The organism is Curvibacter sp. GW821-FHT01G03, from assembly GCF_059422285.1.
The window spans coordinates 1-57,671 of the sequence record NZ_JBWKWP010000022.1 but is presented as its reverse complement, the minus strand read 5'-3'; the positions used below and the strand labels follow the sequence as shown (position 1 = coordinate 57,671).

Annotated in this window: 45 protein-coding genes (1 of these 45 running past the window's edge); 21 read left to right on the top strand and 24 right to left on the bottom strand. The window is 66.3% G+C overall.

Annotation, left to right across the window (positions count from 1 at the left end; translation table 11 throughout):
- The 4 genes from preA to AC07VS_RS25025 all read left to right on the top strand — a co-directional run.
- Positions 1 to 1,184, top strand: the 3' portion of a protein-coding gene (preA, locus tag AC07VS_RS25040) for an NAD-dependent dihydropyrimidine dehydrogenase subunit PreA (RefSeq protein WP_492350646.1). Its footprint begins 121 nt before the window's first position; 1,184 of the gene's 1,305 nt are visible here — the last part of the coding sequence; the start codon falls outside the window, past its left edge; the stop codon is at positions 1,182 to 1,184.
- Positions 1,185 to 1,311: 127 nt separating this feature from the next.
- A complete protein-coding gene (locus AC07VS_RS25035) occupies positions 1,312 to 2,802 on the top strand; it encodes an NCS1 family nucleobase:cation symporter-1 (RefSeq protein ID WP_494752325.1) in 1,491 nt (496 codons plus the stop codon).
- An 82-nt stretch (positions 2,803 to 2,884) separates the two neighbouring features.
- The gene (hydA, locus tag AC07VS_RS25030) at positions 2,885 to 4,342 is read left to right on the top strand and encodes a dihydropyrimidinase (RefSeq protein WP_492350644.1); all 1,458 of its coding nucleotides are present in this window, start codon (positions 2,885 to 2,887) and stop codon (positions 4,340 to 4,342) included.
- Positions 4,343 to 4,356: 14 nt separating this feature from the next.
- Positions 4,357 to 5,613, top strand: coding sequence for a Zn-dependent hydrolase (locus AC07VS_RS25025; RefSeq protein ID WP_494752324.1), 1,257 nt, complete (start codon positions 4,357 to 4,359; stop codon positions 5,611 to 5,613).
- A gap of 12 nt (positions 5,614 to 5,625) precedes the next feature.
- Here the strand turns inward: AC07VS_RS25025 and AC07VS_RS25020 are convergent, their stop codons facing one another.
- The 5 genes from AC07VS_RS25020 to AC07VS_RS25000 all read right to left on the bottom strand — a co-directional run bounded on the left by AC07VS_RS25020 (position 5,626) and on the right by AC07VS_RS25000 (position 10,354).
- The gene (locus tag AC07VS_RS25020) at positions 5,626 to 6,300 is read right to left on the bottom strand and encodes a TetR/AcrR family transcriptional regulator (RefSeq protein ID WP_494655705.1); all 675 of its coding nucleotides are present in this window, start codon (positions 6,298 to 6,300) and stop codon (positions 5,626 to 5,628) included.
- 135 nt (positions 6,301 to 6,435) lie between these two features.
- Entirely contained in the window at positions 6,436 to 7,440 is a 1,005-nt protein-coding gene (locus AC07VS_RS25015; protein ID WP_492349967.1) for an ABC transporter substrate-binding protein, read from the bottom strand.
- A gap of 79 nt (positions 7,441 to 7,519) precedes the next feature.
- Positions 7,520 to 8,662: an ABC transporter permease gene (locus AC07VS_RS25010; RefSeq protein ID WP_494752323.1), complete on the bottom strand. Its 1,143-nt coding sequence runs from the start codon at positions 8,660 to 8,662 to the stop codon at positions 7,520 to 7,522.
- Positions 8,659 to 9,543 carry an ABC transporter permease gene (locus tag AC07VS_RS25005; RefSeq protein ID WP_492349965.1) on the bottom strand — a complete coding sequence of 295 codons (885 nt, stop codon included), beginning with the start codon at positions 9,541 to 9,543 and terminating at the stop codon, positions 8,659 to 8,661. The genes AC07VS_RS25010 and AC07VS_RS25005 overlap by 4 nt, the downstream gene beginning before the upstream one ends.
- Entirely contained in the window at positions 9,530 to 10,354 is an 825-nt protein-coding gene (locus AC07VS_RS25000; RefSeq protein ID WP_492349964.1) for an ABC transporter ATP-binding protein, read from the bottom strand. Before AC07VS_RS25000 ends, AC07VS_RS25005 begins: the two co-directional genes overlap by 14 nt.
- Positions 10,355 to 10,842: 488 nt before the next feature.
- On the opposite strand from AC07VS_RS25000, the gene bcsD reads away from it, so the two are divergent.
- The 7 genes from bcsD (at position 10,843) to AC07VS_RS24965 (ending at position 23,425) form a co-directional block, all read left to right on the top strand.
- Positions 10,843 to 11,316: a cellulose biosynthesis protein BcsD gene (gene bcsD / locus AC07VS_RS24995; protein ID WP_492349963.1), complete on the top strand. Its 474-nt coding sequence runs from the start codon at positions 10,843 to 10,845 to the stop codon at positions 11,314 to 11,316.
- A 39-nt stretch (positions 11,317 to 11,355) separates the two neighbouring features.
- On the top strand, positions 11,356 to 12,216 hold the full coding sequence (gene bcsP / locus AC07VS_RS24990) for a cellulose biosynthesis protein BcsP (protein WP_494752322.1): 861 nt from the start codon (positions 11,356 to 11,358) through the stop codon (positions 12,214 to 12,216).
- Positions 12,213 to 12,986 (top strand): cellulose biosynthesis protein BcsQ, encoded by a 774-nt coding sequence (bcsQ, locus tag AC07VS_RS24985; RefSeq protein ID WP_492349961.1) that lies wholly within the window; start codon positions 12,213 to 12,215, stop codon positions 12,984 to 12,986. The genes bcsP and bcsQ overlap by 4 nt, the downstream gene beginning before the upstream one ends.
- Positions 12,983 to 15,193 (top strand): UDP-forming cellulose synthase catalytic subunit, encoded by a 2,211-nt coding sequence (bcsA, locus tag AC07VS_RS24980; RefSeq protein WP_494752321.1) that lies wholly within the window; start codon positions 12,983 to 12,985, stop codon positions 15,191 to 15,193. The genes bcsQ and bcsA overlap by 4 nt, the downstream gene beginning before the upstream one ends.
- A gap of 17 nt (positions 15,194 to 15,210) precedes the next feature.
- Complete coding sequence (gene bcsB / locus AC07VS_RS24975; protein WP_494752320.1) at positions 15,211 to 17,589, top strand: cellulose biosynthesis cyclic di-GMP-binding regulatory protein BcsB; 2,379 nt, start codon at positions 15,211 to 15,213, stop codon at positions 17,587 to 17,589.
- An 89-nt stretch (positions 17,590 to 17,678) separates the two neighbouring features.
- The gene (bcsZ, locus tag AC07VS_RS24970; protein WP_494752319.1) at positions 17,679 to 18,893 is read left to right on the top strand and encodes a cellulose synthase complex periplasmic endoglucanase BcsZ; all 1,215 of its coding nucleotides are present in this window, start codon (positions 17,679 to 17,681) and stop codon (positions 18,891 to 18,893) included.
- Positions 18,869 to 23,425, top strand: a complete 4,557-nt coding sequence (locus AC07VS_RS24965) for a cellulose synthase subunit BcsC-related outer membrane protein (RefSeq protein ID WP_492362999.1) — start codon at positions 18,869 to 18,871, stop codon at positions 23,423 to 23,425. Before bcsZ ends, AC07VS_RS24965 begins: the two co-directional genes overlap by 25 nt.
- Positions 23,426 to 23,678: 253 nt before the next feature.
- Here the strand turns inward: AC07VS_RS24965 and AC07VS_RS24960 are convergent, their stop codons facing one another.
- A complete protein-coding gene (locus AC07VS_RS24960) occupies positions 23,679 to 25,298 on the bottom strand; it encodes a hypothetical protein (protein WP_492349955.1) in 1,620 nt (539 codons plus the stop codon).
- Positions 25,299 to 26,195: 897 nt separating this feature from the next.
- On the opposite strand from AC07VS_RS24960, the gene AC07VS_RS24955 reads away from it, so the two are divergent.
- Positions 26,196 to 27,020 (top strand): hypothetical protein, encoded by an 825-nt coding sequence (locus tag AC07VS_RS24955; RefSeq protein WP_492349954.1) that lies wholly within the window; start codon positions 26,196 to 26,198, stop codon positions 27,018 to 27,020.
- 199 nt (positions 27,021 to 27,219) lie between these two features.
- Positions 27,220 to 28,053, top strand: coding sequence for a hypothetical protein (locus AC07VS_RS24950; RefSeq protein ID WP_492349953.1), 834 nt, complete (start codon positions 27,220 to 27,222; stop codon positions 28,051 to 28,053).
- Between the two features lie 2,089 nt (positions 28,054 to 30,142).
- On the opposite strand, the gene ssb is transcribed toward AC07VS_RS24950, so the two are convergent.
- Positions 30,143 to 30,700, bottom strand: coding sequence for a single-stranded DNA-binding protein (ssb, locus tag AC07VS_RS24945; protein ID WP_492349952.1), 558 nt, complete (start codon positions 30,698 to 30,700; stop codon positions 30,143 to 30,145).
- Positions 30,701 to 30,716: 16 nt separating this feature from the next.
- Positions 30,717 to 31,916, bottom strand: a complete 1,200-nt coding sequence (locus AC07VS_RS24940) for an MFS transporter (protein WP_492349970.1) — start codon at positions 31,914 to 31,916, stop codon at positions 30,717 to 30,719.
- Between the two features lie 160 nt (positions 31,917 to 32,076).
- Here AC07VS_RS24940 and uvrA point away from each other — a divergent pair, with 160 nt between their 5' ends.
- Positions 32,077 to 35,022, top strand: coding sequence for an excinuclease ABC subunit UvrA (gene uvrA, locus AC07VS_RS24935; RefSeq protein ID WP_494752318.1), 2,946 nt, complete (start codon positions 32,077 to 32,079; stop codon positions 35,020 to 35,022).
- Between the two features lie 45 nt (positions 35,023 to 35,067).
- Here uvrA and AC07VS_RS24930 read toward each other — a convergent pair whose 3' ends face one another.
- Positions 35,068 to 37,053 carry an EAL domain-containing protein gene (locus AC07VS_RS24930; protein ID WP_492349950.1) on the bottom strand — a complete coding sequence of 662 codons (1,986 nt, stop codon included), beginning with the start codon at positions 37,051 to 37,053 and terminating at the stop codon, positions 35,068 to 35,070.
- 256 nt (positions 37,054 to 37,309) lie between these two features.
- Here AC07VS_RS24930 and AC07VS_RS24925 point away from each other — a divergent pair, with 256 nt between their 5' ends.
- Positions 37,310 to 37,762 carry an acyl-CoA thioesterase gene (locus tag AC07VS_RS24925; protein ID WP_027477279.1) on the top strand — a complete coding sequence of 151 codons (453 nt, stop codon included), beginning with the start codon at positions 37,310 to 37,312 and terminating at the stop codon, positions 37,760 to 37,762.
- Complete coding sequence (locus AC07VS_RS24920; RefSeq protein WP_492349949.1) at positions 37,759 to 38,700, top strand: EamA family transporter; 942 nt, start codon at positions 37,759 to 37,761, stop codon at positions 38,698 to 38,700. The genes AC07VS_RS24925 and AC07VS_RS24920 overlap by 4 nt, the downstream gene beginning before the upstream one ends.
- Positions 38,701 to 38,709: 9 nt before the next feature.
- Here the strand turns inward: AC07VS_RS24920 and AC07VS_RS24915 are convergent, their stop codons facing one another.
- The 8 genes from AC07VS_RS24915 to AC07VS_RS24880 form a co-directional block, all read right to left on the bottom strand.
- The gene (locus AC07VS_RS24915) at positions 38,710 to 39,684 is read right to left on the bottom strand and encodes a M14 family metallopeptidase (RefSeq protein ID WP_494752317.1); all 975 of its coding nucleotides are present in this window, start codon (positions 39,682 to 39,684) and stop codon (positions 38,710 to 38,712) included.
- Positions 39,685 to 39,688: 4 nt separating this feature from the next.
- Positions 39,689 to 40,678 carry a Bug family tripartite tricarboxylate transporter substrate binding protein gene (locus AC07VS_RS24910; protein WP_492349947.1) on the bottom strand — a complete coding sequence of 330 codons (990 nt, stop codon included), beginning with the start codon at positions 40,676 to 40,678 and terminating at the stop codon, positions 39,689 to 39,691.
- Positions 40,679 to 40,843: 165 nt separating this feature from the next.
- Positions 40,844 to 41,740, bottom strand: a complete 897-nt coding sequence (locus AC07VS_RS24905; protein ID WP_494752316.1) for a LysR family transcriptional regulator — start codon at positions 41,738 to 41,740, stop codon at positions 40,844 to 40,846.
- Between the two features lie 40 nt (positions 41,741 to 41,780).
- Positions 41,781 to 42,605, bottom strand: coding sequence for an orotidine-5'-phosphate decarboxylase (gene pyrF / locus AC07VS_RS24900; RefSeq protein WP_492349945.1), 825 nt, complete (start codon positions 42,603 to 42,605; stop codon positions 41,781 to 41,783).
- Positions 42,606 to 42,687: 82 nt separating this feature from the next.
- Positions 42,688 to 43,485, bottom strand: a complete 798-nt coding sequence (locus AC07VS_RS24895; RefSeq protein WP_494752315.1) for a uracil-DNA glycosylase family protein — start codon at positions 43,483 to 43,485, stop codon at positions 42,688 to 42,690.
- Positions 43,482 to 43,934: a ribosomal protein S18-alanine N-acetyltransferase gene (gene rimI, locus AC07VS_RS24890; protein WP_492349943.1), complete on the bottom strand. Its 453-nt coding sequence runs from the start codon at positions 43,932 to 43,934 to the stop codon at positions 43,482 to 43,484. Before rimI ends, AC07VS_RS24895 begins: the two co-directional genes overlap by 4 nt.
- A gap of 8 nt (positions 43,935 to 43,942) precedes the next feature.
- Positions 43,943 to 44,632, bottom strand: coding sequence for a tRNA (adenosine(37)-N6)-threonylcarbamoyltransferase complex dimerization subunit type 1 TsaB (tsaB, locus tag AC07VS_RS24885; RefSeq protein WP_492349942.1), 690 nt, complete (start codon positions 44,630 to 44,632; stop codon positions 43,943 to 43,945).
- A 15-nt stretch (positions 44,633 to 44,647) separates the two neighbouring features.
- The gene (locus AC07VS_RS24880; protein WP_492349941.1) at positions 44,648 to 45,640 is read right to left on the bottom strand and encodes a DMT family transporter; all 993 of its coding nucleotides are present in this window, start codon (positions 45,638 to 45,640) and stop codon (positions 44,648 to 44,650) included.
- 92 nt (positions 45,641 to 45,732) lie between these two features.
- On the opposite strand from AC07VS_RS24880, the gene dacB reads away from it, so the two are divergent.
- The 4 genes from dacB (at position 45,733) to AC07VS_RS24860 (ending at position 49,969) form a co-directional block, all read left to right on the top strand.
- Entirely contained in the window at positions 45,733 to 47,202 is a 1,470-nt protein-coding gene (gene dacB, locus AC07VS_RS24875; RefSeq protein WP_492349940.1) for a D-alanyl-D-alanine carboxypeptidase/D-alanyl-D-alanine endopeptidase, read from the top strand.
- 13 nt (positions 47,203 to 47,215) lie between these two features.
- Positions 47,216 to 47,479, top strand: a complete 264-nt coding sequence (locus tag AC07VS_RS24870; RefSeq protein WP_492349939.1) for a SemiSWEET transporter — start codon at positions 47,216 to 47,218, stop codon at positions 47,477 to 47,479.
- Between the two features lie 138 nt (positions 47,480 to 47,617).
- Entirely contained in the window at positions 47,618 to 49,234 is a 1,617-nt protein-coding gene (locus AC07VS_RS24865) for an alpha/beta hydrolase family protein (RefSeq protein ID WP_494752314.1), read from the top strand.
- 27 nt (positions 49,235 to 49,261) lie between these two features.
- On the top strand, positions 49,262 to 49,969 hold the full coding sequence (locus AC07VS_RS24860; protein ID WP_494752313.1) for an OmpW/AlkL family protein: 708 nt from the start codon (positions 49,262 to 49,264) through the stop codon (positions 49,967 to 49,969).
- Positions 49,970 to 50,136: 167 nt separating this feature from the next.
- Here AC07VS_RS24860 and AC07VS_RS24855 read toward each other — a convergent pair whose 3' ends face one another.
- From AC07VS_RS24855 to purE, 4 genes are read right to left on the bottom strand one after another with little or no spacing between them, the layout of a single operon-like run.
- A complete protein-coding gene (locus AC07VS_RS24855) occupies positions 50,137 to 51,078 on the bottom strand; it encodes an SGNH/GDSL hydrolase family protein (protein ID WP_494655724.1) in 942 nt (313 codons plus the stop codon).
- A 43-nt stretch (positions 51,079 to 51,121) separates the two neighbouring features.
- Positions 51,122 to 52,111, bottom strand: coding sequence for an L-threonylcarbamoyladenylate synthase (locus AC07VS_RS24850; RefSeq protein ID WP_492349935.1), 990 nt, complete (start codon positions 52,109 to 52,111; stop codon positions 51,122 to 51,124).
- 19 nt (positions 52,112 to 52,130) lie between these two features.
- Positions 52,131 to 53,330 (bottom strand): 5-(carboxyamino)imidazole ribonucleotide synthase, encoded by a 1,200-nt coding sequence (locus AC07VS_RS24845; protein ID WP_492349934.1) that lies wholly within the window; start codon positions 53,328 to 53,330, stop codon positions 52,131 to 52,133.
- A complete protein-coding gene (gene purE, locus AC07VS_RS24840) occupies positions 53,327 to 53,827 on the bottom strand; it encodes a 5-(carboxyamino)imidazole ribonucleotide mutase (protein WP_492349933.1) in 501 nt (166 codons plus the stop codon). The genes AC07VS_RS24845 and purE overlap by 4 nt, the downstream gene beginning before the upstream one ends.
- 106 nt (positions 53,828 to 53,933) lie before the next feature.
- On the opposite strand from purE, the gene trxA reads away from it, so the two are divergent.
- Complete coding sequence (gene trxA, locus AC07VS_RS24835) at positions 53,934 to 54,893, top strand: thioredoxin (protein ID WP_492349932.1); 960 nt, start codon at positions 53,934 to 53,936, stop codon at positions 54,891 to 54,893.
- 387 nt (positions 54,894 to 55,280) lie between these two features.
- Here the strand turns inward: trxA and AC07VS_RS24830 are convergent, their stop codons facing one another.
- From AC07VS_RS24830 to AC07VS_RS24820, 3 genes are all read right to left on the bottom strand, one after another.
- Positions 55,281 to 55,655: a ribbon-helix-helix domain-containing protein gene (locus AC07VS_RS24830; RefSeq protein WP_492349931.1), complete on the bottom strand. Its 375-nt coding sequence runs from the start codon at positions 55,653 to 55,655 to the stop codon at positions 55,281 to 55,283.
- 81 nt (positions 55,656 to 55,736) lie between these two features.
- Positions 55,737 to 56,318: a DJ-1/PfpI family protein gene (locus AC07VS_RS24825; protein ID WP_492349930.1), complete on the bottom strand. Its 582-nt coding sequence runs from the start codon at positions 56,316 to 56,318 to the stop codon at positions 55,737 to 55,739.
- Positions 56,319 to 56,435: 117 nt separating this feature from the next.
- Positions 56,436 to 57,344 (bottom strand): phosphoribosylaminoimidazolesuccinocarboxamide synthase, encoded by a 909-nt coding sequence (locus tag AC07VS_RS24820; protein ID WP_494655726.1) that lies wholly within the window; start codon positions 57,342 to 57,344, stop codon positions 56,436 to 56,438.
- Between the last annotated feature and the right edge of the window lie 327 nt (positions 57,345 to 57,671).

Here is a 57,671-nt window from a genome sequence, read left to right as displayed (position 1 = left end):
GCGTGGTCTGGAAAACCCTGGGCGAAGACCCACCGGTGGTGAACGTGCACGGCCCGCGCTACAGCGCCCTGCTGTCGCCCGACCGCAAGGTGCTGGGCTTCAACAACATCGAGCTGATCTCCGACCGCCCGCTGGCCACCAACCTGCGCGAGATCCGCGAGGTCAAACGCGCCTTCCCCGACCGGGCCATGGTGGTGTCACTGATGGTGCCCTGCCAAGAGTCATCGTGGAAGGCGATCCTGCCCCAGGTGGAAGACACCGGGGCGGATGGCATTGAACTGAACTTCGGCTGCCCGCACGGCATGAGCGAGCGCGGCATGGGCGCGGCCGTGGGTCAGGTGCCCGAGTACATCCAGATGGTGACCGAGTGGTGCAAGCACTATTCGAAGATGCCCGTGATCGTGAAGCTCACCCCCAACATCACCGACGTGCGCTACCCGGCGCGGGCCGCCAAGGCCGGCGGGGCCGATGCGGTGTCGCTGATCAACACCATCAACTCCATCATGGGCGTGGACCCGCGCACCCTGACCATGGTGCCCAGCACGGCGGGCAAGGGCTCGCACGGCGGCTACTGCGGCCCGGCGGTGCGCCCCATCGCCCTGAACATGGTGGCCGAGATCGCCCGCGACGCCGAGACCGCCGGCATCCCCATCTCGGGCATCGGCGGCATCGGCACCTGGCGCGACGCGCTTGACTTCCTGGCCCTGGGTGCCGGCAGCGTGCAGGTGTGCACCGCCGCCATGGTGTACGGCTTCAAGATCGTGCAGGACATGGCCAGCGGCCTGTCCAACTACATGGACGACATGGGGATCACCTCGGTGGCCGAGATCACCGGCCGCGCCGTGCCCACGGTCAGCGACTGGCGCTTCCTCAACCTCAACCACATCAGCAAAGCCGTCATCGACACCGACAAGTGCATTGAATGCGGGCGCTGCCATGTGGTCTGCGAAGACACCTCCCATCAGGCCATCACCGCCACCAAGGACGGCAAGCGCCACTTCGAGGTCAAGGAAGAGGAATGCGTGGGCTGCAACCTGTGCGTGTCGGTGTGCCCCGTGGACGACTGCATCACGCTCAAGGACCTGGCCCCCGGCGAAATCGACCTGCGCACGGGCAAGCCCGTGAGTGCCGAGCCCCTGAACTGGACCGCGCATCCGAACAACCCGATGCGCGTCACCGCCTGAGACCTATTCCAAAGACGCCCCCAAGCAGGTGGGGCAGGCTGGCCCGGGGTGGTGAGCGGCGCGCAGGCTCACTGGCTCCAGCGGCTGGCCGCACCCACCTCATCCACCCCCACGAGGAGACAAGCGCATGACCCCGAGACAAGCCGACGCCCACCCGGGCGACCTGTGGAACGAAGACCTGGCCCCCACCCAGGCGCACCAGCGCACCTGGCGCTGGATGCACTTTGCCGCCCTGTGGGTGGGCATGGTGATGTGCATCCCGGCCTACACCCTGGCCGCCAGCCTGATCGAGGCCGGCATGTCCTGGTCCCAGGCGGTGGGCACGGTGTTCCTGGGCAACCTGATCGTGCTGCTGCCCATGCTGCTGATCGGCCATGCGGGCGCCAAGCATGGCATTCCGTACGCCGTGCTGGCACGGGCCTCCTTTGGCACGCGTGGCGCCAAGCTGCCGGCCCTGCTGCGCGCCCTGGTGGCCTGCGGCTGGTACGGCATCCAGACCTGGTTCGGCGGCATGATGATCTACACCCTGGCGGGCGTGCTGATCGGCCACCCGCTGGAGGGCGACAAGCTGCCCGGCCTGGGCATCAACCTGGGCCAACTGGTGTGCTTCCTGCTGTTCTGGGCCATCCAGTTCTATTTCGTGGTGCACGGCATCGAATCGATCCGCAAGCTGGAGACCTGGACGGCCCCGATCAAGATCGTGATCTGCGGCGTGCTGCTGGTCTGGGCCTACCAGAAGGCGGGCGGCTTCGGCCCCATCCTGGACCAACCCTCTCAATTTGAAGCGGGCGGCAAGAAGGCCGGTCAGTTTCAGGCCGTGTTCTGGCCCTCGCTGACCGCCATGGTGGGCTTCTGGGCCACGCTGGCGCTGAACATCCCCGACTTCACCCGCTTCGCGCGCACCCAGCGCGATCAGGTCATCGGCCAGGCCCTGGGCCTGCCCCTGCCCATGGGCCTGCTGGCCGCCATGGCGGTGTTCGTCACCTCGGCCACCGTGGTCATCTATGGCAAGGCGCTGTGGGACCCCGTCGACCTGGCCAGCCGCATGACCGGCGCGGCCGTGCTGATCGCCCTGCTGGTGCTGCTGATCGACACCGTCAGCGTGAACCTGGCGGCCAACCTGGTGGGCCCGGCCTACGACTTCTCGGCCCTGCACCCGGCCCGCATCAGCTACCGCACCGGCGGCTATATCACCGTGGGCATCGCCATCGTGATGATGCCCTGGAAGATCCTGGAGTCCACCCAGGGCTACATCTTCACCTGGCTGATCGGCTACTCGGCCCTGCTCGGGCCGGTGGCCGGCATCCTGATGGTCGACTACTACCTGCTGCGCCGCACCGAGCTGGCGGTGAGCGAGCTGTACGACGACAACGGCCGCTACCGCTACAGCGGCGGCTGGAACTGGATCGCCGTGCTGGCCTTTGCCGCCGGCGTGGCGCCCAATGTGCCCGGCTTTCTGAATGCGGCCTTCCCCAGCACCTTCCCCGATGTGGCCGAGGGCTTCAAACAACTGTATGCCTATGCCTGGTTTGCAGGCCTGGGAATTGCATCCGTGGTCTACCGACTTGGCATGGCAGGCAGAACCCCATCGGTGGGTCTGGTGCGCCGCCGGGTCTGAGGCCCCTCTTGCCGGGGCCTGGTGCGGCCCCGGCCTGGCACGCCGCCAGCCCGTGCGGCATTTTTGATGGAGAGACTTGCTCATGAACACAGCCCAGACCTCAGCCTTGTTGATCCGAGGCGGTACCGTCGTCAACGCCGACCGCAGCTTTCGTGCCGATGTGTTGTGCCAGGACGGCCAGATCGTGGCCGTGGGTGAGGGCCTGCAGGCCCCCGCCGGCGCCACCGTGGTCGATGCCGGCGGCCAGTACGTGATGCCGGGCGGCATCGACCCGCACACCCACATGCAACTGCCCTTCATGGGCACGGTCACGCGCGACGACTTCTTCAGCGGCACCGCGGCCGCGCTGGCGGGCGGCACCACCAGCATCATCGACTTCGTGATCCCCGACCCGCAGCAGCCGCTGCTCGACGCCTACAAGACCTGGCGCGGCTGGGCCGAGAAATCCTGCGCCGACTACGGCTTTCACGTGGCCATCACCTGGTGGGGCGACAGCGTGCACGCCGACATGGGCACCCTGGTGCGCGACGAGGGCGTGAACAGCTTCAAGCACTTCATGGCCTACAAGAACGCCATCATGTGCGACGACGAAACCCTGGTGAACAGCTTCCGCCGCGCGCTGGAGCTGGGCGCCATGCCCACCGTGCACGCCGAGAACGGCGAGCTGGTCTTCCTGCTGCAGCAGGAGATGAAGAACCAGGGCATCACCGGCCCCGAAGGCCACCCACTGTCACGCCCACCCGCCGTCGAGGCCGAGGCGGCCCAGCGCGCCATCGCCATCGCCGACGTGCTCAACGTGCCGATCTATGTGGTGCACGTGTCCTGCGCCGAATCGGCCGAGGCCATCGCCCGCGCCCGCGCCAAGGGCCAACGCGTGTACGGCGAGGTGCTGGCCGGCCACCTGGTGGTGGACGACAGCGTGTACCGCCACCCCAGCTACGACGTGGCCGCTGCCCATGTGATGAGCCCGCCCTTCCGTGAAAAAAGCCACCAACAGGCGCTGTGGCGCGGCCTGCAGGCCGGCCACCTGCACACCACCGCCACCGACCACTGCACCTTCTGCGCCGAGCAAAAAGCCATGGGCAAGGCCGATTTCAGCAAGATCCCGAACGGCACCGGGGGTGTCGAGGAACGCCTGGCCGTGCTGTGGGATGAGGGCGTGAACAGCGGCCGCCTGACCCCCAGCGAGTTTGTCGCCGTGACCTCGGCCAACGCGGCCAAGCTGTTCAACCTGTACCCCCGCAAAGGCTGCGTGGCCGCCGGCGCCGATGCCGACCTGGTGGTCTGGGACCCCGCCGCCACCAAGACCCTGTCGGTCAAGACCCAGCACTCGCTGGGCGACTACAACATCTTCGAAGGCAAGACCGTGACCGGCGTGCCCAGCCACACCATCAGCCAGGGCCGCCTGGTCTATGTGCAAGGCGACTTGCGCGTGGAGCGCGGCAGCGGCCGCTACCTGAAGCGCCCGCCCTTCGGCCCCACTTTTGACGCCCTGGGCCGCAAGGCCGCCCTGGCCAAGCCCACCGCCGTGACCCGCTGAAAGGAGTACCCCCCATGAACCCGAAAGACCTTCCGCCCCCCACCGAGGCCCTGCGCATCAACGGCGAACGCCTGTGGGACAGCCTGATGACCCTGGCCCGCATCGGCGGCACCGACAAGGGTGGCGTGTGCCGCCTGGCCCTGACCGAGCTCGACCGCCAGGGCCGTGACCTGGTCGTGGGCTGGGCCCGCGACGCCGGCCTGAGCATCACTGTCGACCAGATCGGCAACGTGTTCATGCGCCGCCCCGGCCGCAACAACAGCCTGCCCCCCGTCATGACCGGCAGCCACATCGACACCCAGCCCACCGGCGGCAAGTTCGACGGCAACTACGGCGTGCTGGCCGGCCTGGAGGTGGTGCGCACCTTGAACGACCACGGCATCCAGACCGAGGCCCCGATCGAGGTCGCCTTCTGGACCAACGAAGAGGGCTCGCGCTTCGTGCCCGTGATGATGGGCTCGGGCGTGTTCGCCGGCGCCTTCACCCTGGAACACGCCTACGCCGCCACCGACACCGAGGGCAAGAGCGTCAAGGACGAGCTGGCCCACATCGGCTACATCGGGGACCAGGTGCCGGGCCAGCACCCCATCGGCGCCTACTTCGAGACCCACATCGAGCAGGGCCCGGTGCTGGAGGACCACGACAAGACCATCGGCGTGGTCAGCGCGGTGCTGGGCATCCGCTGGTACGACTGCACCGTGACCGGCATGGAAGCCCACGCCGGCCCCACCCCCATGGGCCTGCGCAAGGACGCGCTGCAGGTCGCTACCCGCGTGATGCAAGAGGTGGTGGCCATCGGCAACCGCTACGCCCCGCACGGGCGTGGCACCGTGGGCATGGTCAACGTGCACCCCAACAGCCGCAACGTGATCCCGGGCCGGGTCAAGTTCTCGATGGACCTGCGCAACAGCACCGACGCCCTGGTCGACCAGATGGACGCCGACATCCGCGCCTACGCGGCCCAGGTGGCCGCCGAGACCGGGCTGAAGATCGAGGTCGAACTGGTGTCGCACTACCCGGCCCAGCCCTTCCACGCCGACTGTGTCAACGCGGTGCAGCGCGCCGCCGAGCGCCTGGGCTACAGCCACATGCCCGCCGTGTCAGGCGCCGGTCACGACGCGGTCTACATGGCCAAGCTGGCGCCCACGGGCATGATCTTCATCCCCTGCAAGGATGGCATCAGCCACAACGAGATCGAAGACGCCAAGCCCGAGCACATCACCGCCGGCTGCAACGTGCTGCTGCAGGCCATGCTGGAGCGGGCGGGCTGAAGCGTCGCCCCCTCAGGGGGGCGTCAATCCACACCCTCGCAGCACCAGCCCCACCACATGTTCGGTGGCCTCGGCATAGTCCTTGGGCGTGAGGGCGCTGCGCCCCAGCACGGCAGCGATCTGCACATCAAAGTCGGCATAGGTCTGGGTGGCAGACCAGATGGTGAAGAACAGGTGCACGGTGCTGACCGGCGCCATGCGGCCCTGGGCCACCCAACCGTCGAGCACGGCGGCCTTTTCGAGCACCAGGTCGCGCAGTTCGGTCTCCAGCAGGGTCTGCAACACAGGCGCCCCATGCAGCAACTCGTTGGCGAACACCTTGGAGGCATGCGGGCGCTGCTGCGACAGGCGCATCTTGTCGCGGATGTAATCCCCCAGGGCCGTGGCGGGGTCGGCCTCGGGCGTGATGCCGTGCGTGGGCGCCAGCCAGTCGCTGAGGGTGCGCGCCAGCACGGCCCGGTACAGGTCTTGTTTGTTACCGAAGTAGTAATGCAGGTTGGCCTTGGGCAGGTCGGCCGCTTCGGCAATGGCGGCCATGGTGGCGCCGCTGAAGCCGGCACCGGCAAACACGCGCTCGGCAGCCTCCAGGATCAGGCTCTCGTTGGCCTGTCGGATCTGGCCTTTGGCGGCATCAGCAGCGGCCGCGGAGGCCGCCGGGGCAGACGGGAGCTTGGGGACGGAAGGCATGGGATCTCTTCAGAGGAAAAAAGCGGGCAGCGCCCCATCGGGCGCCTGTGCAAACACACAGGGGCGAAGGATACGCTGCCCGCGGGGCAGGCCTGCCGCTCATGCGCAGGCCGAGGAGGGGACCGAACCAGCCCGTCAATGCTGGGCGGCTTCCCACACCACATGGCTGTAGGCGGCCTTGCCCGGGTCTTTCTTGATGACCGGCGAGCTACCGCCGTTGAGCAGGACCTTGACCGTGCGCTCGTAGGCAGCCGGGTCCAGGTAGCCGATCTTGTCGGTGCCCGCCTTGCTGATCAGCTTGGCCACGTTCTCCATCTGGCGCTTCTGCACCGCCACGGTGGCGCTGCCCGAACTGTCTTGCGCCACCACGATCTTGGCGGCCTCCTCGGGGTTCTTGACGGCCTCGTTCCAACCCTTGAAGGTAGCCTTCAGGAACTTGCCCATCTTGGCCACAAAGGCCTTGTCCTTGAGGCTGGATTCGAGCACATACAAGCCGTCTTCCAGCGAGGCCACGCCCTGGTCCTCATAGAAAAAGGTCACCAGGTCGCTTTCCTTGACGCCGGCATCCACCACCTGCCAGTACTCGTTGTAGATCATGGTCGAGATGCAGGCGGCCTGGTTCTGCAGCAGCGGGTCGACGTTGAAGCCTTGCTTGAGGATCTTGATGTCGCTGTCGGTCTTGTAGCCCAGCTTGGCCATCCAATTCAGGAAGGGGTACTCATTGCCGCCGTACCAGACGCCCAGGGTCTTGCCCTTGAGGTCTTTCGGGCTGCTCACGCCGCTGGACTTCTTGCAGGTCAGCATCAGGCCCGAGCGGTCAAACACCTGGGCGATGTTGACCAGAGGCACGCCGGCCTCGCGCGCCGCCAGGGCGTCGGGCATCCAGTTGACGATGGCATCGGCCGACTTGCCCGCGATCACCTGCACCGGCGAGATGTCGGGGCCGCCGGGTTTGATGGTCACGTCCAGCCCGGCCTCTTTGTAGAAGCCCTTGGCCTGGGCCACGTAGTAGCCCGCAAACTGGGCCTGAGGCACCCACTTCAGCTGCACCGTGACCTTGTCGGCCGCGTGCGCGGCGGCACCGCCCAAGGCCAGCAGGGCTGCCAGCACGCCAGCGGACAAGCGAAAAGAACTCTTCATGGGACGCTCCTTGTGATGAAAAAAGACAGACAGGGGTGAAAGAACACAGAACAAGCGATGCGCAGCAGGCCTTGCCGCCTCAGCCCCGCACCGAGGGATGCCAGAACGCCACCCGGCGTTCCAGACGCACGAGCAAGGCGTAGGCCAGCGAGCCGGTGACCGCCGCCACCGCGATCGCGCCCCACACCAGGGCCATGTTCATGCGCGCGGCCTCGGTGGAGATGCGAAAGCCCAACCCGGCCGTGGGCGAGCCGAAGAACTCGGCCACGATGGCGCCGATCAGGGCCAGCGTGGCATTCACCTTCAGCGCCCCCACCACAAAGGGCGATGCGGCGGGCAGGCGCAGGCTCCACAGCGTGCGGCCATAGCTGGCGGCGTAGCTGTGCATCAGTTCGCGCTCCAGGCGCCCCGCCGACTGCAGGCCTGCCAGCGTGGACACCAGCATCGGAAAGAAGGTCATCAGCACCACCACCGCCGCCTTGGACGGCCAGTCAAAGCCAAACCACATCACGGCAATCGGCGCCACCCCCACCAGAGGCACCGTGCTGGTCAACGAAGCGATCGGCAGCAGGCCACGCTGCAAAAAAGGCTGGCGGTCGATGGCCACTGCCACCGCAAAGCCCAGGCCCGAGCCCAGCAGCCAACCGACCACCACCGCCTTGAGCACGGTCTGCACAAAGTCGCCGCCCAAGGTGGCCGCGTGGGTCCACAAGGCCTCCAGCACCAAGGCTGGCGGGGGCAACAGCACCCTGGGCACCTCCAGCGCCACGGTCAGCAACTGCCAGGCATACAGCACCCACAGGCCGAACAGCAGCGGCGCCAGCGCCGCATCGAAACGCTGCCCTTCGAGTGCTGCACAGCGCTGGATGGTCAGCACCGCCAGCGCGCCCAGGCCCAAGGCCCCCAACCAGAACCCGGCCGCGGCCGGAGCGGCTGCCTGGGCCGGCGGCAGTTGCAACCAACCGATGGCGGCCAGACCGGCCATCGCGGTCAGGCCCAATGAGGCCGCACGGCCGCTGGGGCGCAGCCCCAGAACAGCAGCCAGCACGCCCAGCAGTGCCGCCAGCCAGGCCGCCGGCTGGGCCAGCAACGATGACATGGCGGGCGCGGCACCCTCGGCTTCCAACACCATCAGCGGCTGCAGCGCGCACAGCAGCCAAAAGGCCAGCGCGGCCACCGCGGTGAACTGCCCGGCCTGGCGCATGTTTGCGGTGCTTGTCATGAGCGCCTCCTGTTGCGCAAAACCCATTGCTCCAGGCCCGCCATCGCTCCTGACAAGGCCAGACCCAGCAGGGCCGACATCAGCAGGGCAGACCAGATCTGCACCGTGTTGCCGTAGTACGAGCCGGTCAGCAGCCGCGCGCCCAGGCCGGCCTGGGCTCCGGTGGGCAGCTCGGCCACCATGGCGCCCACCAGACCGGCGGCAATGGCCACCTTGAGCGACGGGAACACAAACGGCAAGGCGGCGGGCAGGCGCAGCAACCAAAGGGCCTGCCATCGGCTGGCCGCATAGGTGTGCATCAGTTCGGTCTCGATGCGCTGCGGCGAGCGAAGGCCCTGCACGGCCGCCACCGTGACCGGGAAAAAGCACAGGTACATGGCGATCACGGCCTTGGGCAACACGCCGCTGAAGCCCAGGCTGCCCAGGATCACCAGCACAATCGGCGCAATCGCCAGCACGGGAATGGTCTGCGAGGCCACCACCCAGGGCAGCAGGGCCCGGTCCAGCGTGCGTGAATGCACGATCAGCACCGCCAGCACGCCCCCGAGCACCGTGCCCATGACAAAGCCCAGCAGGGTGGATTGGCCGGTCACCCACACATGGAACATCAGGTTGCGCGGCGAATCCAGCGGCCAGTCCACCAGGCTGGACCAGAAATCCAGTGCGATCTGGTGCGGCGCGGGCAGCACCGGGCGCTGCAGGGCCCAGGTGGTCTGCACCAGATCGATCCAATCCCAGGCACCGCGCGGGTTCAACACCCGCTCGATGGCCCCGGGGGCATTCAGCCAGATGGCCAAGGCATACCAGAGCAGCACGATGGCCGCCACGATCACCGCCACCGGGCCAACCGAGCCGCCCCAACGGGTGTCAGTGGTGCCCATCGGCCAGCGCCTCCCGCACTTCGTGCGCCATCTGCATGAACTCGGGCGTGTCGCGCAGCCCCAGATGCCGCTCATCGGGCAGGCGCGACTCGATCACCTTCACGATGCGCCCGGGGCGCGGCGACATCACCACAATGCGGGTGGACAGGTACACCGCCTCGGAGATGGAGTGGGTGACAAACACCACCGTGCGCCGCTCGCGACACCACAGCTGCTGCAATTGTTCGTTGAGCCCGTCGCGGGTGATCTCGTCCAGGGCCCCGAAGGGCTCGTCCATCATCAGGATGCGTGGCTCGAACGCCATGGCGCGGGCAATCGACACCCGCTGCTGCATGCCACCCGACAGTTGCCAGGGGTATTTGTTCTCGAACTGGGCCAGGCCCACCCGCCCCAGTTGCTCACGCGCCACCGCCAAGGCTTCGTCCTTGGCCCGGCCCTGGATCTGCAAGGGCAGCATCACGTTGGCCAGCACGGTGCGCCATGGGAACAGGGCCGGCGCCTGGAACACATAACCGTAAGCCCTGGCCTGACGCGCCTCGCGCGGGCTCACGCCATTGACCAATACTTCGCCCCCCGAAATCGGCTCCAGGTCGGCGATCACACGCAGCAAGGTGGTCTTGCCGCAGCCCGAGGGGCCAATCAGAGAGACGAACTCCCCCTGGGCGATGGTGAGATCCACCTCTTGCAGGGCACGCACGGGCGCGTCGGCAGCCGGATAGATCACGCTGGCGGCGCGCACCTCCACAGCGCGGCGCGCCGTGGGCACCGCCATCGGGTGGGCGGGGGGTGTTTCATTCAGAAGAGACGACATGGGGCAATCCAAAACCTAACCAAATGGTCAATTTCAGAAAACCCAAAGCTAAATCCGTGCCAGAAAAAATGCACCAGAGCAGGCACAAAGCACTGCCGGCCCAGCCCCGACCGCACCAAAACCTGTCGCGGTGGTCTGACACCAGCCACCGACGGCACTGACTTGAGTCAGAGCGTCTCGCACCGAAGTGGCCGCGGGTCAAGCTGCCGCGGGTGAACTCTGGCCGTCACGCAACCCGATACAGACCGGCACAGGAACAGCCTCGACAAGACCCCATAAAAAGAGAAAATCAGCACCAATCAGTATCGAAAAATCATATATCACCCCAGTGAGCGCAAAAGCCCCGTGGACTGATGGCCAGAACGTGGCCAATTTCACACCGTGGCAACAGGATGTTTTGTTAACATTTAGCAACCATTTGAGGTAGGGGATCGACAAAGGCCCCGGTGCCGGATACACCTAATAACATTTGAGAACAGGGTTTTGCCATGAGCGATGTCAATTCGGGTCAACCGACAGACGTGTCCGAGCACTTGGCACGTCAGCAGTGCGCTCGCCAATGGCGGCATTTCCTGCACGCGCTGGCGGCTGAATTCACCGCCGCGCTCCCCCCCGCCGATCTGCGCGCACTGAGCCGACGCATCGGCCTGCGCTTTGCCACCGAACTGCCCCTGCCCCCGCAACCCACGCTGGCGGGAGTGCAAGCGGCCATGTCGCGCCAATGGCAAGACCTGGACTGGGGCTGGGTGAACTTGGTGCAACAAGCCGACCATGTGGAGATCGCCCACTTCTGCTCGCCATTGGCCTCTGCCTTTGGTGCCTCGGCCACGGACTGGGCCAGCGGTTTCCTCGAAGGGGTCTACCAGCAATGGTTTGAGCAGCAGGGCGCACCGGGCCTTGTCGTCAGCCAGACCCAGGCCACCGACGGCTGGGGCAGCGTCAGTTTCCGGCTTGGCCGCTGAGCCAGCCCTAGGCCCTGAAGCCTGTCAAAGAGTGCCCCAATGACCAAATCTGAAGACATCGTCAACCTGTTCCAACAGTTCGGCGGACAAGTTGACGACTACCAGGAATTGAGTCGACAACAATCAGCCGCGCAGGCCAAGAAGCGCTGGCCCCTGCTGTCCGCGCTGGAGTTGGGCCAGGCCACGGCCGCCACAGCGCCGGGCGTGGCCGCAGCCGAAGCCCCCGTGACCGCCGGCCCGATCGAGTTCCGTCCGGCCCCCATCGCCCCCCCTGTTCAAGTGCTGGCGCCGAGCGGCCAGCACCTGAGCTCAGCCGAACTGGCATTGGGCACGCCAACACCCGCACCCGTGCCAGCACCCGCACCCGCACCCGCACCCGCACCGGTCGCTGCCGCAGTACCTGCTCAGCCCCCAACACCTGCGCTGGCGACCTTCGCCCCCGCACCTGCGGCTGTGGTGGCAGCTGTGCCCACGCCAGCGCCGGCCGCGCCTCCTTCCGTTCAGGCCCCCACGTCGATGCATTGGCCCGCCCCCACGGCCACAGAGGCTGCAGCCAGCCCTGCGGTGTCCGTGGCTTGGGCGCCGGCGGTGCCTGCCGCACCGGTTCGCGCACCAGAGCCCCCCCTGCAGGCAGGGCCGGCCCCGGTGTTCTCGCAGCCAACGGTCCCTGCTGCAGTACAGGCGCCACTGCCAGCCCCCCGCGCGCTCACCAGCACGTCGCCGCTGGCCAGTCTGGCTCAAACGATCCAAGCGGCACCGACGCCTGCGGCCCCCGTCCCACCAAGCACAGAATTGCAAGGCATTTTTGACCGCCTGGCCGGTCGTGCCGAAGTGGCACCGCCACCACCGCCACCGTCAGGTCTGGCGGCCTTGTGGCAGAACCTGCGAGGTGGCGCATGAAGGTGCTGGCCGTTGTCTCCTCCAAGGGCGGGGTTGGAAAGACCACCGTCACGGCCAATCTGGCCTGTGCGCTGGCACGCCAGGGCCGCACCGTGGTGGTGCTGGATCTGGACCCTCAAAACGCCCTGGGGCTTCACTTCGGTGTCAGCCCGAGTGAGTTCCGAGGCATCTCGCGCGCCTCCTTGGCCCAGCAGAGCTGGAAAAGCGTGGTGTTCGAAAGCCGGACCGGCGTGTATGTGCTGCCCTACGGGGTCGTCAACGAAGACGATCGTGACCGTTTTGAGCACCTGATCGAGACTCGCCTGTTCTGGCTGCGCGATCAACTTCAGGCCTTGAATCTGCCGCCCGATGCCGTGGTGCTGCTGGACACCCCGCCGGGCCCATCGGTCTACCTCAAGCAAGCCTTGGCCGAAGCCCACCTGGCCCTGGTGGTAGTGCTGGCCGACGCGGCGTCCTACGCCGCCTTGCCGCTGATGCAGCGGCTGGTGCAGACCTACTGCACAGGCCAGCCGAACTTCTCTGAAGCGCTTTACGTGGTCAACCAGGCCAACAACAGCCGTCAACTCTCCAAGGACGTGTCCAACGTGATCCGTTCCAGCTTCGGCGATCGCGTGGTGGGCACCATCCATCAGGATCAGTCGGTCGGTGACGCCCTGGCCAATGATCTGTGCGTGCTCGACTACGAATCGGGCAGCCAGGCCGCCAACGACTTCCGGGCCTGCGCCGAGAAAATCGCCCAGCGCCTGTCCACCAGGACCGCCACCGCATGAGCACCTCCTCGCCCTCGAGACCGGCTGTGCCCGGCTCCAACGAAGACACCCAGGCCGACCCCAGCAAACGCTGGGGTCGTTTTCTGAACAGCGTCACGGAGTCGCCGATCTGGAACCACCCGGTGGCCCAGTACGCCACCGGGATCCTGGCCTTTTTGCTGTTCCTGCTGGTGATCAGCGTCCCGCTGGACCTGACCGAGCAGGTCATCTTTGCGAGCACCACGTTTGCGGTGGCCCTGCTGCTGCGCAAGACCAAGGGCCGGGTGACGACCCTGACCATGATGACGCTGTCGATCTCGGCCTCCACCCGCTACATCTGGTGGCGCCTGACCGACACCGTGGGGTTTGAAAACCCGCTGGATGCCTTCTTCGGCTTCGGCCTGGTGGCCGCTGAGCTGTATGCCTTCACCGTGCTGCTGATCGGCTATTTCCAGACCATCTGGCCTCTGGGTCGCAAGCCGGTGCCCCTGCCCGCCGATGCGTCAAGCTGGCCCAGCGTGGATGTTTTCATCCCCACCTACAACGAACCGCTGGACGTGGTGAAGCAGACCGTGTTCTCGGCCATGAGCCTGGATTGGCCAGCCGACCGCCTCAAGGTCTACGTGCTTGACGATGGCCGACGCAGCGACTTCCGCAAGTTCTGCGAGGACGTGGGGGTGGGCTACAAGATCCGTGGCAACAACCGCCACGCCAAGGCCGGCAACATCAATGCAGCCCTGGCGACCACCGACGGCGAGTATGTGGCCATCTTCGACTGTGACCACATCCCGACCCGCTCCTTCCTGCAGGTCTGCATGGGCTGGTTCCTCAAGGACGACAAGATGGCGATGCTGCAGACGCCACACGTGTTCTTCTCGCCCGACCCCTTCGAGAAAAACCTTGAGACCTTCCACCGCACCCCCAATGAGGGTGAGTTGTTCTACGGCGTGGTGCAGGACGGCAACGACCTCTGGAATGCCTCGTTCTTCTGTGGCTCCTGCGCCATCATCAAGCGCGCACCGCTGATGGAAATCGGTGGCGTGGCCATCGAGACCGTGACCGAAGACGCCCACACCGCCCTGAAGCTGCACCGCAAGGGCTACAACACGGCGTACCTTGAAATCCCGCAGGCTGCTGGCCTGGCCACCGAAAGCCTGTCAGGCCATATCGGACAACGCATCCGCTGGGCACGGGGCATGGCGCAGATCGGGCGGGTCGACAACCCCCTGTTCGGCCCCGGCCTCAAGATCGGCCAGCGGCTGTGCTACTTGAATGCGCTGCTGCACTTCTTCTACGGCCTGCCGCGACTGATCTTTCTGACGGCACCGCTGGCCTACCTGCTGTTCGGGGCCCACGTGTTCCAGGCCACGGCCCTGATGATCTCGGCCTACGCCCTGCCTCACCTGGCCCACGCCAGCATCACCAACTCGCGCATCCAGGGCCGTTACCGCTACTCGTTCTGGAACGAGGTCTACGAATCCGTGCTGGCCTGGTACATCATGCGCCCGGTGCTGATGGCTTTCATCAACCCCAAATTGGGCAAGTTCAACGTGACGGCCAAAGGGGGCGTGATCGAAGAGGCCTACTTTGACTGGGGCATCGCCCGCCCCTACCTGGTGCTGCTGATCGCCAACCTGTTCGGCTTCGCCGTCGGTGTGTGGCAGATGGTGTTCCAGGACAACCCCGAGATCACCACCCTGTTCATCAACATGCTGTGGACGGCCTACAACATCGTGTTGTCCAGTGCGAGCCTGGCCGTGGCCAGTGAAAGCCGCCAGGTCCGCGTCACGCCACGGGTGGCGGCCGCACTGCCCGCAGCCATCCGCCTGGACAACGGCAAGGTGCTGACTTGCCAGACCGACGACTTTTCCCAGCAGGGCCTGGGGCTGACCGTGCCGGACGGGGTGCAGATCCCCACCGGTACCAAGCTGCAGGTGTCGCTGTTCCGCTCGGACGAAGAAGGGGTTTTCCCGGCGGTTGTCACCTTCGGCGGCAAGGGGCGGCTGGGTGTGCGTTTCGACAACCTGAGCCTGGCCCAGCAGGCCGAATTGGCAGCCCTGACCTTCTCCCGCGCCGATGCCTGGGTCACCACCTGGGGCCAGCGCCAACAGGACAAACCCCTCAGCTCTCTCGGCGGCGTGCTCGCCATCGGCGTGCGCGGCATCAACGAATTGACAAGCAACATCGTCAAATCACTGCGCCTGCGCCGGACCTCCAACGCCAAGTGACCCTAGGCCCACAGACCATGAAGAACTCCACCTCTCAAGCCCTCTCTCAGCGCGCCGCCCACCGCGTGCCCCTGCAGCCGGTCATCCTGGCGATTGCGCTGCTGCTGGCGGCGCCCGGTCTGCAGCCCGCCGAGGCGGCCACCAAGGCCCGCGCCGCGGCAGCTGCCCGCGAAGCAGGCGGTTCGGGCCGCATCATCACCGAGACCGCGGCCGAAGCCGGCGAGACCCCGGGCGCACGGGTGGCCAATGCGCGCACGGCGACCTTCTCGCTCAAGCAGCTTGGGGCCCTGTTCCCGCTGCAACTGCGCGGCATCCGCGGCAACAGCGGCGTGACCTTCAGCATCCGGGCCGACCAGGTGGTGACTGGCGCCAAGCTCAAGATCAATTACGCCTATTCGCCCTCCCTGATCCCGCAGCTCTCGCACATCAATGTGATGGTCAACGAACAGGTGGCCGCCACGATTCCGGTGCCCACCGAGCAGGCAGGGCAGAACCTGCAACGCGAAGTCATCATCCCGCCGCGCCTGATCACCGAGTTCAACCGACTCAACCTCGAACTGATCGGCCACTACACCCGCGATTGCGAAGACCCGACCCATTCGAGCCTGTGGGCCAATGTGGGCAACGACAGCGTGCTGGAGCTGACGCTCACGCCGATCGCCCAGGCCAACGACCTGGCCTTGCTGCCCCAGCCTTTCTTTGACCGCCGCGACGCGCTGCCCCTGGCACTGCCCATGGTGTTTGCCGGCACGCCCGCAGCGTCCACCCTGGAGGCCGCCGGCGCGCTGTCGTCCTGGTTTGGCGCCCTGGCCGGTTACCGGGGGGCCCGCTTCCCGGCCATGCAGGACCAGATTCCGGCCCAGGGGAACGCCATTGTGTTCGCGGTCGGCAACCAGCAGATTCCGGGCGGCCTGAGCCTGCCGGCCCTGCAAGGTCCCACCGTGGCCATGGTGCCCAACCCCAACGATGCCACCGCCAAGCTGCTGCTGGTGATGGGGCGCGACGGCAAAGAGCTGAAGATCGCGGCCAACGCCGTGGCCGTGGGCTCGCCCGCCTTGTCGGGCCAGGTGGCCACCATCACCAGCCTGACCGAACTCAAGCCACGCAAGCCTTATGACGCGCCCAACTGGCTGGCCAGTGACCGTCCCGTCAAGTTCGGCGAACTGGTCCAGGAGGAAAACCTCAACGTCTCGGGCTATTCACCTGACCTGATCCGCGTCAACTTCCATCTGCCCCCCGACCTGTTCAGCTGGCGCACCAAGGGCATTCCGGTCGACCTGAAGTACCGCTACACCCCTCGCCCGAACCTGGACAAGTCGACGCTGAACATCAACGTCAACCAGCAGTTCCTGCGTTCTTTGCCCTTGCTGGCCATCAGCCACGAAACCCCGGGCGCCGTGGAGCGCGTGGTGGACAGCGTGCTGCCGGCGGGCGAGTTGATCCCGGCCCGCGAGCAGTTTCACATCCCGCTGTTCAAGCTGCCGGCCCAGACGCAGCTGCAGTTCCACTACTTCCACGACATGGTCAAACAAGGTTCGTGCAAGGATGTGGTGCTGGACAACGTGCGGGGCACGGTCGAGCCCGACTCGACGGTGGACATCTCGGGTTTCTCTCACTTCCTGGCCATGCCCGATCTGGCCGCCTTCAGCAACAGCGGCTTTCCGTTCACCCGCCTGGCCGACCTGTCCGAAACCGCCGTGGTGCTGCCTGAAAAGCCCACCACCAGCGACTACAGCAGCTACCTGAGCCTGCTCGGCGTGTTTGGCCGATCCACCGGCTACCCAGCCACCGCCGTCAGCGTGGTCGCGCCCAAGCAGATCGAGGCCCTGGCCGGCAAGGATGTGGTCGTGATCGGCTCGGCCTCCAACCAGCCCCTGCTCACCCAGTGGGCGGATGCCAGCCCGGTCAACATCCAGACCGGCGCGCGCCGCTTCAAGATCTCAGATTTTGCCTACCGGGTCTTCAGCTGGTGGGATCCGAGCCAGCGCGACGGCGCCAAGCCCGGACGCAACCAGGTGGCCTTCAACAGCAACAGCAATGACGGCGTGATCGCCGGCTTCGAGTCGCCTGTCAGCGCTGGCCGCAGTGTGGTGCAGTTGTCCAGCAACAACCCCGAAGGCATGACCCAGATCGTCGACGCCCTGCTCGACGCCGATCTGGTCAAAGAGATCCAGGGCAGCACCTCGGTGATCCGTGGCAAGCAGGTGGACAGCCTGGTGGCCGAGCAAAGCTACTACGTCGGCCACCTGGACCCCTTGACCTGGATACAGTGGTTCCTCGCCGGCAACCCCTTGCTGCTGCTGGGCCTGGGCATTCTGGCCGCCCTGCTGATTGCGGTGCTGCTGTTCCTGTCGCTGCGGGCCCGTGCACGTGCCCGCCTCAAGAATCAGGGATGATCCTCAGGTCCATGCAGAACCTGCCCCGCGCCACGCCATCGAGCCCCACCCGAAAGCGCCCCACGCCTTCGGGTGCGGGGCTCCGACGAATGTTCCTGACCCAAGTCCTGGCGCCACTGACCGTGGCGCCTTTGGTCTTGCTGGGGGGCCATGCCATGGCCGCCCAGGCGAAGCCAGGGCAAAACCAGGCCCCCGCGGCCAGCTGCCGGGCCAGCACCGAGTGGCCGCTGTGGGACAGCTTCAATGAACGCTTCGCCCAGGAGGACGGACGCATCGTCGACTTCAATGTCGCCCAGATGCACTCCACCTCGGAAGGCCAGTCCTATGCCATGTTCTTCGCGCTGGTGGCCAACCAGCCCGAACGTTTCGAGCGCCTATGGCGCTGGACCGTGGCCAATCTGGCCGGCGGCAACATCGCCGCCCGCCTGCCGGCCTGGCAGTGGGGCCAGCGCAAGGACGGCACCTGGGGCATCATCGACAACAACCCGGCATCGGACGCCGACCTCTGGCTGGCCTACGCCCTGCTTGAGGCGGCTCGCGTGTGGAAGAAACCTGGCTACGAAGCCGACGCCCGCACACTGCTGGCACGGGTGATCCAGGACGAACTCATCGACCTGCCCGGCTTCGGCAAGATGGTGCTGCCTGGCCCGGTCGGCTTCAGTTTCCCCGACCAGAAGCTGTGGCGCTTCAACCCCAGCTACCTGCCGCTGCCGCTGCTGCGGCGCTTTGCCCAATTCGACCCCAAGGGCCCCTGGAGCACGCTGGCCGGCAACACCGTGCGCCTGATCAGCGACACCGCCCCGCGGGGCTATTCGCCCGACTGGGTGGCCTGGCGGCTGGCCGACAACGGCCGCGGCAACTTTGTGGCCGACCCGCAATCGGGTGACGTGGGCAGCTATGACGCCATCCGCACCTACCTGTGGGCGGGCATGACGGCGCCCGCCGACCCGGCCGCCACCCCGCTGCGCCGGGCCTTGGGCGGCATGGCCCAGGCCATCGAGCAGGCCGAGTTTCCACCCGAAAAGGTGCAGACCAGCACCGGTGCCGTGCAGGGCATGGGCCCCATCGGCTTTGCGGCGGCCCTGCTGCCCTACCTGCAGACAGACGGCCGCAACACCGCCTTGCTGCTGCAACAGAAGCGGGTACAGGCCCGTCTGTTTGACCCGGCCGCCCGCCTGCCCTATTACGATCACGTGCTCGGTTTGTTCGGCACAGGCTGGATCGAGAAACGCTATCAATTCCTGCCCACGGGCAGACTGCAATTACGCTGGGAGAAGGCATGTTCAACCGCCACCAAACGCTAGCCATGAGCCTGCTGGCCGCACTGAGTGTGCCGGCCGTATTCGCCCAGGAACCCGCTGTCAAGGCCCTGTTGGAGCAGGGCAAGTACTGGCAAGCGCGCGAGAACACCGAGCGCGCGGCCGAAGCCTGGCAGAAACTGCTCAAGATCAACCCCAGCCAGCCTGAAGCCCTGGGCGGCATGGCCGTGGTCGAAGCCAGCAACAAGCGCTTTGATGAGGCGGCCAAATACATCGCCCAACTCAAGAAAGCGGCCCCCAACTACCCTGGCCTGGCCAACATTGAGCAGTCGATCAACGTGATGCGCAACGGGCCGCAACTGCAGACGGCGCGCGACCTGGCCAAGGCCGGCAAGCCCGCCGAAGCGGTCAATACCTACCAGAACGCCCTGGGTGGCCAAGCCCCTCGCGGCCCGCTGGCCCTGGAGTACTACCAGACCCTGGGCGGCACCGCCCAAGGTTGGGAGTCGGCGCGCAAGGGCCTGGAGCAACTGGCCCAGGAACAGCCCGACGATGCCCGCATCGCGCTGGCACTGGCCCAGCACCTGACCTACCGCGACGCCACCCGACGCGAAGGCATCGTCCATCTGGCACGGCTGGCCAGCCACCCCGATGTCGGCAGCGCCGCCATCGAAAGCTGGCGCAAGGCCCTGGCCTGGACCGGCAGCCGCAGCGCCGACATCCCGCTTTACCAGCAGTTCCTGCGCGCCTTCCCGGGCGACGCCGCCGTGCAAGCCCGACTGAACGAGATCGAGCGCCAGCAAAAGCAGGCCCGTAGCCCCGAAGGCCCGGGCGCCGACCCGCTGCGCAAGCGCACCCAGGAGGCCTTCCGCGCGCTGGACGATGGCGACCTGGAAGCCGCCGAGGCGGGTTTCCGCAGTGTGCTGGAAGCCCGTCCCACCGACGGCGACGCCCTGGGCGGCTTCGGTGTGCTGCGTCTGCGCCAGGAAAACTTCTCGCAGGCGCGCGACTACCTGGAACGCGCCACCCGCCAGGGCCAGGCCGGCCGCTGGAAGAGCGCGCTCGACAGCGCCACCTACTGGACGCTGGTCGCGCAGTCCACCACAGCCCGTGAAAACGGCAACCTCGACGCTGCTCGTCAATACCTGCAGCAAGCCGTGCGTCTGGACCCCAAGGAGACCACCGCCGAAAACGACCTGGCCGATGTGCTGGTCGAGCAAGGCCAGTACGACGCCGCCGAGGCCACCTACCGTCGCGTGCTGGCCCGCCAGGCCGACAATCCCGACGCCGTTCGCGGCTTGGTCGGCGTGCTGGCCCAGAACAACAAGGCCGACGAAGCCCTGCGCATCGTCGAGCGCATGAGCCCCACCCAGCAAGAAAAGGTCGGCGCCCTGGGCCGGCTGCGTGCCACCCAGGCTTTGGGTCAGGCCAAGGCGGCGGCCGCGCGTGGCGACGACACCGGTGCCCGCGTGGCCCTGGAAAACGCCTTGCTGAATGACCCGGCCAACGCCTGGGTTCGCCTGGACCTGGCCCGGCTGTACATCAAGCTGGGTGCCAAGGCCGAAGCCCGCGGGATCATGGACGGGCTGCTGATCTCCAACCCCAACATGCCCGAGGCGCTGTACGCCCATGCCCTGCTGTCGGCCGAGACCCAGGACTGGGCCGGTTCCCTGGCCACACTGGAGCGCGTGCCTGAAGCCAACCGCACCCGTGACATCGCCGCCCTGTACAAGCGCGTGTGGGTGCATGTGCAGGCCGACGGCGCCTCGGCCCTGGCCCTGCAAGGGCGTCAGGCCGAAGCCCTGGCCAAGCTGGCTCAGGTCGAGCCTTTCACAGGTCAAGACCCTGAATTGCTGGGCGCTGTAGCACTGGCCTACACCGACGCTGGCGACGCCAACCGCGCCATGGCCACCATCCGCCAGTTGCTGGCGCGCTCGGCCCGTCCCGAACCCGGGCTGCGCCTGCAGTACGCGGCCATCCTGCTCAAGACCAAGCAAGACGTGGAGCTGGCAGGCATCCTGCGCCAGCTGCAAGGCACCCCCATGACGCTGCAGCAGCGCGCCGCCTTCGACGAATTGCGTGTGGGCTACACCTTGCGCCAGGCCGAGGCCCTGCGCGAGGCGGGTGATCTGGCCGCGGCCTATGACACCCTGGCCCCGGTGCTGGCCGAACGGCCGAACGACCCGCTGGTGATGGGCGCGCTGGCCCGCATGTACGCCGCCAACAACGACTACGTGCAGGCCATCACCCTGTACAACCGCCTGCTCGAAAAAGACCCCAACAACCTGCAGCTGTTGCTGCCTGCGGCGTCGCTGGCCATCTCCGCCAAGGAATACGCCTACGCCGACTCGGCGATCCAGATCGCCTTGGTACGAGCCCCCAACAATCCCGAGGTGCTGACCGCCGCGGCCCGTCTGTACCGGGCCCAGGGCAAGACCAGCAAGGCCACCGAATACTTCACCGCCGCCGTGGCGGCCGAGAACCAGCAGCGCAATGCCCAACTGGCCGCCAGCGGTGCGCTGGTGCAGGCCCGCTCGACCAACCCGTTTGCCAACCGCAACAACCAACCCCAACGCCAGCCCTTTGCGCCACTGACTCCGGGGGCCATGCCCACGGCCGTGCCGGTGGGCACCTCGTATGGCCCCAGTTCGATGGCCCCGGTGGCGGAACCCCTGCGCTTTGCCCCCGTGGCCGCGCTGGGGACGCCCCCGGCTGTTGTGGCCTCACCGCGCTCGGCCACCCTGATCCCCGAACCCGCAGGCGCTGCACGCAACGCGATCGGCACAGGCTCGGCCTACAGCCTGTCGACCTACCCGGCCACTGGCGCGGGCATGCCCCCCCTGCAGGTCGCCCAGGCTGCCGAGGTGCCCAACCCCAACAACTACCAGACCCAGACCTACCGGCCGGCCCCGCTCGGCACCGTGGTGCCCTCCGGCACCAGCGTGAACGAACGTGCGCAGCCCGCCAGCGCGGCCGTCACCCCGCGCAGCACGGCCAATAACGCAGACGCAACCCCGGCTGCCGCCAGCCGAAGCCGCAGCACGGGCAGTACCGGCAATGCCAACAGCCGCCAGGTCGCCGACCGGGTTGCCCCCCCGCAAGGCAGTTCGGCCTTGATCAGCCCGGCCGAGGCCGCCGCGGCCAGCACCCTACGCAGCCAGCCTGTGCCCGCCAGCGCACCCGTGGCGCCGATCTACGCCGCCCAACCCATTCCGGATCCTGCGGCCATTTACAGCGGCAGCGTGCCGCCAGCGCCCAGCAATGCGACGGCCTGGGCCCCAGCCTCGACCAGCAACGCCTTCGCAGCACCCAGCCAGCAGATCGCCCAGACCAGCCGCCTGAGTGCCGCCAACAACGGCCGACCGCGCAGTGCTGCGCTGGACGAACTCAATGACATCCGGCAAGACCGCATCCCCGTGGTGTCGCTGGGCTTGGTCGCCCGAGTGCGCCAGGGTGAATCCGGCCTGAGCCAACTGACCGACATTGAAGCCCCGCTGCAACTCAAGTTCGATGCAGGTGACGGCAAGATGACCCTGGGCATCACCCCCACCTCGCTGAATGCGGGCACCCCCGATCTCGACTACGGCACCTTGAGCCGCTTCGGCGGTGGTCCGGTCAGTTCGCTGGCCCTGCCCGATCGATCCGCCGGTGGCCAAAGCGCCTCCGGGGTGGGTCTGAGCGTGGGTTACGAGTCGACCAACCTCAAGATGGACGTGGGCACCACACCGCTGGGCTTCAACAAATCGGATGTGACCGGGGGCGTCAAGTACCGCATCCCGCTCAATGACGAGTTGACCCTGGTGGTGGATGGCTCGCGCCGCCCGGTGACCGACAGCCTGCTGTCCTTCGCCGGCACCAAAGACCCACGCAGCGGCGACAACTGGGGGGGCGTGTCGTCCACCGGCGGTCGCCTCGACCTGAACTGGGAAAGCGGTGACTTCGGCCTGTACACCTATGGCTCGCTGTATGGCTTGACCGGCACCAACGTGGCGACCAACACCCGGGTGGAAGGTGGCGGTGGCCTTTACTGGCGACTGGACCGCAGCGCCAATTCGTCGCTGACCACCGGCCTGAATGTGACCGCGCTGAGCTACGACAAGAACCTGCGTTACTTCACGTACGGTCATGGTGGCTACTTCAGCCCACAACGCTTTCTGTCGCTCAGCGTGCCGCTGGAATGGGCACAGCGCAGCAACCGCTTCTCCTACCAGCTCAAGGGGTCCCTGGGCGTTCAGACCTTCCGCGAGGAAGCCGCCGCCTACTATCCGACCAGCTCGTCACGCCAGTCCGCGGCAGTGCAGGCGGCCAACGATGCCTTTGCCTTCGGCACAGCAGGCTCCACGGCCAATGGCGCCGTGTACCCGGGCCAGACCAAGACCGGCCTGGGCTACAACCTGGGCGCGGCCATGGAGTTCCAGATGCACCCGCAGTTGTTTGTGGGCGGCCAGTTGGCGTTGGACAACGCCCGCGACTACCGGCAATTCATCGGGGGCATTTACCTTCGCTACGCGCTGCAACCGTATTCCGGCCTGCAGGCCCTCCCCGTGAACACGGTGAAATCCCCTTACGGCAACTGAGCGGCAACTGAGCGCACAAGTCACGCGAAGCCGATTCAATCCAGCCCGCACCCCATCCAGGGTGCGGGCTTTTTTCATGCTGTCTTTGACGGCGCCATGCCCGGGCCTTGCCGCCCCTTGGCGGCACATGACCCCACGCCCTACCCACTTAGCCAACGGGCACCGCCCTGGTCACCGCATGGCTCACCCGGCGCAACACGCGCCGGGCAAGAAAAAAGGCCCCGAAGGGCCTTTTCAGGGGGGGGCGATCCGATCAGGACTTCGAACCGATGAACACCAGATTGGCCCGGGTGGCCGCACCGCTGTAGCCCGCTGCGCCGATGCGCAGGCCCACCACGTTGTTGGCGCCATCGAACACAGCAGAGGCCGCGCCCGACTGCACCGGCAGACCCGCCAGGGCACAGGTGCCGGCAAAGGTCAGGGTATCGACCCGGTACAGGTTCAGCGTGGTGTTGGTGCTGCTGTAGGCCGAGATGTTGCCGGTCAGCGTGCAGCCCGTGGTGGTGGTGCCGGTGATGACGCTCTTGGTGCCATCCGTGGTGTCGGCAGCGATCTTGAGGGTCAGGCCAGTGCCACCAAAACCGATGGTCGAGCTGGTGTAAGTGCCATACAGCGCCGACACCGTGGGCAGGATCGGCGAGGTGTACAGATTGGTGGTGTCGGGCACCATGCTGAAGGCCGTCTGGGCACTCGAAGCCGTCGGGTCGGTGTACGTGCCCGTGAGGCTGCTCTGGGTACGCACATCACCGCTGATGAGAATGCCGGCCGTGTACTGGGTCGAGGCCAGGTTCTGGTTGGCAAAGTACACCCCATCGGTCGAACTCAGGATGCTGGTGCCGGTGGCCACAACCAGATTGCCGTACAGCGCGTCGTACCCGCCCCCCACTCGCTTGTAGAAGAAGTAGGAGTTGTCCGGCAAGACCATGGCATACACATCGCCAGAACTGGTGCTGGTGGAGCTCTTCCAGAAGCCCGCTGCCACCTGCTGGGTGGTCGCCGGGGTGGAGGTGCTGCCCGCCACCAGCACACCATCGAGCACATACGTGTTCAAGGTGGTGGTACTGCTGCGCGTGAACATCCAGATGCCGGTCTTGTTGCCCAGCGTGTCGTACTTCAGGAAGGCGACACCGGATTGGGTGGTGCCCGTGGCTGCGCAGGTGGTGATGCCGCCCGACAGATTGAGCACCACGTTGTAGATCGCGGGCGATGTGGTGCTGTTGGCCGCCACCGTCTGGGGCGTGGCAGTGCCGGCCACGGTACAACCCGACACCGTGCCGGCAAGGTTGCCCACCGCGTCCGCCGTCAGCACCCAGCTGCCGCCAAACAGAGCACCACCGGTGTACTTGCCCTGCAGCTTGGCATAGGTGGCGCCATAGTTGTTCAGGGTGCTGTACGTCATCTTCAGCGAAGTGACCGCCCCGGTGGCCGCTGCCGTGTTCGCCGGATTGCTGTAATTGCCGCTGAAGGTGTCGGTGCGCGCCGCGCCCGTGCTGGTGCTGGCCGTGCCGGCCAGGCTCAGCCCGGTGGCGAACTTGCCATCCTGCACCGAGAAATACGTGACATTGGTGGCCGCCACCGAGGCCACATCGACCCGCAGCAGGCCATAGATGCTGTCGTAGCCGGAAGTACCGGCAGCGCCCTTGGCCAGGTAGAAATCGCCGCCCTTGCCATCACTGCCGCCACTGACGTAGCCCACCACATTGCGCTGGGCTGATCCGGTGCCCGTGGTGCCGGTCCAGATGCCATCCATGTATTGCTGCGTGCCCGTGACTGCCCCCACGTTGGAAGTATCCCCGGTGCTGCCGCCGCCGCAACCCGCCAGGGCCAGCAGGCCAAGGGCAGGAACCCAATGTTTTAGCTTCAGTAACTTCAATTGCGTGATCCTCGTGACAGCCGCAGCCCCCGACCTTGGCGCAGACACAGGCCGCCCCAAAGCAAACTTACGCGATGTTACAGGCTTTGGCCTTGTGCACCCGCGCGCGGTGGCCGGCTGAGACAACATTGTCACAAAAGCCCCCTCATAAAGAGCACCGTGCAGCGGTCGAACCACCGTCGCAACGGCGGCTGTCGCACCCGGGCTCATGCGAACAGCGCCAGCCATGCACCGAAGCGACGAGGACGGCTCTTGAATCTGGGTTGCCCGACATCCGCACGAAGGCGTCCATGGAACAGAGGTTGCGCATCCCCAGCCACGCGAGCCCCAAGACACGTTTCCAGCCTTGCTCGGACAAGCGTACGCCAAGACGCCGATTGCAAGCCTACGCCAAGGGATTTCGCCCAAAGTCAAATTCGATGGCCCCCTCGGCCCGAGGGCATCTTCAAGGCATCGATGGAATGAGAGTGGCACGAACTATCAGACAGGCAATATCGGCATTCAGGGCGCAGCCAATTCCACCAGGGCAAATGAGCAAGCTCACACGCCTGTGTCAGCTGACTCGATGAGACGGCCCCGCCCCACGAAAGGCCATCGGAGAGCGGTGCCGTGACACCTCGCCGGAAATGGCCTCATGCCATCCCATTCCCCTGTGTCATGCAGCCTTTGGGGAGCGACGCTCCATCCGGCTTGGAAAACGCGTTCATTTACTGCAGCCTGCTTTTCAAAGATCATTTGACAAGCCTTATTTTTACTTATAAATTATATAAACAAGCACGGTCTAAAGTCGTAAATATGCAATTTAAATCATTTTAATAATGCTTATTTAATACATTTGATAGAAATATCGACGTGCTTGAGGGTTGTAAACAATAAATACCATGAGTTGGAGTTCCTATGCACGTCTTTGCCAAGACACCAACGCGCCATCATCCATTCACCCGGAAGGAGACCGAGGCCAGTAGCTGGAAGGGCGGCCGCGCCAAGGACCATTCCAAGCCATTTTTTGCCGATTCGGATTTCCACTGGCCCTCGTTCGAAGCCCCCTTGAAGCCGGGGTTCCGAAGTGCCATCCAATCCATCAACACCGCGTGGCGTTGGTTCAGAGCCCACCTGCGGATCCAGCCGCCCCCCAACGCCACAGCTTTCGTGGCCCCAGGGACCTCGTGGCTCGAACAACCGGGGCGGGTGCACGCACCTGAAGAGGTCGTCATCACGGCCCCACAGCCCAGTCAGGTACGACAGAGCAGCAAGACTCAAACCCCTGTTGCCGCCTGTGAACCGGCCCTGGATGCCTGGGTTTTGCTGGATACCAACGGCGAATGCACCCGCATCAACGACAGTTTCAGCACTCTTTTCGACTTGCACATCCAGGACCTGATGCACCTGCCTCCGGCAGAAATCCTCGCGGCCATCCAATTGAATTGCCAGCCGCTCAAGCCGTTTCCACAGTTCGGGTACCTGTTCGAGAAGATGCTGAATTCGTCTTTGAATACGCCCAACTACCATTGCATCATCGAGATCGACTGGCCCCGCAAGACGCTGGTTCAACTGTCACGCATGAACATCCGTTCGGAGTCCATCTCCGGGATCTTGTTTTTCCGCGACGTCACACAGGCCGTCATGGCGTCGGAAAAGCAAAAGAGAAGCCACATCAAGACCGACCAGGATTTGCGCCAGTATTTCAATGAGGTCTACGGTCTGGACGCCGCCGAGACCTGAGCACAACAGCATGCACCCCTGAAGTTCCGGCAGAGCTTCACGGAGGATTCAGAGCAAAGGAGAGGAAAATGAAAAATACAAACTCGACACCATCGGGCCATTCAAGGCTCAACCGCCCTCCACACAGGAGCAGGCGGTCGACAGCAGAACACCGCCAGCCCGATCCACGGCACCTGACACGGTCACCGACGGCCGGGCGATGACGCGCCACCTCGAATGGGCAAGAGAACACGGAGCCCAGTTCTGGCGTGCCGGGCTTGAACACCTCTGCATCTGTGCCGTCATCTTCATGCTGGCCTGCTTGCTTGACTACACCGTGGCCCACCTGTCATCAGGGCACGGCGACGCCGAACGGATGCTGAGCACGCTGAATCGGGGCATCGGCTTCATCCTCGTGATCGTTTTCTCGAAAAGTGGTGCACTGGCCATCGGCCTTGCGCAGGTCTATATGGAACCAGGCACGCACGAGGCCCTTCCCCTCATGAGTCAGCAACTGGCCCAGGCCCTGCTTGCGGTGACGCCGTTGCTGTGCCGGCTTGTGTCATTCAAACTACTCGAAATCGACCCGAACCTGATCCGCCTGAGCATCGGAAAATTCTCCAGTCTGGTCTTTTTTTATTCTTTGTTTCAATCGCTTCTATTGAGTATCACAAATAACATTGTCGGCGGGCCATTGTCCTACGGCGATTACTTTCGCAATGACCTGACAATCAACCTGATCGGAATAGGGCTGGCCGTCATTCAGCTTCGATTTCTGATATCCGCGCTCCGAATCGCACCTTTAAGATCAATTATTGAAGTAATAACCCAGCCTCTCAAAATAGGTCATCGACTTTTCAGACGGGACAATCAATTTCGAGCGGGTGTCACCTTCGATGGATTGGGCAACGACCAGATCGTTTTCCCGAAGCTTGGCCAGGCGCTTGTGCAGCGTGGCAGGCGAACCCAGTTCGCTCAGGCCGATGACTTGGCTGATCGTCAGGGGCTTGCCCTCGAACCAGCACAAAGTGATTGTCTCCAGAAGGGCCAATGAATTGACGTCCAGATGATTCGACAGTGTTTCAGACTGGATCACCCGTGCCACTTGAAGAAAACGGAAATACGCGGCAGACAGCGGTTTTTTGGGATTCTCATCCATACCAGTTGATGATTTGGTCGATGTGAACTCCGAGGACTGCCCGGTTTGGCTTATTAATACAGGCATCAGTGGATCATCACAGTTCGAGGGGTATATGGATTCCATGATTGGAGGGCTTTATGTATGACGCAGAACTGTCAAGAGCCAGCTTTTTCACGGTGTGCAGCGAATGCGGAACACAGCTGAACAAACAAGCGCAGCGGCGCTGGATGGCTTGCATTCCGACGGCATGCCATTTCGGGTGTTCGTACTGTTCGTCCGCCTATCTCGAAGTTCTTGGCGTCCTCATCCGACTGCCTACTTAGGGCTTCGCAGGCCCGAAGCGCTGGAACGCCTGGGATCTGAACGTCATCGTCAGCCAGCACACCGACAAGGGCCCACCAGGACGACCGAGCGGCTCCACCGGCCCTGGGCTCACATGGCAGGCGCTTCATCCTGAAGGCGCAGGCAGCGCCAGCATTCGTGCGGTGGCTCATAGTGGATCCGATGGTGAGGCTCTGGGTGACAGTCGCGGTTTGTTCAGGGTAAGGGGCATTTTCGGGCCTTGCCAAGGGATCGACATTCCACTCAGACCCTTTGGACGACCGATGGTGTTCGCAAACTGACTCGAATTCTAGAAACGCAGGCGGACGCGGTCATGAGGCTAGGGATAAATGAGGTATCAATCTTTTCATATACGGTAATAGTTCACTGATTGGAGGGGGTGCCCACCTGGGAGCATGCCCGGCGCTGTCGCTGAAGACACCCAGCGTCGCAGGTCACCCTCAAGCCTCGGACAGGAAATACCCTCATAGGAAAGAGGCCGTGCCGCACGAAGCCCGTTCGCCAAGCCTCTCTTGCGTGCGCAGGGCCGAGACCCAGGACCCTCATCACGGGGACCGGAACGCCAGACCGCACCAGACTCCGACGGTCACCATTGGTCGACCCCGCCGGCCCATTCACCGAGATCCCGTCATTGACCGTCAAATCAGTCATGGATTCCAGCGGCAATCACCGCATCCTGTGGCACCTGGCCGTCAGCCGAGTCAGTCGATTGAGAGAAGGGGTCCACCGAGCAGGGTCCACCCCCTCACACCTGGCCAGAAAACGCTCGCCTGCGGTCGAAGACAGCGGACTTTGGGCGCCCAGTGTCACTGCCACCAGCGAGATCACTTACAGAATGTAACAATTTGATTCCATCCTTGTCAAGAAGACCACTTACGGGCGATTCAGGCTCAGATTTTATACCTTTCGATCTTAAATCAAATTTTTTTCACATATTTATCAAATAAAGGCACCTCATCATTGCGAAAAATCAAACACCAAAAGCAAAGATTTTCCAATCCAGCCAGGAGCGAGCCAAGCCAATCACAAACAGAAACAGGGGTTTCATTGCGGTGTCGTATATGCACGCCCGGCTGGACGTAGGCCCGACGCTTGAAGACCCTTGCCCAGGGATCCGACGAGAGGGGCGTCGGGCCCAGCACACGCATTCAAGGGCCAGTCCATGCCCCTGGAGCAGCGCGGGCTCTTGTGCCAGAGAGGGGACACAGGCAGGTGGCCTGCCCAACAGATCGTCGGACAAGAAGATCCGCGACGAACTTGGCCAAGTGGCTTGAGCGCTTCGAACGCGCTGATCGACACCGGACCCGCGTAAGGGCTTTGTACCCCCAGCGACCAGGTCGCCACCTCCTCGAAGGTCGGGGCCCGAGCATCGTGCATGGAAGCTGGAGGCACCTGCATCGCCTGACAGTTTGGCAAGCACAAGGCGCCAAAGACCTCATGCCGATGCCGCGCCTCAGGACAGGGAGATCCACACCAGCCTCAGGCCCCCAACAAGCGGGGTTGCCAAACTCGCTCACGTTCAGCCCTGCACCGCAGCACGTCTGCGCTCAGACGCGTCAGTACCAAGCCCAAGGCCATGCGCCAGGGCAGCTCATCTGGCCCGACTTGGCGGAAATCTGACCGTGCCGGGCACGGCAGCAAACGACGTTTGAAAGGGGGATCAGAACGGAATGTCGTCGTCCATGTCGTCAAACCCCGACGACGGACGACTGGCCATGGGCGCGGGAGCCGGGGCCGGACGCGGGGCCGGGGCGCGCGCGGCAGGAGCGGCTGCAGGGGCGCGGCGCGGCGCGCTTTCGTATCCGCCGCCTTGACCACCGCCCTGACCACCACCGTAGCCACCGCCATAACCACCTTCATCACCACCACCACCGCCCATGCCCTGGCGGCTGCCCAGCATCTGCATCTGGTCAGCCCGGATTTCGGTGCTGTATTTTTCGACGCCGGCCTGGTCGGTCCACTTGCGGGTGCGCAGCGAGCCTTCCACATAGACCTGCGAACCCTTGCGCAGGTATTGGCCTGCGATTTCAGCCAGGCGGCCGTTGAACACCACGCGGTGCCACTCCGTGGCTTCCTTCATCTCGCCAGACTGCTTGTCTTTCCAGCGGTCGGTGGTGGCGATGGTGACGTTGGCCACCTGGTCGCCGCTGGGGAAGGTGCGGATCTCGGGGTCGCGCCCCAGGTTACCGACGATGATGACTTTATTGACAGATGCCATGGCTCAATTCTCCGATTCAGGGCGAGATTATGGCGTCTGTGGGCGTGGCGACACGTCCTGGCGTGCTCATGGGCCAGGCCACCAGCAACCAAACGGCACAGGCCAGAGAGCTGACCAGGAACAAGCCATGCCCCCCCACCGAGCGGGCCAGCAGCCCCCCCATGGCGCCGCCGGCAAACAAGCCCAGGGATTGCAGGGTGTTGTAGATGCCCAGTGCCGTGCCGCGCAGACGCGCGGGCGCCAGGCGCGAGGCCAAACTGGGCTGGCTGGCCTCCAGCACGTTGAAGCCGCAGAAGAAAATGAACAGCAGACCGCCCAGGGTGAGCAGGCCGGGCTGGTGATCCACCACCGCCCACAGGCCCAGTTGCACCAGACCGATCAGCACGATGGCGGCCAGAAACACCGGGCGCAGATGCCCCCGACGCTCCAACGGAAACAAAGTGCCGCCCATGACCACAAACGACGCCAGCACCGCCGGCAGGTACACCTGCCAGTGCAGGCTTTTCTCCAGGCCGGCCTGCACCAGCATCGAGGGCACGGCCACCCACATGGCCAGTTGCACCGCGTGCAACACGAACACGCCGAAGTCGAGCCGCAGCAGCGAACCCAGGGCCAATACCTCGCGCAGGCTGCCACGCGGCGCATCGGCCGGCAAGGGCGGCGCGGTGGGGACGCGCCACAGCACCACGGCCACGCCGCTCAGGGCCAGCACGGCAATCAGCACGAACAGGCCCGACAGCCCCAACCAAGCCGTCAGCACCGGCGCCAGCACCAGCGACAGCGCAAACATCAGCCCGATGCTGGCACCGATCAAGGCCATGGCCTTGGTGCGCACCTCGTCCCGGGTCTGGTCGGCCAGCAAGGCGGTGACCGCTGCCGAAATGGCCCCGGCGCCCTGCAAGGCACGCCCCAGCACCAGGCCATGCAAGGTCTCGGCGCCAGCCGACACCAAAGCACCCAGCGCAAACAACAGCAGGCCGACCACGATCACGGGCTTGCGCCCGAAGCGGTCGGAGGCGATGCCGAAAGGAATCTGCAACACCCCCTGGGTGAGCCCGTAGATGCCCATGGCCAGGCCCACCAGGGCCGGGTCATCGCCCCCCGGGTACTTGCGCGCCTCCAGGGCGAACACGGGCAACACCAGGAACAGGCCGAGCATGCGCAGGGCAAAGATGAACGCCAGCGACTGGGTGGAGCGGCGCTCCAGCGCTGTCATAGCGGTTGATACAGTCATGAGGTGTGAAAAGGGGGAGAGAAGCGAATGCGCGTGGCATTCACGCACAAAACCCATATTGTCGGCGAAGCCCACCCAGCCGGCCTGTGCCAAACGGTGACGTGATGTCTATCATGGTGGGTTTTTCCCAGCCCGGACCACCGTGAACCCCATTGCCCCCGACAGCGCATCTACCGACGGCCCCTACCTGGCCAGCCTCGTCAACGAGCAGCGGCAGCAGCGCATCAGCGTTCGCGGGGCGCGCACCCACAATCTGAAGAACATCGACCTCGACATCCCGCGCAACCAGCTGGTGGTGATCACCGGGCTGTCGGGCTCGGGCAAGTCCAGCCTGGCCTTCGACACCCTGTATGCCGAGGGGCAGCGCCGCTATGTGGAAAGCCTGTCGGCCTATGCACGGCAGTTTCTGCAGCTGATGGACAAGCCCGACGTGGACGTGATCGAGGGCCTGTCGCCCGCCATCTCGATCGAGCAGAAGGCCACCTCGCACAACCCGCGCTCCACCGTGGGCACGGTGACCGAGATCCACGACTACCTGCGCCTGCTGTTTGCCCGTGCCGGCACACCGCACTGCCCCACCCATGGCCTGCCCCTGCAGGCCCAGACCGTGAGCCAGATGGTGGACGCCGTGCTGGCCCTGCCCGAAGAGACCAAGGTGATGATCCTGGCCCCGGTCGCACGCGAGCGCAAGGGCGAATTCGTCGAGCTGTTTGCCAGCATGCAGGCCCAGGGCTATGTGCGCTTTCGGGTGGATGGCGTGGCACACGAGTTCGATCAGTTGCCCGCGCTCAAGAAGAACGAGAAGCACGACATCGACGTGGTGATCGACCGGCTGAAGGTGCGCCCCGACATGCAGCAACGCCTGGCCGAGAGCTTCGAAGCCGCGCTGCGCCTGGCCGATGGCCGTGCCATTGCCCTCGAAATGGACGCCGACCCGGCCGCACTGCGCCCGGCCGAGCACCTGTTCAACGCCCGCTTTGCCTGCCCGGTGTGCAGCTACTCGCTCAGCGAGCTGGAGCCGCGACTGTTCTCGTTCAACTCACCGGTGGGGGCCTGTCCGGCCTGCGATGGCCTGGGCGCCACCGATGTGTTCGACCCGCAGCGCGTGGTGGGCTTCCCGACCCTGAGCCTGGCCAGCGGCGCCATCAAGGGCTGGGACCGGCGCAATGCGCACTACTTCTCGCTGCTCGAAAGCCTGGCCGAACACTATGGCTTCGACATCGAGAGCCCTTTCGAGACCCTGCCCGAGGCCACCCGGCAGGCCATTCTGTACGGCTCGGGCACGGACGAGATCCGCTTCAGCTACGAGCTTGAAGGCGCGGCCGGCAAGGCCCCGCGCAAGGTGGCCAAGAAGCACCCTTTCGAGGGCATCATCCCCAACCTGCAGCGGCGCTTTCGCGAAACCGACTCGCCCGTGGTGCGCGAAGAACTGGCCCGCCTGCGCAGCACCCAGCCCTGCCCCGACTGTGGCGGCGCCCGGCTGCGCACCGAAGCTCGCCATGTGCGCCTGGGCGAGGGGCCCGAGGCCCGTGCCATCTTCCAGGTCAGCCACCTGACGCTGCGCGAATGCCATGAGTATTTCCAGCAGTTGCACCTGCACGGCGCCAAGGCTGAGATCGCCGACAAGGTGGTGCGAGAGATCAGCTCGCGGCTGAAGTTTCTCAACGACGTGGGCCTGAGCTACCTGAGCCTGGACCGCAGCGCCGAAACCCTGTCCGGCGGCGAGGCCCAGCGCATCCGTCTGGCCAGCCAGATCGGCTCGGGCCTGACAGGCGTGATGTATGTGCTGGATGAGCCCAGCATCGGCCTGCACCAGCGAGACAACGACCGCCTGATCAGCACCCTGCAGCGCCTGCGCGACATCGGCAACAGCGTGCTGGTGGTCGAGCACGACGAGGACATGATGCGCGCCGCCAACCATGTGATCGACATGGGCCCAGGCGCCGGCGTGCACGGAGGGCGTGTGATGGCCCAGGGCACGTTTGACGACATCCGCGCCAACCCGCAGTCGCTCACCGGCCAGTACCTCAGCGGGGCGCGCCGCATCGAGGTGCCCACCCAGCGCCATGTGCAAAAAGACCCGGCCCAGGTGATCCGCATCAGCGGCGCACGCGGCAACAACCTGAAAAACGTGACGGTCGAGTTCCCGGTGGGTTTGATGACCTGCGTGACGGGCGTCTCGGGCTCTGGCAAGTCAACCCTGGTCAACGAAACCCTGTACACGGCGGCCGCCCACCAGATCCACCGCGCCCACGACGAACCCGCCGAGCACGACACCATCGAGGGGCTGGAACAGTTCGACAAGGTGATCAACGTCGACCAGTCGCCGATCGGCCGCACCCCCCGCAGCAACCCGGCCACGTACACCGGCCTGTTCACCCCCATCCGCGAGCTGATGGCCGAGGTGCCCACTGCGCGTGAGCGCGGCTACGGCCCGGGTCGCTTCAGCTTCAACGTGGCCGGCGGGCGCTGCGAAGCCTGTCAGGGCGACGGCGTGGTGAAGGTCGAGATGCACTTCCTGCCCGATGTCTACGTGCCCTGCGATGTGTGCCAGGGTCAGCGCTACAACCGAGAAACCCTGGAGGTTCAATACAAGGGCCGCAACATCGCCCAGGTGCTGGACATGACGGTCGAGACGGCGCACGAGTTCTTCAAGGCGGTGCCCGCCATCGTACGCAAGCTGCAGACCCTGCTGGAGGTGGGCCTGTCGTACATCAAGCTGGGGCAGTCGGCCACCACGCTGTCGGGCGGCGAGGCCCAGCGCATCAAGCTGGCGCTGGAGCTGTCCAAGCGTGATACCGGGCGCACCCTGTACATCCTGGACGAGCCCACCACCGGGCTGCACTTTGCCGACATCGATCTGCTGCTCAAGGTGATCCACCAGCTGCGTGACGCGGGCAACACCATCGTCGTGATCGAGCACAACCTGGACGTGATCAAGACCGCAGACTGGCTGATCGACATGGGCCCCGAAGGCGGTGCCGGGGGGGGCACCGTGGTGGGCGTGGGCACGCCCGAAGCCCTGGCCGCGCTGCCGGCCAGCCACACCGGGCGCTACCTGGCGCGGCTGCTGGCACCCGGCGCCTGAGGCCGGCAGCCGATCCAGGATTCAATCCAACGCTCAATCCGTCGCTCAGACCGGCAACACCAGCCTGGGCCGGCGGCAATAGGCCACAAACTCCTCGGGCGGCAAGGCGCGCGCGAACAGATAGCCCTGCCCCACGTCCACACCCAGATCACGCACCTGGGTGGCCACGGCGGTCGTCTCCACCCCCTCGGCCACCACCACCGCCCCGCAGCGGTGGGCCAGCTCGACGATGTGCTCCACCACCACCAACGACTTCAGCTCGCTCAGCGAGGTCACCAGGCTGCGATCGATCTTGACCTCGGAAAACGAAAAGCGGGTCAGCAGCAGCAGATTGGAATAGCCGGTGCCAAAATCGTCGATCGACAAGGGCACCCCCAGGGCGGTCAACAAGGCCAGATTGGCCTGCACCCGCGGGTCGTCCACCAGGTCAGACCACTCCACCAGCTCCAGGCGCAACAGGCCGGGCAGCACCTGGCACTGCACCAGCAAGGCCTGCACCCGCTGCGCAAACCCAGACAGGCACAAGGACTCGGCCGACACATTGACCGCCATCGACACGCCGGGCAGGCGGCTCGCCTGTTGTTGCAACAGGTGCACGGTGGCCGCCAAGGTGGCCCATTCGACCTCGGCCAGCCGGCCATCACGGCGCGCCACCGCAATCACCCGCATCGGCGAAACGGCCCGGCCTGCAGCATCGCTCAGCCGCAGCAAGGCCTCGGCCCCCTCCACCTGCCCGGTGGCCAGATGCAGCTTGGGCTGCAACCAGATCGGCACCGTGCCCGGGTCCGCCCACCGGTTCATCTGACTTTCAATGAAAGCATCCAGGGCCTGGTCCTGCTGCATCAAACCGTTGAAATACGCCACCCCGCGCGGCAGCGAATTCAAGGCCAGGGTGATCTCGCGATAAGGCAGGTGGGGCGTCGGGGTGTCGTTCACCGGCCCCAGGTCCACCACCGCACACCGGACCGCCGCCCGGTAACCCGGCCAGGCCTGGCTGATGCCTGCCTCGCAGCGGCGCAAGGCGGGCTCCAGCTCACCGCGGTCCTCCAGATCTGACAGGGCCACGCCCTCCAGAAACAGCGCCAGCGAGAAGTCACTGTATTGAAATGGCGTGGGCCGATAGGCCCGCAAGGCCACCAGCACCTCACGCAGCAAGGCCCCCCCCTGCTCCAGCCCGCCGCTTTGCCACAGCCGCCAGGCCCGCTCCTGACCATGGCGGGACAGAAAATCGCTCAGGTTGCCCAGCTCCAACACCACCAGGCAGGCCGCACGGGGGTCGTCACGGTGCCAATGCGCCTGCACGCGTTCACTCAGGGCGCGCCGGTTGGGCAGGCCGCTGACCGGGTCGTGCCGCAGCAGCGCGTGCTCACGGGCCTGCTGCGCATCGATTTGGGCATCGGTGGCCAGCAGCAGCAAGGTGCAGTAGATGACCAGCAACGAGATGGGCATCATGGTGGCTCGGGCCTGCAACAGCTGCGTCAGGGTCTCCCAGGGCGTGTCGGACAACACCGTCCCCAACCAGGCCCCCACGGCGGTCGACAGCAGGCGCCCGACCCACACCCCCAGCACCGTGCTGGCATGCAGGGTCGGCAAGGCCCGCGGATCAATCAGCAGGCGCAGCATCCAGCCACTCATCACATGAACCAAGCCATCGGCCACGGCAGCCCCCAGGTGCAGGATGCCGCCGTACTGCCAGCGGGCCAGTTCCACCAGGGCAAAGCTCAGCAAGCCGCCGCGCCAGCCACCCAGGTAGGCCCCCAGGTACAGGAAATCGATCACCAGGGTGGGGCGCACCTCGCCCTCGCCGTAATTGGCCACCAGCGCACCAATCACATAGCCCGCGCCCCCCACGGCCAAACCAAGGGCCAGGCTGCGCTGGCGTATCGGCAACCCGTGACGCCGGCAAACCAGCAGCACGGCGGCCAGCAGACCCACCAGAGCAGCCCCCTGCAGACACAACAACGGGATGTCGGGTGGCAACAGGTGCTCGAAGTCGGTCAGCGGTGGCAGTTCACTCAGGGCAATGGCCATGCGGGCTCCAGGTCAGATCAACAAAGACCGCACGCTTGTCCAAAGTGCCAACAGCGAGACAGCGCACACGCAGCCCTCAAAATCAAGACCAACGGCCTTCTTCAAAGGAACGCCGGATGATTCTTGACGGCACCCCTGGCTTTTCACATCGCTAACCGACCAGCGGGTCTGGCTGTGGTGCGCCTCACCACAAGCGCCCAGCAAGACAACCGCCGGTCGGGAATAATGCGACTTTCTGTCGACTTACTACCCCACCATGCATTCCATCGTCCTGCGCTTTCTCGCCGAACCCAGCACCGTCAATTTCGGCGGCAAGGTGCACGGAGGCACCGTGATGAAATGGATCGACGAGGCCGGCTATGCCTGCGCCACGAGTTGGTCCAAGCGCTACTGCGTGACGGTCTTCGTGGGCGGCATCCGCTTCCACCGTCCGATCATGATCGGCGACCTGGTCGAGGTCGAAGCCCGCCTGGCCTACACCGGCACCACCAGCATGAACATCTCGGTCGAGGTGCGCAGCGGTGACATGAAAAGCGGCCAGATGGCCAAGACCACCGAATGCCTGATCGTGTTCGTGGCCCTCGACTCGCATGGCCACACCATCCCGGTGGACACCTTCTCGCCCGAAACCCCGGGCGACATCGCCCTGGCGCAACGGGCCAAGGCCCACATCGAGGCCGCCAAGGCCAACCCTCAGGCCCCGCATTGACGGCAGCACCCGCCCCGCCCACCGCCCCTGGCCTGAGCCGCACCGACCTGCTCGCCGCACTGTGCGTGGTGGTGGTGTGGGGGCTCAACTTCGTGGCCATGAAGGTGGGGCTGCGAGATTTCACGCCCTTCCAGCTTGGGGCGGCGCGCTACCTCGTGGCCGCCTTTCCGCTGGTGCTGCTGGTGCGCCGCCCGCGTGTGGCCTGGCGCTGGCTGCTGCTCTATGGTCTGACCCAGGGCGTGGGCCAGTTCGGTTTTCTGTTCTGTGCCATGCAGGTCGGCATGAGCGCGGGCCTGGCCTCGGTGCTGCTGCAGACCCAGGTCTTCATCACCGCCGTGCTGGGCTTTGTGCTGCTGGGCGAGCGCGCCGGGCGGGCGCTGCAAATCGGCTTGTTGCTGGCCTGTGCCGGTCTGCTGTGCTTTGCGCTCAACTACCTGGCACCGGGCGCCGCTGCCGGGGCCACCACCTTCTGGGGCTTTGTGCTCAACCTGTGTGCCGCCGCCATGTGGGCCAGTTCCAACATCGTGATCCGCAAGGCGCGCGAGCACAGCCCCGACATGGAGCCGCTGGGCTTTGTGGTGTGGAGTTGCCTGGTGCCGGTGCTGCCTTTTGCCGCCTTGTCCTGGTGGCAGGATCCGCCCGAGCTGCGCTGGCACTGGCTGCAGGCCCCGCTGCTGGCCTGGGCGGCCGTGGCCTACCTGGCCTGGATGGCCAGCGTGCTGGGCTATGCGCTGTGGACGCGCTTGCTGCAACGCCACCCGGCGAACCGCGTCGCCCCCTTCAGCCTGGGCGTGCCGGTGGTAGGGCTGAGCGCCGGCATGCTGCTGCTGGGAGAGGGCATCACGCCCTGGCAATGGGGGGGCATCTCCCTGGTGGTGCTGGCCTTGGCCTGTGTGCTGGGCGGCGATCGTCTGCTGCAGCACCGCCGCTTGCGCTGATTCACCGCCTCACAAGGGGCTGCGGCGCGCGAAGCGCACCACGGTGACGCCGGCGCGGGCCTGGCGCACCGAGGGCATCACCAGCACGCAATCGTCGTAGGGGGTGGTGACGGGCTCGCCGTCGTTCCAGCCGATCACGGTGCCGGCTTGCTCGATCACCTCCAGGCCCTGGAAGGGTTCGACAAAGCGGAAAGCCGGGCTGCGGGCCACCACCGGGCCCGTGACTTCCAGGGCCCATTGGCGCGGTGCAGGCGCCTGCAACCAGCCCGGCAGGGCCGCCAGCAACACCGCCTCATCGACGGCGCCGGACTCACGCAGAAAGCGCAGGCAGGCGTCCTGGGCCACGCTGCGGCTGGACAGATCGCCATGGAAGCCACACTCGATGAGCAGCGAATGGGTTCCGTTGTCGGCCAGCTCGTCAATCCGGCCGAAGCGGCCGAAGTCGCGCATGCGCACGCCATCCTTGTGCCCGGCGTCGACCACGATGTGCTCGGGCGCGCCCAGGGCCCGGGCCAGCACCCGATTGCGCGGCTGCACACCGGTCAGCAGCAGGGGTTGACCCCGCTCGTGCATGGAGTGCAGGTCCAGCAGCCAGTCGGCCTGCTCGACGAAGGGGCGCAACTGGGCCGCGCGCCGGCGCTCCTGGCTGCCACCGGCTTCGATGCGTTCGACCACCCATTGACGGTTCAGGTCTTCGTCGACAAAGCGCGAGGCGTCATGGTTCAAGGGGTCGAAACGGTCGAACGCGGCCAGATTGCAGAAGGCCAGGGTGAGCCGACCGCGCTGGGGCCGCAGCCCCGCCTGCAGCAGGCCCAGCAAAGCCCAGGCACCGCACAGCTCGTTGCCGTGCACCAGGGCACTGATCATCACGTGGCGCCCGGGCTCGGCGCCGTCGAACTGCCACACACCTTCGACACCGGTGTTGCCAGCGCGCCAGGGGCCCAGATCGGGACAGGGCAGCGCAAATTCAGGGGATGCGGTCACGGGGTCACTCCTCGATGCGGGCAAATTCAACAATGTGCTTGTACTTGGCGCTTTCTTCGACCATGAAGCGGGCCAGGTCGAGCTGCGGGTTGGCCACGGTGGAGCCCGTCTCTTCGAGCTTCTTGCGCACGTCGGGGGCCTGCAGCGTCTCGGCCAGCGCCTTCTTCAGGCGGGCCGTCACCGGCTCGGGCAGGCGGGCCGGCCCCAACAAGGCAAACCAGGAGCTGATGTCGATGTTCTTCAGGGCCGGCGTCTCGGCCACGGCAGGCACATCGGGGGTGGCGGGCGAGCGCTTGCGCTCGGTGGTCCCCAGGGCCACCAGCTTGCCGCTCTTGATCAGGGGCAGGCCGCTGGACAGCACGAACACACCGTAATCCACATTGCTACCCAGCAAGTCGGTGGTCAACGGAGCCACGCCGCGGTAGGGGATGTGGGTCATGAACAGCCCGCCCTGGTCCTTGATCATCTCGCCAGCCAGGTGCAGCGCCGTGCCCACACCCGAGCTGCCGTAGGTGAACTTGCCCGGGTTGGCCTTGACCTGCTTCATGAAGTCGGCCACGGTCTTGACGCCGGTGCGCGGCGAGGCCACCAGCACCATGGGCTGCGAAGCGATCAAGCCCAGGGGGGTGAAGTCGCGCAGCTCGTACTTGACCGAGGCCGGGGCCACCAGGCGTTTGATGGCGATCTCGTTGTTGGCCCCCACCAGCAGGGTGTAGCCATCGGCCGGCGCGCTCGCCACCTTCTGGGCGCCAATGGCGCCCCCGGCGCCACCCAGGTTTTCGATCACCACCGGGGTGCCCAGGCGGCGCGACAGCTCAGGGCCGATGGTGCGGGCCATCAGATCGGTGCTGCCACCCGCCGGGTAGCCCACGACCAGCGTGACAGGCTTGTCAGGATAGCCCTCGGCCTGGGCCAGCAGCGGCAGGACGCTCAGAGCGCCCAGCAGTGGCCAGAGCGCACGACGGCGCTGAGACAAGGGAGGTTGAGTGTTCATGACAGGCTCCGGACAAGACAAAACGTGGCAGAAAAGGGGCAGTGATCAGAGCTGCAGCCATCGGGCACAACCCCCCGATCGCCTGCAGCCAGCCGATTGTCCGGCCTACAGACCCAGGCTTGGTGCCAAAACAGCACCGGGTGGTGCCATTTTCAGCATCCGGCCTCAGAGCAGGCTCTCGCTGCGATGCCAGACCTGCTCGGCCAGGGCCGACAGACGCCGCTTGGGGCGGTAGAGCCGCACCTCGAAGCGGACGGCCAGGCGCGGATCACCCACCCGGCACAGACGGCCTTCGTGCAGCGCCCCGGCCGCCAGAGAGACCGGGAGCCAGGCCACGCCCAGGCCCTTGAGCGCGTACTCCAGCAAGGCATCGGCCGAGTCGCACTCAATGACCCGGCGCAGGGCCGGGGCCTGGGGGTGATGCGCCAGGTGGTCCTGCACCAGACGGCCCAGGGCCAGGCTGTCGGCATAGGCCAGGTAGGCGGCGGCCGCCCCGGGTGCCAAGGCATGCAGCGGTGTCCCACCTGCATCGCATTGGCTGACCGGCACCAGTTCGTCGCGGGCCAGGGTCAGGTGGCTGTATTGCCGTGCCGGGATCTGCAGGGCCAGCAGCGGGTGGTGGTAGGTGAGCATGAAATCCACCTCGCCGCGCTCCAGCAGGCGGGTGGTGTCGGCCAGGGCCCGTGTGCGGATCAGCACCTCGGCCTGGCCCAGCTCGGGCTGCAACTGGCACAGCCAATCAGCCACCAGGGTGCGTGCCAGGGTGCGGCCGGTGGCCAGGCTCAGGGTCTGCTGTTCGCGCCCGGCCGCACCCCGCAGGGCGTCATGGGCCTGACCCAGGCCCTGCAACAGGTGGCGGGCGTCCTGCAGCAGGCTGTCGCCGGCGGCCGTGAGCGTCACCGGGCCGGGGCCGCGCTGCACCAGCGGGGTGCCGGCCCATTCCTCCAGGGCCCGGATGCGGCGCCCAAAGGCCGGATGGGTGACATGGCGCAGCTCGGCGGCGCGGGTGAAGCTGCGCGTCTGCGCCAGCACCACCAGGTCTTCGAGCCACTTGACCTGCATGGCGATGATGGCGGATGGGGGAAAGGCGCCGGGCCGGGGCTCAGCCGCGGGCGGCTTGCAACAGGTCGCGAGTGCGCAGGGCCTCGCGACGGGCCGCCTCCTGAAAATCGTCACCCGACGAGGCGTAAAGGATGGCGCGCGACGAGTTGACGACGATGGGGGCACCGGGTTTCCAGCCGGCTCGCACCGTGGCCACCGCGTCTCCCCCCTGGGCCCCCACGCCCGGGATCAACAGCGGCAGCGTGGGCGCCAGGGCCCGCACGCGTTCGATCTCGGCGGGGTAGGTGGCGCCTACCACCAGGCCCAGCTGCCCATTCAGGTTCCAGGGGCCCTGGGCCAGGCGTGCCACATGTTCGTACAGCAGGGGCTGGCCTTCGACCGAAGCCAAGCGCTGGTTCTGCAGATCGTCGCCGCCTGGGTTGGAGGTGCGGCACAGCAGGAAGGCGCCCTTGCCTTCGTACTTGAGATAGGGTTGCACCGAATCAAAGCCCATGAACGGCGACAGCGTGACCGCATCGGCGCCGTAGCGGTCGAAGGCTTCTTTGGCGTACTGCTCGGCGGTCGAGCCGATGTCGCCGCGCTTGGCGTCCAGGATGATGGGCACGTGGGGCGCGACTCGGCGCATGTGCTCCATCAGGCGCTCCAGCTGGCCCTCGGCCCGGTGCGCGGCAAAGTAGGCGATCTGAGGCTTGAAGGCGATCGACAGATCGGCCGTGGCATCGACGATGCGGGCGCAGAAGTCGTAGATCTTGTTGGCATCACCCTTGAGCTGGGCCGGGAAGCGGGCGGGCTCAGGGTCCAGGCCCACGCAGAGCATGGAGCCGTTTTGTTGCTCGGCGTTGCGGAGCATGTCGAGGAAGGTCATGAGCGCCATTTTAAAGAGGTGCCCGCCCGCAGCGCGATCAACGGGCAGGTTGGGCCTGGCAAAAGGTGCCAGCAGGGGGCGTTCAACCCAGGGCCAGACACAGATCGGCCCAGGCCCGCGCCTTGTCGGCCTGGGCCCGCAGCAGGTAGGGCGCATCGTAGGTGACCACCGCCGGCACCCCGTGCAGATCGTGCACGCGCCCGCGCAACCGACCCAGCGGCTCATCGGTGCCCAGGGCTTCACGCGCCGCGGTGCGGCCCATCAACAGCACCCGATGCGGCTGCCGGGCCTGCAGCAGGTCGGCCCAGGCCAGGGGTTCGGCGCCCTCGTCGGCAGCCCGCCGGGCCAGGCCGGCCGCCCACACCTGGGGCGTCTTGTGCAGGCCCATGGCGCGCAGCATGTTGTCGAGCAGGCGGGCGGCCGGCCCCCCGTCTTCGGCCAGGGGGTCGTCGCCCGGCCAGATGGCCTCGGTGACCACCAGCCAGCCGCCCGGGGTGGCCGGGCTGGCATACAGGGCCTGTGCAGGCAGCAGGCGCCAGGCGCTGGCGGCGCCGGCCAGCACGCGCCCCGGGGCAGGGGCGGCGGGGCGGGCCACTGGCGCCTGGGAGGTGGCAGGGCTCGCAGGGCGGGCCGGGGCGACAGGGGCGACAGGGACGGCCGGGGCGGCGGCAGGCGCACTGCTCCGCTGGGGCATCACCGCAGCCGCCCGGACCGAGGGCGGAATCGGGGGCTGAACCGGGGTCTGAGCCGGGGCCAGGACGACAGCCTGGGACGGCGCCCCCACCCCCGACGCCCCCTCTACCGGGGCCTCGGGCCACCAGAAGGGGATGTGCATCTCGTCCAGCATGGCGCGCTGGCGCGGGTCGAGGTTCAGGCTCATAGTTTCAGGCTCATCACAATCGCGTCTTCACGCCCTTCAAAGGCTGGATAGTAGGCCTTGCGCACGCCCACCCGCTGGTAGCCATGGGCCAGGTACACCGAGTAGGCCCGGGCATTGGACACCCGCACCTCCAGCCACAGCCACTGGGCGCCCTGCCCGCGCGACCAGGTGGCCAGGGCATCGAGCATCACCCGCGACCAACCCTGACGCTGAAATGCCGGGGCCACGGTGATGTTGAGCAGGTGCACCTCATCCACACCTTTCATGGCCACAAAGTAGCCGATCAGGCGGTCCTCGCCCACCAGCACCTGGGCCTGGTAGCCCGAGCGGATCGAATCCAGAAAATTGCCCCGGCTCCAGGGGTGGGTGTAGGCCTGTTGCTCGATGGCCAGCACGGCGTCCATCCAGGCCTCGGTCATGGTCTCGAATCGGGCTTCGCTCACGGACATGGTGCACCTCAGGATTGCGACTGGCGGGCCGCCTTGTCGGCCTCGCGTTCGGCGGTGGTCTGGGCCACCTTGTCGCGGATGTACAAGGGCAGGGCCTGTTCGGCGGGCACCGCCCGACCCGCCTGCCACAGTGCCGGTGCCAGGCGCAGCAAGGCGGTGGCGGTGGGCAACAGCGCCAGGCCCGGGGCGCCAGCCAGCCGCCCAGGATAGGCCGCGGCGGCACTGCCGGCCAAGGTCCAGTCCGGGGGCACCACCACGCTTTCGGGCGCGCCCAGGGAGAAATCGGCGGGCACCTGCCACTGGCCGTCCAGCCATTCGCAAGGCGCGCTGTAGACCTCGTTCATGCGAGCGTCCAAAGCGGCCACCACCCGGGTGCAGCCGTGCTGGTGGCGCGCCTCTTCGGCCACGGCCAACAGCGTGCTGACAGGCAGCACCGGCAGGCCAGCCCCGAAGGCCAGCCCCTGAGCCACCGAGCAGGCGGTGCGCAGGCCGGTGAACGAGCCCGGGCCACTGCCGAACACGATGGCATCGAGTTGATGCAGCGTGAGGCCGGCCTGGGCCAGCAGCGCCAGCAAGGCCGGGATCAAGGTGGCCGAAGACTGGGCGCCGCCGGCGCCCTCTTGCTGCCACACGGCCCCGCCCCGCCCCACAGCCAGCGAGAGGCGTTCGGTGCTGGTGTCAAAAGCAAGAAAATTCATATTCAGGGACCGCCATCAATGCAGGCTTTTGGCCGGCTTGGAAAAAAGAGAAAACAGCCCGGCCGGACGCGAGGGCAGAACCCCCGCCGCAATGCCTGCCGTGACCAGGGCCAGGCCGAGCATCAGGTTCCAGTGCATGGGCTCGCCCAGCAGCCAGACAGCGCCCAACGCCGACAGGCCCGGAACCAGCGCCGTGATCATGGTCGATCGCACCGGGCCGAAGTATTGGATCATGCGCGTGAAGGTGATGCCCGAAATCACCACCGAGCCCAGTCCCTGGAACAGCAGTTGAAAGACGATTTCCCCCCAGGGCGCTGCCCCCAGGCGACTGGGCAGCAGGCCCGACTGCGTCAGCAACAGAAAGACAGGCACAAAGCTCAGCAGCGCCAGCGCGGTGACGGCCATCGTGGCCCGTACCGCGTCGGCCCCGGTGCGGCGCACCAGCACGCTGTAGGTGGCCCAGCAGCTGCTGGCCGCCATGAACAGCAGATCGCCCTTCCAGACCGTGCCCTGGCCCGACAAGGCGCCCAACAGGCTGGCGCCCCCCACCAACAGGTCGCCCAGCAGGATCAGGCCCAGGCCGAACACCCGCACCGCCGGCAAACGATCGCCCAGCAGCCAGATGCTGAGCAGCGAAGCCCACAGCGGCAGGCTGCCGGGCATCAGGACCGAGCCGTGGGCGGCCGGGGCAAAAAAGAACCCGCTGTAGGCCAGCACGGCATAGGCCAGGCCACCGAACAGGCCCAGCACCAGCGTGGGCCGCAAGGGCAGTGGCGACAACCCGCCCAGCGAACCACTGAAGCCCGCCGGGCTGCGCCGCTCGCGGCGCGCGCGCCACAGCGCCCAGGGCATCAGCACGGACGAAGCCCCGACGATGCGCAAAAAGGCAATGTCAAAGGGACTGAGGGTGCGCTGGGCCGAGGCTCGGGCGATCACGATGAAGGCGGTCCAGATCAGGACCGTGACGACGGCGGACGCCAGGCCCACCGCACGGGGAGAAAAACGCATGGGAGGATTATCCCGAAATGCCTCGGGGCTGACGGTGCCATGTCAAGATCCGGGGCCAGACTGATCCCCCTGCGATGAAACAAAGCCGTTTGATGACGCTGTCAACCTCTTCTTACCCAGCCCCTGTCCGAGCCCTTTCTCGCCTGCGCACCCTGCTGACCGGAGGCCTGCTGCTGGTCACCGCGCTGGCGGCCTCTGCCGCGCCCCCCCTGCCCCCCGAGATCGAGGCCGCGCTGCAGCGCTCGCGCCTGCCACGCGATTCGGTGGCCCTGCTGGTCAGCGAGGTGCAGGGGCAGCGCCCGCCCCGCCTGGCGCTGAACCCGGGCACGCCCATGAACCCCGCCTCGGTGACCAAGCTGATCACGACCGAGGCGGCCCTGGAGCTGCTGGGGCCCGCCTTCAGCTGGCAAACCCCGGTGTACCTCGACGGCACGGTGCGAGAGGGCACGCTGCAAGGCAACCTGATCATCAAGGGCCAGGGCGACCCCAAGCTGGTGCTGGAGCGCCTGTGGCTGCTGCTGCGGCGGGTGCAGGGCCTGGGCATCCGCCAGATCAATGGCGACATCGTGCTGGACCACAGCGCTTTCGAGCTGCCTGCAGCCAACCCGGCCGACTTTGATGGCGAACCCCTGAAACCCTACAACGCAGCCGCCGACGCGCTGCTGATCAACTTCCGCTCGCTGGTGCTGACCTGGGTGCCCGACCCGGCTGCGGGCCTGGCCCGGGTGCAGTTGGACCCGCCGTTGGCCGGTGTGCAATTCAGCCCCACCGTGCCGCTGCTGGCTGGCGAATGCGGTGACTGGCGCAGCCAGCTCAAGGCCCAGCTGGCCGACCCGAACCGCCTGAGCTTTGTCGGCGGTTACCCGGCCAGTTGCGGCGAACGCAGCTGGCCCCTGGCCTATGCCGAACCGGCCAGCTACAACGCCCGTGCCCTGGAAGGCCTGTGGAAGGACATGGGGGGCCGCCTGGGGGGCCAGGTGCGCGACGGGCTGGTGCCGGCCGGCCTGCAACCCATCTTCAGCCTGGGCTCACCCCCTCTCGCCGAGGTGATCCGAGACATCAACAAGTACAGCAACAACGTGATGGCGCAGCAGCTGTTCCTGACGCTGAGCCTGCAGCAAAAAGGGGTGGGCACACCATCAGGCTCGCGCGAGGTGCTCGGCCAGTGGTGGCGGCGGCGCTTCGGTGAAGCCGATCTGCCCAGCCTGGACAACGGCTCAGGCCTGAGCCGGGACACCCGCGTGAGTGCCCAGGCCCTGACGCGGCTGCTGCAGGCGACCTGGGCCGGCGGCACCATGCCCGAGCTGCTGTCATCCCTGCCGCTCAGCGGTGTGGACGGCACGCTGCGTCGCATGGGCAAGGACAACGCTGCCGTGCAGGGCGCGGCCCACCTGAAGACCGGCAGCCTGCGCGACGTCACCGCCGTGGCCGGTGTGGTGCATGGCGCCAGCGGCCGGCGCTACACCTTGGTGGCCATGGCCAACCACCCCAATGCCAACGCCCTGCGCCCGGTGATCGAGGCCTTGATCGCCTGGACCGCACGGGATCAGAACCAGCCCTGAACCGCCCCACCCCATGTCTCTCACCGACCTGACCGGCTACCTGGCCGCCTGCCTGACTACCTGCAGCTTTGTGCCCCAGGCCTGGCTGACCTTCAAGACCCGGGACGTGCGGGGCATTTCGCTGGGCATGTACAGCGTGTTCACCGTGGGCGTGGCGCTGTGGCTTCTGTACGGCCTGGCGCTGGGGGCCTGGCCCATCGTGGCGGCCAACGCAGTCACCCTGAGCCTGGCCGCCAGCATCCTGGTCATGAAGCTGCGCTACCGGCAGGCCGACTGACCCACCTGACCCGCCTGAAGGCCTTGACAGTGGCCAAAATGGCCTTGGTAGTTTCCCGCTGACGACCCAGGTATCGCCAGCGTTACGATGGAGCGACGCAAAAACGAACGGTCGTTCTATTTTTAACAGGAGACATCCATGCGCCATTTCATCGGCCTCGCGCCCATTGTTGCGGCCCTCTTGCTGGCAGGGTGCGGCGGGGGCGGTTCTGACACCGGAGGCAGCACCACCACCGACAACAGTGGCAGCCGCGGCTCGCTGCAATACAACCCGCCTCTGCGCGTCACCGGGCTGAGCGCCAGCGACTTCCAGACCCAGCTCAGCGCCAGCGCCACGGGCAAAGGCCTGCTGGCCGTGGCCGGCACGCCGAAATGCGGGGTCAACTTCCATTACATCCAGTACGGCACCGTGGGCGGTGCAGGTGAAGCAACCAACGGCACTGGCGCCCTGATGGTGCCCACGGGCACCGACCCCGCCTGCAGCGGCGCCCGCCCCATCGTGCTGTATGCCCACGGCACCACCACCGCCAAGGCCTACAACATCGCCAACATCCTGGATTCGAGCAACGACGCCTATGGCGAGAGCGCCCTGGTGGCCGCCGCCTTTGCGGCGCAAGGCTTCATCGTGGTGGCGCCCAACTACGCCGGCTACGATGCCTCCAAGCTCACCTACCACCCCTACCTGAACGCTGATCAAGAGTCCAAGGACATGATCGACGCCCTGACCGCGGCTCGCACGGCGCTGCCCAATGTCGGCGGCACCGATTCGGGCAAGCTGTTCATCACCGGCTACTCGCAGGGTGGCCACGTGGCCATGGCCACGCACCGGGCGCTGCAGGCCCTGGGCAAGAGCGTGACGGCCTCGGCCCCACTGTCGGGCCCCTACGCCCTGGCTGCGCTGGTGGACGCGGTGTATTACGGCAACGTGAACCTGGGTTCGACCATCTTCACCCCGATGCTGAGCACCAGCTACCAGAAGGCCTACGGCAACCTTTACAACAGCACGACCGACATCTACAGCAGCAACTTCGCCACCGGCATTGAGTCTTTGCTGCCATCGACCAGTTCGCTCAGCACGCTGTTGACTCAAGGCAAACTGCCACAAACGGCCCTGTTCAGCAGCACGCCACCCACCGCACCCGCAGGCTCGCCGGCCGCACTGCAGGCCACCTTGAACGCGATCACGCCGCCGACCACCCCGGCCGCTCTGGCACCGCTGTTCGCACTGGGCTTCGGCAGCAACCCGCTGGTGACCAACAACGCACGCCTGGCCTTCCTGCTGGACGCGATGGCCAACCCCGATGGGGCCGTGCCCGCCACCACGACCGGCCTGCCCGCCAGTGCGCCGACCAACACCATGCGTCAGGCGTTCAAGGCCAATGACCTGCGCAACTGGACGCCCACACGCCCGGTACTGATGTGTGGCGGCAATGCGGATCCCACCGTGTTCTACAGCGTCAACACCCAGTTGATGGCCAAGCTGTGGAGCGCCCCCTCGCCCATGGCCATGGGCACCGGCCTGCTCAATGTGCTCGACGTGGACTCGGCCGTGACCAGTGCCAGCGACCCGTTCGCGGCAGCCAAGGTCGGCTTTGCCACGTTGAAGGCCTCGACCGCCGCTGCGGCCGTGTCCGCAGGGGCCACCGACGGGGGCGCCAGCGCCGTGGTGCAGGCCTACCACGGCAGCCTGGTGCCGCCGTTCTGCACGGTCGCCGCGCGCGGCTTCTTCCAGCAGGTGCTGGCCGCCGGCCTTTGAGCCCCACCCACGACGCAGGAGACAAACATGACATTCCGGCTGAACCCTCTCGCCCTGGCCCTCGCCCCCCTCTTGCTGGGTGGCACAACGGCCTGGGCCCAGGACAACATCTTCCGTGTGGGTTACACCCAGGTGCAACCCAACTCATCGGCCAGCGACGCCACAGGCCCCTTTCTGCTGCAACCGAACTCGGGCGTGAGCCTGACGGTGAAAGACCAGAGCACGCTGTTCTTCTCTTATGCCCGCAAGCTGGATGACCGGCTGGAGGTGGAACTGGCCATGGGCGTTCCGCCCACCCACGACGTCGCTGCCAAGCTGAACCCGGCCATCGTGCCGGGCTACATCGTGTCGGCCTATCAAGGGCAGACCATTGCCAAGATCAGGCAATTTGCGCCCACGGTGTTCCTGAACTACAGCTTTGGCGACAGCAGCAGCGCGCTTCGCCCCTTTGTCGGCGTGGGGGTCAACTACACCAAGTTCGACAAGCGCAGTTCCACCAACATCGGCAACTCGCTCAATGGCGGCCCCACCGACATCCAGCTCAGCGACTCCTGGGGGCTGGCGGCCCAGGTGGGCCTGGAATACCGCATCAACGACAAGTGGTCGTTGCATGGCTCGCTGGCCACCGCCCGCGTCAAGACCACCCTGACCGCCACCACCGCCGGCTCGGCCCGGGTGATGGACATCACCTTCCATCCCGTGGTGCTCACGATGACGGCCGGTTACCGGTTCTGAGGCAAAACGCCCACGCGCTGAAGGCCCCGCATGCGGGGCCTTTTTCATGGGGCTTTGAGTGGCACCGCGCCTTGAGCGGAGCGACCATGAAAAAAGGGGGCTTGAGCCCCCTTGGTTGTCGGTGCCGGCACCGCGGCCAAAGCCGCGTACCGTGTGCCTGCGCCGGCTTACCAGCGCGCCTTCATGCGACCGTAGGCGTAGGTGCCATACAGCACCTGCGCAGCGGGCGTGAAATACAGCTTGTCGGCAAAGGTGTACTTGGTGTAATCGATGCCACTGGCCAGGGTGCTGGTGGTGCACAGGCTGGAGTTGACCTGGCCGCTGCCAATGCCGATGCCCGCGCCGCTGTCGGTCGAAGTGCAGGCGATGTTGGTCGAATCGGTCAGGCTGTAGCTGCTGGGCGACGAAATCACCAGGTTGTAGTAGTAGGCCGCGTCGATGTAGAGCACGTTGGCGCCCAGGTCGTTGATCGACAGCAGCAGGGCGCTGTTGTACTTGAGCACCCCGTTGCTGATCATGCTGGCCTGGCCGGTGCCCACGCCCCAGGGCGACTTGCTGACGTCGTACAGGCCCGACACCACCACGTACTTGGCACCCGCCGTGACCAGGCGGCGCACCTGGGTGCCCATGTCCGTGCCGGCCTGGGTCATGGCGGCCGCGAAGCTGGCCGAATTGCTGCTGTTGGCGTTGTAGCTGACCAGCAGATCGCTCAGGCCACCATTGAGCAGCACCACATCGTTGGCGCCAAACTTGTCTGCGGCAAGGAACTTGTCGACCTGCTGCGAAACGGTCAGCGTGCTGCCACTGACATCGTCGGGCGTGCCCACAATGCGGGCATGACCCCGGGCATAGCTGGTGCCGCCTGAGGCCTGGGTGACCAGGGTGCCGCCATAGCTGGTGGCCACCTGCTGCGTCCAGACATTGACCGTGCCGTCGTTGACGGTGTAGCGTGAGCCGGATTGCCCCAGATCACTGAGGCCATCGCCGAAAGCGATGAAACGCGAGGGCGCCAGGGCCGACTCGATGGTGCTGGAGCCGCAGGCCGAGAGCACGGCGGCCGATGCACAAGCCGCCAGCAACACAGCGCGGCGCAACCATTTTCCAGTCATTGAAATCTCCAAAAGATAGCCGGTAGTTTAACGAGGGCCAGTATCACGCTGCGGCAGCGCGTTGCAAGCGATCGAGCACCCCTTCCCAGGCCGGGGTCGCGGGCGGGGTTTCGATCCAGATCAGTTTCACGCCAGCCTGGTCAAAGCCACGCAGGGCTGCAAACAGCTCGCGGGCGGCGTCTTCGGCCTGCTCGGGCATGCGCCGCAGCAGCACGCCCGGCGCAGGGGTGCGCAAAGGGCTGCGGGCATAGACCGCCACCGCACTGGCCTGAGGCCCCAGCACATCCAGGGCGGTCTGCAGGGCCTGGGCCGTCATCAGGCGCACCTTGGCCTGGGGGGCGTAGTGGGCCTCCAGGGTGCCCGAGGCCCGCGGATCGGGGCTGGCCAGCTCCTCACGCGTGCGCAGGGGCTGGCCGCAGGCGGCCTCGATCTGCTCACGCGTGACACCGCCGGGGCGCAACAGCACCGGGGCGCCCCGGGTGCAATCGACGATGGTGGACTCGATGCCCACCTCGCAGGCGCCCCCCTCAAGCACCAGCAAATCATCGCCGAACTCGCCCTGCACGTGAGCCGCCGTGGTGGGGCTGACCCGGCCAAACAAATTGGCGCTGGGCGCCGCCAGCCCGTGCACGCCCAGGGCTTCGCAGGCCTGGAGCAGCGCATGGGCCACGGGGTGCGAGGGGCAGCGCAGGCCCACCGAGTCCTGGCCAGCCGCCGCAGCAGAGCCGGCTTCCGGGCGGCGCGGCAGGATCAGCGTCAAGGGGCCGGGCCAGAAGGCCTGGATCAAGCGCTGGGCGAACGCAGGCACCTCGCGGGCAAAGGCGCTCACGCCCTCCACCCCGGCCACATGCACGATCAGGGGGTGGTCACTGGGCCGCCCCTTGGCCGAAAAAATACGCGCCACAGCCGGGTCACTGCCGGCATCGGCCGCCAGGCCGTAAACCGTCTCGGTGGGCAGGCCCACCAGTTCGCCGCGCGCCAACGCCTGGGCGGCACTCAGCACCGCGGCGGGGTCTTGCCCATCAAGAATCATGTGTCGGACTCCGGCCAGCTCAAAAAGGCGCCATGCCGAGGATGGCTGCGGCCTGCAAGGCCTGCGTGCGCACCGCGTCGGGGCTGGGGCCGGTGAAGTTCAGGTGCCCCATCTTGCGGCCCCGCTTGGCATCGAGCTTGCCGTACAGATGCAGGTGCGCACCGGGCAAGGCCAGGATGCGGTCCCAGGCCGGGGTGCGTTGCTGATCGCTGCCGGGCTCGAACCACAAATCGCCGAGCAGGTTGAGCATGATGGTGGGGCTGTGCAGGCGCGGCTGCACCAGGGGCAGGCCGACCATGGCACGCACCTGCAGGTCGAACTGCGACAGGTCGCAGGCATCGATGGTGTAGTGGCCACTGTTGTGCGGGCGGGGGGCGATCTCATTGACCACCAGCGAACCGTCCTGCAGCACAAAGAACTCGACGCACAGCACGCCCACGTAGTCCAGCCCTTGCGCTACCGAACGGGCGGCCGCCACGGCCTGTGCCGCCACCTCGGCGCTCACATTGCCCTCGAACACCTCGGTGACGGCCAGGATGCCGTCGCGGTGCAGGTTGCGCTGCACCGGAAAGTTGACTTGCTGGCCGGTCGCGTCACGCGCCACGATGACCGAGCACTCGACCGCCAGGGGCAGCATTTTTTCGAGCACGCAGGGCACCTGCTTCAGGTCTTGCCAGGCGGCCGCCAGCTCGGCGCGGGTCTTGACCCGCACCTGGCCTTTGCCGTCGTACCCCATGCGGGCGGTCTTGAGGATGCCGGGCAGCAGCGCGGCTTCGTCCAGCGCGGCCAGCTGGGCTTCAGTCTCGATCACGGCATAGGGCGCACAGGGCACGCCACAACTCACGAAGTGGGCCTTCTCGCGGGCCCGGTCCTGGGCGATGGAGACGGCCGAGGCGGCGGGCGCCACCGGCCGCTGTTCGGCCAGAGTGGCCAGCGCCTGCGCCGGCACGTTTTCGAACTCGGTGGTCACCGCGCTGCACAAGCGGCTCAGTTCGGCCAGTCCCTGGGGATCGAGGTAATCGGTCTGGATGTGGTGGTGGCTGACACGGCCGGCCGGGCTGGTCGGGTCCGGGTCGAGCACGGCGGTGAAATACCCCATCTGCTGGGCCGCGTGCACAAACATGCGACCCAGTTGGCCGCCGCCGAGCACGCCCAGGGTGGTTTCGCCCTGGGAAGCCGGCAAGAGGGGTTGGCGTGGTGTGTTCGTCATCGTCGTCATGCTGCGGGCGGCAGTGTCATGGCGCGGGCCACTTCGGTTTGTTCGGCACGGAAGGCCTCCAGGCGCTGGCGCAGCGCCGGGTCTTCACCCGCCAGCAGGGCCACCGCAAACAAGGCGGCATTGGCGGCACCTGCCGCACCGATGGCAAAGGTGGCCACCGGGATGCCCTTGGGCATCTGCACGATGCTGTGCAGCGAATCCACGCCCTGCAGGTGGCGGCTGGCCACTGGCACGCCCAGCACGGGCACCGTGGTCTTGGCGGCAATCATGCCGGGCAGGTGGGCGGCGCCCCCGGCCCCGGCGATGATCGCTTTCAGGCCCCGGCCGACGGCGGCTTCGGCGTAGGCGAACATGTCGTCCGGCATCCGGTGCGCCGAAACCACCCGGGCTTCGTGGGCGATGCCGAATTGCTGGAGAATCTGGACTGCATGCTGCATGGTGTCCCAGTCACTGCTGGAACCCATGACCACGCCGATTTGAATGCTGCTGCTTGTCATAGGCTGTAAGGTTCGGTGCGGGCCAGCAGGTCCGTTTGGGCCCGCCACAGCCGGGGACACCGGGTTGCAACCCTGAATTTTACTTTTAGGCCCAGAAGGCTACGAAATGATTGACGTCACGATCCAAAACTTTGAAACCGAAGTCATTGCCGCTTCGATGAGCACACCCGTGCTGGTGGACTTCTGGGCCGACTGGTGCGGCCCCTGCAAACAACTGGGTCCACTGCTGGAAAAGCTCGAGGAAGACTACGCAGGCCGCTTCAAACTGGTCAAGATCAACGCCGATGAGGAACAGCAGCTGGCGGGGGCTTTCGGCATCCGAAGCCTGCCCACCTGCATTTTGCTGATGGGTGGCAAGCCGGTGGATGGCTTCATGGGGGCGATTCCCCCTGCAGAATTGCGGGCCTTTCTGGACAAGCATGTGCCTTCCGAAGAAGCGCTGCTGGCCGAAAGCGAGACCGAAGAGGCTGAGGCCCTGCTGGAGTCCGGCGACACCGAAGCGGCCATGGCGAAGCTGGCCGACGCCGTGGCCGCCGACCCGGGCAATGACGATGCGCGCTTCGACTACGCCCGACTGCTGATCGCCGAGGGTGGCTTCGAGGAGGCCCGTGCCCTGCTGACCGAGCCGCTGAGCCGCATCCCCAAGCCGCTGCGTTTTGAGGCCCTGCTGCACTGGATGGAAGCCCTGGCATTCGTGAGCACCGATGAACGCGGCCAGTGGGCACTGACCGATTTCGATGCCCGCATCGCCGAGAACAAGCGCGACTTCGAGACCCGCTTTGCCAAGAGCCGCATGCTGATCGCGCTGGGCGACTGGACCGGCGCCATGGATGAGTTGCTGGAAATCATCATGCGCGACAAGACCTGGAACCAGGAAGCGGCGCGCAAGACCTTTGTGGCCATCCTGGAATTGCTGACCCCGCCCAAGCCCAAGGCCAACGCCGCAGAGGCCGCCGGCAAGAGCGCGGGCGGCATCGAACTGGCCGGCAAGTCGGTGGCCGAGCTGGACCCACAGGCCGAGCTGGTGTCAAAGTACCGGCGCAGGCTGAGCATGGCGTTGAACTGAGGCCCCCACGCTCCCTCACTTCGTGTGGTCGCTGCCCCCCGGGGGGGCCGCAGGCCGCCTTGGGGCGGCCCGGCGCCGGCCTGACCTCTTCGTTGCTGGCCTGCTGAATGAATACCGGGGCCTGACTGCCCCCACGCTCGTGCACTTCGTGTCACTCCCACGTGCGGCCGCGAGACGCGCACGCTCTTCGCCCTGTCCAGCCCTGCGCAGGCAGGCCTGGAGCCGCAGGGCTCAGCCCCCCGAGGGGGCCGCAGGCCGCCTTGGGGCGGCCCGGCGCCGGCCTGTTCACGTCGTTGCAGGCCTGCTGGATGAAGACAGAGGCCTGAAGGCCCCTGCGCTCGCTCACTGCGTCCCCCCCCGAGGCGGCCACGGGCCGCCTGGTGGTCGTCAAGCCGCGTGCCGAGTCGGGTGAGGGGTAGGGCGGTGGTGTTCTGTCGCGAGCACCCGCTCCGGGTTGAGGCTGCGGATGGGGATGCTGGTGTCCTGGGGGATGCCGCCGCTGAGTTGCAGGGCCATGTAGCGGCCGCAGCAGACGCGCAGGAAGGACGCAAAGTTTTCGACGCTGCCGCGTTCGGCCTGCAGTTCGTCGTGAAGCCTGGCGCACAGTTGGGGCACGCTCATGCCGTCGCGTGCGGCGATTTCTTCGAGCACCTGCCAGAACAGGTTTTCCAGCCGGATGCTGGTCGCCACGCCGTGCAGGCGCACGGAGCGGGCGCGGTTATCGTACAGGCGCGGGTCGGCGCTGATGAACACCTGGCACATGGGGTTGTCTCCTGGGCAGGCTCGCATCTTCGCGGCCGGCCGGGCGGGCCGTCAAGTCACATGACGGCCTTTTCTCGGGCCTCAGTGGGTAATACGGGTGCCCAGCACGTGCAAGAACTGGGCGATCCAGTCCGGATGGGCCGGCCAGGCGGGGGCGGAGACGAGCTTGCCGTCGGTGTGGGCCTTGTCGACGGCGATGTCGGCGTAGCGGCCCCCAGCCAGTTCAACCTCGGCGCGACAGGCCGGGTAGGCGGAGCAGGTGCGGTCTTTCAGCACGCCGGCGCCCGCCAGCAACTGAGCGCCATGGCAGATGGCGGCCACGGGCTTGTCGGCGTCAAAGAAATGACGCACCGCCGCCACCACGGCAGGGTAGGTGCGCAGGTACTCGGGGCCGCGGCCGCCGGGCACGACCAGGGCGTCGTACTGGTCGGGGCGCACCTCGGCGAAGGTGGCGTTGAGCACAAAGTTGTGCCCGGGCTTTTCGCTGTAGGTCTGGGCGCCTTCGAAATCATGGATGGCCGTCTTGATGGCGTCACCCGCCTTCTTGTCGGGGCACACCGCATGCACGGTGTGGCCCACCGCCAGCAGCGCCTGGAAAGGCACCATCACTTCGTAGTCTTCGCAGTAATCCCCGCAGATCATCAAAATCTTCTTGCCAGCCATGTCAGTCTCCTTTGGGTTTGAGGCGACTTGATTGTTCTGGCTGCCCGCGACGTGCGGGTGTTATCGGGTTACTACAAAGCACATCGGGGTCGCAGGTCCTGCCACCCCTGCGCTGGATCAGGCGGTGAGGCGGTCCAGGGCTTCGCGGTACTTGGCGGCCGTCTTCTCGATCACTTCACGCGGCAAACGAGGTGCAGGTGCGGTCTTGTTCCAAGGAGCGCCATTGACACGGACGGCTTCGAGCCAGTCGCGCACGAACTGCTTGTCGTAGCTGGGCGGGTTTTCGCCGGCCGCAAAAGCGGCGTCATAGCCTTCCACCGGCCAGTAGCGCGAGCTGTCGGGGGTGAGCACCTCGTCCATCAGCACCAGCGTGCCGTCGGTGTCCAGGCCGAATTCGAACTTGGTGTCGGCAATGATCATGCCCTTGGTCAGCGCGATCTCGGCTGCGGCCTTGTAGATGGCGATGCTGATGTCGCGGATGCGGGTAGCCAGGTCCAGGCCGATCATCTCGACCGTGCGCTCGAAGGTGATGTTCTCGTCGTGCTCGCCCATCTCGGCTTTGGCCGCAGGCGTGTAGATGGGCTCGGGCAGGCGCGAGGCGTTCTTCAGGCCTTCGGGCAGGGGCACGCCACAGACCGAGCGGCTTTCCTGGTACTCCTTCCAGCCGCTGCCAGCCAGGTAGCCGCGCACCACGGCCTCGACCGGAATGGGCTTGAGGCGCTTGACGAGCATCGAACGGCCCGCGACCTGGGCCACTTCGTCAGCGGCCACCACGCTCTCGGGGGCGTCGCCAGTCAGGTGGTTGGGGCACAGGTGGCCCAGCTTGTCGAACCAGAACAGCGCCATCTGGGTCAGCAGTTCGCCCTTGCCGGGGATGGGCTCGCCCATGATGACGTCAAAGGCAGAGAGCCGGTCGCTGGCCACCATCAGAATGCGGTCGGTGCCCACGGCATAGTTGTCGCGCACCTTGCCACGGGCCAGCAGGGAGAGGGAATGGAGGGCAGAGGTGTGCAAGGCGGTGGACATGGTTTTGACTTCAGAGAAAACGGCGGAAACCCAGAAATGAAAAAGCCCGCTGAACAGTCAACGGGCCCGCGCTATTCGGCGTGATTATCGCAAGAGTCGACCGGCCACGCCATGAGGCGGCCCGGCAGATGACGCCAGAGGCAAGGCCAGGCCATGAAAAAAGGCCCCGCAGGGGCCTTCGAGCCCCTGTCTTCTTTCAGCAGCCCTGCGACGAAGTGAACAGGCCGGCGCCGGGCCGCCCGAAGGCGGCCTGCGGCCCCCTGGGGCAAACACGAAGTGAGGGAGCGTGGGGGCAGTACAGCCCGCCGCCCGGCCGCCCGAAGGCGA

Excerpts from the sequence above, each read along its gene's own strand:
- bcsP (WP_494752322.1), top strand. The coding sequence starts at position 11,356 with ATGACCAAATCTGAAGACATCGTCAACCTGTTCCAACAGTTCGGCGGA.
- AC07VS_RS25000 (WP_492349964.1), bottom strand. The coding sequence starts at position 10,354 with ATGTCGTCTCTTCTGAATGAAACACCCCCCGCCCACCCGATGGCGGTG.
- AC07VS_RS25010 (WP_494752323.1), bottom strand. The coding sequence starts at position 8,662 with ATGACAAGCACCGCAAACATGCGCCAGGCCGGGCAGTTCACCGCGGTG.
- AC07VS_RS24950 (WP_492349953.1), top strand. The coding sequence starts at position 27,220 with ATGACGCGCCACCTCGAATGGGCAAGAGAACACGGAGCCCAGTTCTGG.
- AC07VS_RS24965 (WP_492362999.1), top strand. The coding sequence starts at position 18,869 with ATGTTCAACCGCCACCAAACGCTAGCCATGAGCCTGCTGGCCGCACTG.
- AC07VS_RS24880 (WP_492349941.1), bottom strand. The coding sequence starts at position 45,640 with ATGCGTTTTTCTCCCCGTGCGGTGGGCCTGGCGTCCGCCGTCGTCACG.
- AC07VS_RS24820 (WP_494655726.1), bottom strand. The coding sequence starts at position 57,344 with ATGTCCACCGCCTTGCACACCTCTGCCCTCCATTCCCTCTCCCTGCTG.
- AC07VS_RS25005 (WP_492349965.1), bottom strand. The coding sequence starts at position 9,543 with ATGGGCACCACTGACACCCGTTGGGGCGGCTCGGTTGGCCCGGTGGCG.
- bcsA (WP_494752321.1), top strand. The coding sequence starts at position 12,983 with ATGAGCACCTCCTCGCCCTCGAGACCGGCTGTGCCCGGCTCCAACGAA.
- AC07VS_RS24925 (WP_027477279.1), top strand. The coding sequence starts at position 37,310 with ATGCATTCCATCGTCCTGCGCTTTCTCGCCGAACCCAGCACCGTCAAT.
- AC07VS_RS24905 (WP_494752316.1), bottom strand. The coding sequence starts at position 41,740 with ATGCAGGTCAAGTGGCTCGAAGACCTGGTGGTGCTGGCGCAGACGCGC.
- AC07VS_RS24870 (WP_492349939.1), top strand. The coding sequence starts at position 47,216 with ATGTCTCTCACCGACCTGACCGGCTACCTGGCCGCCTGCCTGACTACC.
- purE (WP_492349933.1), bottom strand. The coding sequence starts at position 53,827 with ATGACAAGCAGCAGCATTCAAATCGGCGTGGTCATGGGTTCCAGCAGT.
- hydA (WP_492350644.1), top strand. The coding sequence starts at position 2,885 with ATGAACACAGCCCAGACCTCAGCCTTGTTGATCCGAGGCGGTACCGTC.
- bcsQ (WP_492349961.1), top strand. The coding sequence starts at position 12,213 with ATGAAGGTGCTGGCCGTTGTCTCCTCCAAGGGCGGGGTTGGAAAGACC.
- AC07VS_RS25035 (WP_494752325.1), top strand. The coding sequence starts at position 1,312 with ATGACCCCGAGACAAGCCGACGCCCACCCGGGCGACCTGTGGAACGAA.
- rimI (WP_492349943.1), bottom strand. The coding sequence starts at position 43,934 with ATGTCCGTGAGCGAAGCCCGATTCGAGACCATGACCGAGGCCTGGATG.
- trxA (WP_492349932.1), top strand. The coding sequence starts at position 53,934 with ATGATTGACGTCACGATCCAAAACTTTGAAACCGAAGTCATTGCCGCT.
- AC07VS_RS24895 (WP_494752315.1), bottom strand. The coding sequence starts at position 43,485 with ATGAGCCTGAACCTCGACCCGCGCCAGCGCGCCATGCTGGACGAGATG.
- AC07VS_RS25015 (WP_492349967.1), bottom strand. The coding sequence starts at position 7,440 with ATGAAGAGTTCTTTTCGCTTGTCCGCTGGCGTGCTGGCAGCCCTGCTG.
- AC07VS_RS24855 (WP_494655724.1), bottom strand. The coding sequence starts at position 51,078 with ATGACTGGAAAATGGTTGCGCCGCGCTGTGTTGCTGGCGGCTTGTGCA.
- AC07VS_RS24850 (WP_492349935.1), bottom strand. The coding sequence starts at position 52,111 with ATGATTCTTGATGGGCAAGACCCCGCCGCGGTGCTGAGTGCCGCCCAG.
- bcsZ (WP_494752319.1), top strand. The coding sequence starts at position 17,679 with ATGTTCCTGACCCAAGTCCTGGCGCCACTGACCGTGGCGCCTTTGGTC.
- bcsD (WP_492349963.1), top strand. The coding sequence starts at position 10,843 with ATGAGCGATGTCAATTCGGGTCAACCGACAGACGTGTCCGAGCACTTG.
- pyrF (WP_492349945.1), bottom strand. The coding sequence starts at position 42,605 with ATGACCTTCCTCGACATGCTCCGCAACGCCGAGCAACAAAACGGCTCC.
- AC07VS_RS24910 (WP_492349947.1), bottom strand. The coding sequence starts at position 40,678 with ATGAACACTCAACCTCCCTTGTCTCAGCGCCGTCGTGCGCTCTGGCCA.
- dacB (WP_492349940.1), top strand. The coding sequence starts at position 45,733 with ATGACGCTGTCAACCTCTTCTTACCCAGCCCCTGTCCGAGCCCTTTCT.
- AC07VS_RS24930 (WP_492349950.1), bottom strand. The coding sequence starts at position 37,053 with ATGGCCATTGCCCTGAGTGAACTGCCACCGCTGACCGACTTCGAGCAC.
- ssb (WP_492349952.1), bottom strand. The coding sequence starts at position 30,700 with ATGGCATCTGTCAATAAAGTCATCATCGTCGGTAACCTGGGGCGCGAC.
- AC07VS_RS24845 (WP_492349934.1), bottom strand. The coding sequence starts at position 53,330 with ATGACGACGATGACGAACACACCACGCCAACCCCTCTTGCCGGCTTCC.
- AC07VS_RS24955 (WP_492349954.1), top strand. The coding sequence starts at position 26,196 with ATGCACGTCTTTGCCAAGACACCAACGCGCCATCATCCATTCACCCGG.
- AC07VS_RS24825 (WP_492349930.1), bottom strand. The coding sequence starts at position 56,318 with ATGGCTGGCAAGAAGATTTTGATGATCTGCGGGGATTACTGCGAAGAC.
- AC07VS_RS25025 (WP_494752324.1), top strand. The coding sequence starts at position 4,357 with ATGAACCCGAAAGACCTTCCGCCCCCCACCGAGGCCCTGCGCATCAAC.
- AC07VS_RS24940 (WP_492349970.1), bottom strand. The coding sequence starts at position 31,916 with ATGACAGCGCTGGAGCGCCGCTCCACCCAGTCGCTGGCGTTCATCTTT.
- AC07VS_RS24830 (WP_492349931.1), bottom strand. The coding sequence starts at position 55,655 with ATGTGCCAGGTGTTCATCAGCGCCGACCCGCGCCTGTACGATAACCGC.
- AC07VS_RS24860 (WP_494752313.1), top strand. The coding sequence starts at position 49,262 with ATGACATTCCGGCTGAACCCTCTCGCCCTGGCCCTCGCCCCCCTCTTG.
- bcsB (WP_494752320.1), top strand. The coding sequence starts at position 15,211 with ATGAAGAACTCCACCTCTCAAGCCCTCTCTCAGCGCGCCGCCCACCGC.
- AC07VS_RS24865 (WP_494752314.1), top strand. The coding sequence starts at position 47,618 with ATGCGCCATTTCATCGGCCTCGCGCCCATTGTTGCGGCCCTCTTGCTG.
- tsaB (WP_492349942.1), bottom strand. The coding sequence starts at position 44,632 with ATGAATTTTCTTGCTTTTGACACCAGCACCGAACGCCTCTCGCTGGCT.
- AC07VS_RS25020 (WP_494655705.1), bottom strand. The coding sequence starts at position 6,300 with ATGCCTTCCGTCCCCAAGCTCCCGTCTGCCCCGGCGGCCTCCGCGGCC.